This window comes from Geomicrobium sp. JSM 1781026 (assembly GCF_041949955.1).
Classification (GTDB): domain Bacteria; phylum Bacillota; class Bacilli; order Bacillales; family Marinococcaceae; genus Geomicrobium_A.
In genome coordinates this window covers 1-57671 of record NZ_JBHFQF010000006.1, presented here as the reverse complement: position 1 = coordinate 57671, position 57671 = coordinate 1, and the positions used below count along the sequence as shown (strand labels likewise).

At 43.6% G+C, this 57671-nt stretch carries 67 protein-coding genes and 1 riboswitch (1 of these 68 running past the window's edge); of the genes, 14 read left to right on the top strand and 53 right to left on the bottom strand.

Annotated features, from left to right (window positions below; translation table 11 throughout):
• Nucleotides 1–642: the 5' end (the start) of a sigma 54-interacting transcriptional regulator gene (locus ACE1TF_RS12030; RefSeq protein ID WP_375017027.1), read on the bottom strand. It extends 1401 nt beyond the left edge of the window; only the first 642 of its 2043 coding nucleotides appear in the window; its start codon is at nt 640–642; its stop codon lies off the left edge, out of view.
• Nucleotides 643–787: 145 nt separating this feature from the next.
• Between ACE1TF_RS12030 and ACE1TF_RS12025 the strand changes: the two genes are divergently transcribed.
• Nucleotides 788–1039 carry a DUF2627 domain-containing protein gene (locus ACE1TF_RS12025; RefSeq protein ID WP_042397462.1) on the top strand — a complete coding sequence of 84 codons (252 nt, stop codon included), beginning with the start codon at nt 788–790 and terminating at the stop codon, nt 1037–1039.
• Here the strand turns inward: ACE1TF_RS12025 and ACE1TF_RS12020 are convergent.
• From ACE1TF_RS12020 to ACE1TF_RS11940, 17 genes are all read right to left on the bottom strand, one after another.
• Nucleotides 1036–2064 (bottom strand): hypothetical protein, encoded by a 1029-nt coding sequence (locus ACE1TF_RS12020; RefSeq protein WP_375017025.1) that lies wholly within the window; start codon nt 2062–2064, stop codon nt 1036–1038. The genes ACE1TF_RS12025 and ACE1TF_RS12020 overlap by 4 nt on opposite strands.
• Nucleotides 2065–2609: 545 nt before the next feature.
• Nucleotides 2610–4961: a tape measure protein gene (locus ACE1TF_RS12015; RefSeq protein WP_375017023.1), complete on the bottom strand. Its 2352-nt coding sequence runs from the start codon at nt 4959–4961 to the stop codon at nt 2610–2612.
• A gap of 83 nt (nt 4962–5044) precedes the next feature.
• Nucleotides 5045–5386 (bottom strand): hypothetical protein, encoded by a 342-nt coding sequence (locus tag ACE1TF_RS12010; protein WP_375017021.1) that lies wholly within the window; start codon nt 5384–5386, stop codon nt 5045–5047.
• Between the two features lie 2 nt (nt 5387–5388).
• Nucleotides 5389–5757 carry a hypothetical protein gene (locus ACE1TF_RS12005; protein WP_375017019.1) on the bottom strand — a complete coding sequence of 123 codons (369 nt, stop codon included), beginning with the start codon at nt 5755–5757 and terminating at the stop codon, nt 5389–5391.
• 68 nt (nt 5758–5825) lie between these two features.
• Entirely contained in the window at nt 5826–6485 is a 660-nt protein-coding gene (locus ACE1TF_RS12000) for a hypothetical protein (RefSeq protein ID WP_375017016.1), read from the bottom strand.
• Nucleotide 6486: 1 nt separating this feature from the next.
• Entirely contained in the window at nt 6487–7356 is an 870-nt protein-coding gene (locus ACE1TF_RS11995; RefSeq protein ID WP_375017014.1) for a hypothetical protein, read from the bottom strand.
• Between the two features lie 26 nt (nt 7357–7382).
• Nucleotides 7383–7847, bottom strand: coding sequence for a hypothetical protein (locus ACE1TF_RS11990; protein WP_375017012.1), 465 nt, complete (start codon nt 7845–7847; stop codon nt 7383–7385).
• A 21-nt stretch (nt 7848–7868) separates the two neighbouring features.
• The gene (locus ACE1TF_RS11985) at nt 7869–8096 is read right to left on the bottom strand and encodes a hypothetical protein (RefSeq protein ID WP_375017010.1); all 228 of its coding nucleotides are present in this window, start codon (nt 8094–8096) and stop codon (nt 7869–7871) included.
• Nucleotides 8093–8317, bottom strand: coding sequence for a hypothetical protein (locus ACE1TF_RS11980; RefSeq protein WP_375017007.1), 225 nt, complete (start codon nt 8315–8317; stop codon nt 8093–8095). The genes ACE1TF_RS11985 and ACE1TF_RS11980 overlap by 4 nt, the downstream gene beginning before the upstream one ends.
• Nucleotides 8307–8582 carry a hypothetical protein gene (locus tag ACE1TF_RS11975; RefSeq protein ID WP_375017004.1) on the bottom strand — a complete coding sequence of 92 codons (276 nt, stop codon included), beginning with the start codon at nt 8580–8582 and terminating at the stop codon, nt 8307–8309. The genes ACE1TF_RS11980 and ACE1TF_RS11975 overlap by 11 nt, the downstream gene beginning before the upstream one ends.
• On the bottom strand, nt 8555–8950 hold the full coding sequence (locus ACE1TF_RS11970) for a hypothetical protein (RefSeq protein ID WP_375017002.1): 396 nt from the start codon (nt 8948–8950) through the stop codon (nt 8555–8557). The genes ACE1TF_RS11975 and ACE1TF_RS11970 overlap by 28 nt, the downstream gene beginning before the upstream one ends.
• Before the next feature lie 544 nt (nt 8951–9494).
• Nucleotides 9495–9740 carry a helix-turn-helix transcriptional regulator gene (locus tag ACE1TF_RS11965; protein WP_375016999.1) on the bottom strand — a complete coding sequence of 82 codons (246 nt, stop codon included), beginning with the start codon at nt 9738–9740 and terminating at the stop codon, nt 9495–9497.
• A 125-nt stretch (nt 9741–9865) separates the two neighbouring features.
• The gene (locus tag ACE1TF_RS11960) at nt 9866–10546 is read right to left on the bottom strand and encodes a hypothetical protein (RefSeq protein WP_375016997.1); all 681 of its coding nucleotides are present in this window, start codon (nt 10544–10546) and stop codon (nt 9866–9868) included.
• A gap of 290 nt (nt 10547–10836) precedes the next feature.
• Nucleotides 10837–11292 (bottom strand): helix-turn-helix domain-containing protein, encoded by a 456-nt coding sequence (locus ACE1TF_RS11955; protein WP_375016994.1) that lies wholly within the window; start codon nt 11290–11292, stop codon nt 10837–10839.
• 195 nt (nt 11293–11487) lie between these two features.
• On the bottom strand, nt 11488–11958 hold the full coding sequence (locus ACE1TF_RS11950; RefSeq protein ID WP_375016991.1) for a hypothetical protein: 471 nt from the start codon (nt 11956–11958) through the stop codon (nt 11488–11490).
• Nucleotides 11959–12009: 51 nt separating this feature from the next.
• Nucleotides 12010–12486 carry a hypothetical protein gene (locus ACE1TF_RS11945; protein ID WP_375016989.1) on the bottom strand — a complete coding sequence of 159 codons (477 nt, stop codon included), beginning with the start codon at nt 12484–12486 and terminating at the stop codon, nt 12010–12012.
• A 1773-nt stretch (nt 12487–14259) separates the two neighbouring features.
• A complete protein-coding gene (locus tag ACE1TF_RS11940; RefSeq protein WP_375016986.1) occupies nt 14260–14511 on the bottom strand; it encodes a hypothetical protein in 252 nt (83 codons plus the stop codon).
• Nucleotides 14512–14640: 129 nt separating this feature from the next.
• Between ACE1TF_RS11940 and ACE1TF_RS11935 the strand changes: the two genes are divergently transcribed.
• Nucleotides 14641–14862, top strand: coding sequence for a helix-turn-helix domain-containing protein (locus ACE1TF_RS11935; RefSeq protein ID WP_375016984.1), 222 nt, complete (start codon nt 14641–14643; stop codon nt 14860–14862).
• A 29-nt stretch (nt 14863–14891) separates the two neighbouring features.
• On the opposite strand, the gene ACE1TF_RS11930 is transcribed toward ACE1TF_RS11935, so the two are convergent.
• From ACE1TF_RS11930 to spoIIIAA, 25 genes are all read right to left on the bottom strand, one after another.
• Nucleotides 14892–15296 carry a hypothetical protein gene (locus ACE1TF_RS11930; protein WP_375016982.1) on the bottom strand — a complete coding sequence of 135 codons (405 nt, stop codon included), beginning with the start codon at nt 15294–15296 and terminating at the stop codon, nt 14892–14894.
• 37 nt (nt 15297–15333) lie between these two features.
• A complete protein-coding gene (locus ACE1TF_RS11925) occupies nt 15334–15882 on the bottom strand; it encodes a tyrosine-type recombinase/integrase (RefSeq protein ID WP_375016980.1) in 549 nt (182 codons plus the stop codon).
• 1133 nt (nt 15883–17015) lie between these two features.
• Nucleotides 17016–17792: a helix-turn-helix domain-containing protein gene (locus ACE1TF_RS11920; RefSeq protein WP_375016977.1), complete on the bottom strand. Its 777-nt coding sequence runs from the start codon at nt 17790–17792 to the stop codon at nt 17016–17018.
• Between the two features lie 143 nt (nt 17793–17935).
• Nucleotides 17936–18907, bottom strand: coding sequence for a tyrosine-type recombinase/integrase (locus ACE1TF_RS11915; RefSeq protein WP_375016974.1), 972 nt, complete (start codon nt 18905–18907; stop codon nt 17936–17938).
• A gap of 142 nt (nt 18908–19049) precedes the next feature.
• Nucleotides 19050–19841 (bottom strand): sporulation transcription factor Spo0A, encoded by a 792-nt coding sequence (spo0A, locus tag ACE1TF_RS11910; RefSeq protein WP_042399384.1) that lies wholly within the window; start codon nt 19839–19841, stop codon nt 19050–19052.
• Between the two features lie 210 nt (nt 19842–20051).
• Nucleotides 20052–21281 (bottom strand): SpoIVB peptidase, encoded by a 1230-nt coding sequence (gene spoIVB, locus ACE1TF_RS11905; RefSeq protein WP_375016971.1) that lies wholly within the window; start codon nt 21279–21281, stop codon nt 20052–20054.
• 149 nt (nt 21282–21430) lie between these two features.
• Nucleotides 21431–23137, bottom strand: coding sequence for a DNA repair protein RecN (recN, locus tag ACE1TF_RS11900; RefSeq protein ID WP_042399387.1), 1707 nt, complete (start codon nt 23135–23137; stop codon nt 21431–21433).
• Nucleotides 23138–23155: 18 nt separating this feature from the next.
• Entirely contained in the window at nt 23156–23605 is a 450-nt protein-coding gene (gene ahrC, locus ACE1TF_RS11895) for a transcriptional regulator AhrC/ArgR (RefSeq protein ID WP_042399390.1), read from the bottom strand.
• 106 nt (nt 23606–23711) lie between these two features.
• Nucleotides 23712–24521: a TlyA family RNA methyltransferase gene (locus tag ACE1TF_RS11890; protein ID WP_042399392.1), complete on the bottom strand. Its 810-nt coding sequence runs from the start codon at nt 24519–24521 to the stop codon at nt 23712–23714.
• 5 nt (nt 24522–24526) lie between these two features.
• Entirely contained in the window at nt 24527–26416 is a 1890-nt protein-coding gene (dxs, locus tag ACE1TF_RS11885) for a 1-deoxy-D-xylulose-5-phosphate synthase (RefSeq protein ID WP_375016967.1), read from the bottom strand.
• Nucleotides 26417–26532: 116 nt separating this feature from the next.
• Entirely contained in the window at nt 26533–27411 is an 879-nt protein-coding gene (locus ACE1TF_RS11880; protein ID WP_375017451.1) for a polyprenyl synthetase family protein, read from the bottom strand.
• A 20-nt stretch (nt 27412–27431) separates the two neighbouring features.
• A complete protein-coding gene (xseB, locus tag ACE1TF_RS11875) occupies nt 27432–27692 on the bottom strand; it encodes an exodeoxyribonuclease VII small subunit (protein WP_375016965.1) in 261 nt (86 codons plus the stop codon).
• Nucleotides 27682–29061, bottom strand: coding sequence for an exodeoxyribonuclease VII large subunit (xseA, locus tag ACE1TF_RS11870; protein WP_375016962.1), 1380 nt, complete (start codon nt 29059–29061; stop codon nt 27682–27684). Before xseA ends, xseB begins: the two co-directional genes overlap by 11 nt.
• Nucleotides 29051–29911 carry a bifunctional methylenetetrahydrofolate dehydrogenase/methenyltetrahydrofolate cyclohydrolase FolD gene (gene folD, locus ACE1TF_RS11865; protein ID WP_375016959.1) on the bottom strand — a complete coding sequence of 287 codons (861 nt, stop codon included), beginning with the start codon at nt 29909–29911 and terminating at the stop codon, nt 29051–29053. Before folD ends, xseA begins: the two co-directional genes overlap by 11 nt.
• Nucleotides 29892–30320, bottom strand: a complete 429-nt coding sequence (gene nusB, locus ACE1TF_RS11860) for a transcription antitermination factor NusB (RefSeq protein WP_375016957.1) — start codon at nt 30318–30320, stop codon at nt 29892–29894. Before nusB ends, folD begins: the two co-directional genes overlap by 20 nt.
• A gap of 39 nt (nt 30321–30359) precedes the next feature.
• Entirely contained in the window at nt 30360–30782 is a 423-nt protein-coding gene (locus tag ACE1TF_RS11855) for an Asp23/Gls24 family envelope stress response protein (protein WP_042399398.1), read from the bottom strand.
• Nucleotides 30783–30800: 18 nt separating this feature from the next.
• Nucleotides 30801–31178, bottom strand: a complete 378-nt coding sequence (locus tag ACE1TF_RS11850; RefSeq protein WP_042399401.1) for a hypothetical protein — start codon at nt 31176–31178, stop codon at nt 30801–30803.
• A gap of 1865 nt (nt 31179–33043) precedes the next feature.
• On the bottom strand, nt 33044–33694 hold the full coding sequence (locus tag ACE1TF_RS11845) for a SpoIIIAH-like family protein (protein ID WP_193744691.1): 651 nt from the start codon (nt 33692–33694) through the stop codon (nt 33044–33046).
• A 7-nt stretch (nt 33695–33701) separates the two neighbouring features.
• A complete protein-coding gene (spoIIIAG, locus tag ACE1TF_RS11840) occupies nt 33702–34355 on the bottom strand; it encodes a stage III sporulation protein AG (RefSeq protein WP_042399406.1) in 654 nt (217 codons plus the stop codon).
• A complete protein-coding gene (gene spoIIIAF / locus ACE1TF_RS11835; protein WP_375016953.1) occupies nt 34348–34959 on the bottom strand; it encodes a stage III sporulation protein AF in 612 nt (203 codons plus the stop codon). Before spoIIIAF ends, spoIIIAG begins: the two co-directional genes overlap by 8 nt.
• 5 nt (nt 34960–34964) lie before the next feature.
• Entirely contained in the window at nt 34965–36200 is a 1236-nt protein-coding gene (gene spoIIIAE, locus ACE1TF_RS11830) for a stage III sporulation protein AE (RefSeq protein WP_375016951.1), read from the bottom strand.
• Between the two features lie 13 nt (nt 36201–36213).
• Nucleotides 36214–36609, bottom strand: a complete 396-nt coding sequence (gene spoIIIAD, locus ACE1TF_RS11825) for a stage III sporulation protein AD (RefSeq protein WP_375016949.1) — start codon at nt 36607–36609, stop codon at nt 36214–36216.
• 4 nt (nt 36610–36613) lie between these two features.
• A complete protein-coding gene (gene spoIIIAC / locus ACE1TF_RS11820) occupies nt 36614–36820 on the bottom strand; it encodes a stage III sporulation protein AC (protein ID WP_152550189.1) in 207 nt (68 codons plus the stop codon).
• A 20-nt stretch (nt 36821–36840) separates the two neighbouring features.
• Nucleotides 36841–37353, bottom strand: coding sequence for a stage III sporulation protein SpoIIIAB (spoIIIAB, locus tag ACE1TF_RS11815; protein ID WP_375016946.1), 513 nt, complete (start codon nt 37351–37353; stop codon nt 36841–36843).
• Nucleotides 37298–38257: a stage III sporulation protein AA gene (spoIIIAA, locus tag ACE1TF_RS11810; protein ID WP_375016943.1), complete on the bottom strand. Its 960-nt coding sequence runs from the start codon at nt 38255–38257 to the stop codon at nt 37298–37300. Before spoIIIAA ends, spoIIIAB begins: the two co-directional genes overlap by 56 nt.
• Before the next feature lie 236 nt (nt 38258–38493).
• Between spoIIIAA and ACE1TF_RS11805 the strand changes: the two genes are divergently transcribed.
• Both ACE1TF_RS11805 and ACE1TF_RS11800 read left to right on the top strand, forming a co-directional pair.
• The gene (locus tag ACE1TF_RS11805; protein ID WP_375016941.1) at nt 38494–38949 is read left to right on the top strand and encodes a universal stress protein; all 456 of its coding nucleotides are present in this window, start codon (nt 38494–38496) and stop codon (nt 38947–38949) included.
• Nucleotides 38876–39373: a universal stress protein gene (locus ACE1TF_RS11800; RefSeq protein WP_375016939.1), complete on the top strand. Its 498-nt coding sequence runs from the start codon at nt 38876–38878 to the stop codon at nt 39371–39373. The genes ACE1TF_RS11805 and ACE1TF_RS11800 overlap by 74 nt, the downstream gene beginning before the upstream one ends.
• A gap of 64 nt (nt 39374–39437) precedes the next feature.
• Here the strand turns inward: ACE1TF_RS11800 and efp are convergent, their stop codons facing one another.
• From efp to ACE1TF_RS11785, 3 genes are all read right to left on the bottom strand, one after another.
• On the bottom strand, nt 39438–39995 hold the full coding sequence (gene efp, locus ACE1TF_RS11795; RefSeq protein WP_042399427.1) for an elongation factor P: 558 nt from the start codon (nt 39993–39995) through the stop codon (nt 39438–39440).
• A gap of 24 nt (nt 39996–40019) precedes the next feature.
• Nucleotides 40020–41084, bottom strand: coding sequence for a M24 family metallopeptidase (locus ACE1TF_RS11790; RefSeq protein WP_375016936.1), 1065 nt, complete (start codon nt 41082–41084; stop codon nt 40020–40022).
• 65 nt (nt 41085–41149) lie between these two features.
• On the bottom strand, nt 41150–41638 hold the full coding sequence (locus ACE1TF_RS11785; RefSeq protein ID WP_375016934.1) for a YqhR family membrane protein: 489 nt from the start codon (nt 41636–41638) through the stop codon (nt 41150–41152).
• Nucleotides 41639–41785: 147 nt separating this feature from the next.
• Here ACE1TF_RS11785 and ACE1TF_RS11780 point away from each other — a divergent pair, with 147 nt between their 5' ends.
• Together ACE1TF_RS11780 and ACE1TF_RS11775 are read left to right on the top strand one after the other, a co-directional pair.
• Nucleotides 41786–42754 carry a DUF1385 domain-containing protein gene (locus ACE1TF_RS11780; protein ID WP_375016932.1) on the top strand — a complete coding sequence of 323 codons (969 nt, stop codon included), beginning with the start codon at nt 41786–41788 and terminating at the stop codon, nt 42752–42754.
• Nucleotides 42755–42772: 18 nt separating this feature from the next.
• Complete coding sequence (locus ACE1TF_RS11775; RefSeq protein WP_152548981.1) at nt 42773–43102, top strand: SA1362 family protein; 330 nt, start codon at nt 42773–42775, stop codon at nt 43100–43102.
• Between the two features lie 15 nt (nt 43103–43117).
• Here ACE1TF_RS11775 and ACE1TF_RS11770 read toward each other — a convergent pair whose 3' ends face one another.
• Nucleotides 43118–44002 (bottom strand): patatin-like phospholipase family protein, encoded by an 885-nt coding sequence (locus tag ACE1TF_RS11770; RefSeq protein WP_375016930.1) that lies wholly within the window; start codon nt 44000–44002, stop codon nt 43118–43120.
• Between the two features lie 149 nt (nt 44003–44151).
• Between ACE1TF_RS11770 and ACE1TF_RS11765 the strand changes: the two genes are divergently transcribed.
• The 3 genes from ACE1TF_RS11765 to ytvI all read left to right on the top strand — a co-directional run bounded on the left by ACE1TF_RS11765 (nt 44152) and on the right by ytvI (nt 46780).
• Nucleotides 44152–44391 carry a transcriptional regulator SplA domain-containing protein gene (locus ACE1TF_RS11765; RefSeq protein ID WP_042399434.1) on the top strand — a complete coding sequence of 80 codons (240 nt, stop codon included), beginning with the start codon at nt 44152–44154 and terminating at the stop codon, nt 44389–44391.
• A 12-nt stretch (nt 44392–44403) separates the two neighbouring features.
• A complete protein-coding gene (splB, locus tag ACE1TF_RS11760; protein ID WP_375016929.1) occupies nt 44404–45429 on the top strand; it encodes a spore photoproduct lyase in 1026 nt (341 codons plus the stop codon).
• A gap of 238 nt (nt 45430–45667) precedes the next feature.
• Nucleotides 45668–46780, top strand: coding sequence for a sporulation integral membrane protein YtvI (ytvI, locus tag ACE1TF_RS11755; protein WP_375016926.1), 1113 nt, complete (start codon nt 45668–45670; stop codon nt 46778–46780).
• Between the two features lie 308 nt (nt 46781–47088).
• Here ytvI and mntR read toward each other — a convergent pair whose 3' ends face one another.
• Nucleotides 47089–47505 carry a transcriptional regulator MntR gene (gene mntR, locus ACE1TF_RS11750; RefSeq protein ID WP_375016924.1) on the bottom strand — a complete coding sequence of 139 codons (417 nt, stop codon included), beginning with the start codon at nt 47503–47505 and terminating at the stop codon, nt 47089–47091.
• Between the two features lie 274 nt (nt 47506–47779).
• On the opposite strand from mntR, the gene dat reads away from it, so the two are divergent.
• Nucleotides 47780–48637, top strand: coding sequence for a D-amino-acid transaminase (gene dat, locus ACE1TF_RS11745; RefSeq protein WP_375016922.1), 858 nt, complete (start codon nt 47780–47782; stop codon nt 48635–48637).
• Between the two features lie 37 nt (nt 48638–48674).
• Here the strand turns inward: dat and ACE1TF_RS11740 are convergent, their stop codons facing one another.
• Nucleotides 48675–49511 (bottom strand): lipoate--protein ligase family protein, encoded by an 837-nt coding sequence (locus ACE1TF_RS11740; RefSeq protein ID WP_375016920.1) that lies wholly within the window; start codon nt 49509–49511, stop codon nt 48675–48677.
• A 173-nt stretch (nt 49512–49684) separates the two neighbouring features.
• Between ACE1TF_RS11740 and ACE1TF_RS11735 the strand changes: the two genes are divergently transcribed.
• On the top strand, nt 49685–50071 hold the full coding sequence (locus tag ACE1TF_RS11735; protein WP_042399556.1) for a rhodanese-like domain-containing protein: 387 nt from the start codon (nt 49685–49687) through the stop codon (nt 50069–50071).
• A 97-nt stretch (nt 50072–50168) separates the two neighbouring features.
• Entirely contained in the window at nt 50169–50396 is a 228-nt protein-coding gene (locus ACE1TF_RS11730; protein WP_042427342.1) for a DUF896 domain-containing protein, read from the top strand.
• Between the two features lie 134 nt (nt 50397–50530).
• Here ACE1TF_RS11730 and gcvPB read toward each other — a convergent pair whose 3' ends face one another.
• From gcvPB to gcvT, 3 genes are read right to left on the bottom strand one after another with little or no spacing between them, the layout of a single operon-like run.
• Complete coding sequence (gene gcvPB, locus ACE1TF_RS11725) at nt 50531–51994, bottom strand: aminomethyl-transferring glycine dehydrogenase subunit GcvPB (RefSeq protein ID WP_375016918.1); 1464 nt, start codon at nt 51992–51994, stop codon at nt 50531–50533.
• The gene (gene gcvPA / locus ACE1TF_RS11720) at nt 51991–53343 is read right to left on the bottom strand and encodes an aminomethyl-transferring glycine dehydrogenase subunit GcvPA (protein WP_375016916.1); all 1353 of its coding nucleotides are present in this window, start codon (nt 53341–53343) and stop codon (nt 51991–51993) included. Before gcvPA ends, gcvPB begins: the two co-directional genes overlap by 4 nt.
• Before the next feature lie 17 nt (nt 53344–53360).
• Nucleotides 53361–54449 (bottom strand): glycine cleavage system aminomethyltransferase GcvT, encoded by a 1089-nt coding sequence (gcvT, locus tag ACE1TF_RS11715; RefSeq protein WP_375016914.1) that lies wholly within the window; start codon nt 54447–54449, stop codon nt 53361–53363.
• 171 nt (nt 54450–54620) lie between these two features.
• A riboswitch (glycine riboswitch) is annotated at nt 54621–54725 on the bottom strand.
• Nucleotides 54726–54862: 137 nt separating this feature from the next.
• On the opposite strand from gcvT, the gene ACE1TF_RS11710 reads away from it, so the two are divergent.
• Nucleotides 54863–56515, top strand: a complete 1653-nt coding sequence (locus tag ACE1TF_RS11710; protein ID WP_375016912.1) for a DEAD/DEAH box helicase — start codon at nt 54863–54865, stop codon at nt 56513–56515.
• On the top strand, nt 56493–57281 hold the full coding sequence (locus ACE1TF_RS11705; protein WP_375016909.1) for a YqhG family protein: 789 nt from the start codon (nt 56493–56495) through the stop codon (nt 57279–57281). Before ACE1TF_RS11710 ends, ACE1TF_RS11705 begins: the two co-directional genes overlap by 23 nt.
• A gap of 231 nt (nt 57282–57512) precedes the next feature.
• On the opposite strand, the gene ACE1TF_RS11700 is transcribed toward ACE1TF_RS11705, so the two are convergent.
• Nucleotides 57513–57671, bottom strand: a 159-nt coding sequence (locus ACE1TF_RS11700) for a transposase (RefSeq protein ID WP_375016289.1), incomplete at its 5' end; no start/stop codon positions are given.

Genomic DNA, 57671 nt, shown 5'->3' with positions numbered 1-57671 from the left:
GTGCTCGGTAATGTCTTTAAATACAGACAATGCGCCTATACAACGTTGGCCATCCCAAAGAGGGACACGTGTTGTAATAATTTGCTGACCGTTTTCAAGTTGTTGTTTTTGGTGATGCTCGCTTTGTTTCGTTTCAACAACACGAGGCAAGCGACTGCTAGGCATGTCTTGGACGAGTGGTCTTCCAAGCATGTGCCGTGCGCTTAGACCTGTCATCGCTTCTGCGCTAGGATTAAAAACTGTCGTCATACCCGCTTCATCAATGGCAATCATCCCGTCATGGGTAGACTGTAAGATCGCCCGGTGCAAACGTTGGTTTGCATCTTTTTCTGTGAGCATTTGGTAAAGTAAATTACAGACGTGAGCGGGCACAATCGCAGCAGTATGACGAACATGATTTTGCAATGACCGAAGCGCTTTTGTGTCTCCTGTCGCCTCAAAAATAACATCGGGTTTGACATCTTCATATAAAGCGATTGCATCCGTTCCCGTTTGAATGTTCTGCTGTTTAGCTAAAACAATTCCTGGAGCGTCCTTCTTTAAGTCTGCAACGGCATACACTCGCATCTGTTCATACTGCAACAGTAGATGGTACAACGCCGTCCCTCCACGTCCTGCTCCGACAATTAACGCTTTCTTCACTCCATTCACCCGCCTCGCTTAACTACGTATCCTCTCCCTCCACTATCCATGAACTTTTAAGAATACGCAAGTGAGCACCCAAAGACGAGTTGGACGATTTGTGCTATGATAAGAACGTACACTTTTGCTGTAGGAGGGTCTTCTTTTGCGCCTAATTGCCTTGATCGTCTTACTCATTCCTGTTTTTCTCGCAGGTGTGGGTATTAAGTGGATGCGGGATGTTGTTTTCGCTGTCCAAGTGAGCCCTTTTCCGAACTTCACACTACAATTTATAGCTGGGCTCTTGCTATTTGTCCTTGGAATGGGCTTTATCGGTGGGTTTATCTTTCATCGTGACCGTAAAAATGGCAAACTCGCACCTCGTTTCCAAAACAAAAAAGAAGCGACGAATGATTAATACCATCCGTCCGCTCCAGACATAAGCGCTCTATTTTTTATCCACTCTAGTGGGTCTTCTCGTAATCCCGCGCCTAATAGAGAAGCGATTGAAGTTAACGAATGAATTCGCTTCTCTTCCATTAGAAACAAAAGCCCCATTTCAGAATCATCAATAACCCTTCGATCTGTTAACGTCCACACAGCTCCACTCGTCGTTTGTAATGCGTACAATAACGCTGTACTCATTGATGACCCGACCCCTTCATGAATTCGATAACTAAGCTCCCTTTTCTCTGCTTCCATAAGCGATGCTGTGTCTTCTTTAGCAAGATGAAGTGTACGATTTTCATGAACACTTTCATATAAAGTGATCGCATCCATTAACTTTACTTCCCCAAACACTATGTCCGGCTTTATACTGCGCTTTCTTAAATCTGGAACGATATCATTTACTGCTATGATGATGGGCGCAAGTTTCCGAATGTACTTTTTGATGATTGTAAGATCACGTAAAATGTTCGCATAACGCTCAACGATGAGAATGGGCCGATCAACCGTAGGCTCATTCGCGAATTTCATGGAGCGAATCGCCTCTCCCATATGTACCAATTTTTGTTCAACCGTTCGTTGCTTCTCCGATACTTCCTTTTGTTTTGCGCTTTCTATTAGTCGCTCCACACGTTCTGGGTCATAATATTTGATTTGACCTAACATTTCCCATTTTCCCGACCTTCGAATGTGCAATGCGCCATTTTTCACGCGTACTTTACGATTTTGCTGAATTTGCTTTACATCACCACGATGCACCAAATCAAACACGGGAATATGATTGGCGATCAGTTTTTTTACACCTTGATGCCATTTCCTCCCCGTTAATGACGCTCTCGCATTAATGACGGCAACGGTTCGCTTTTCTATGAAGTCAAGTGCTCTTAGTTCGGTAATGTCCTCTTCTTCAATCACCACAATTCTTTGATAAGGAATCTCTTCACGGTTTGTCGTCAGTAGCCGACATACAACGTCTTCAATCATTCCGACACGCATGTTTCTTACCTCCTCCAGACATGTTCCTCCATACTATGCCCGAAGCCGATAAAAATCATCATAGATTAAAAAAGAACAGCCCTTCATGCGGACTGTTCTTTTCGTTCTTGTCGACATCAGTTGAAACGTTAAGCTCTTTAAAAGTCTTCTTTACGTTAGCTTACTTTATGTTCAATCCGAAGCTTATCAGCGACCATCGCGATGAATTCACTGGAAGGCGCGGCGTTTTTTCGGAAAATTCCCGTAGTATCAACGGTTATAGCACGTTATATTATTAAGATTTCGCTATGTTTATCGGTATCACGTTCGGTTGTTTATCGGCAACTGGCACCGATCATTTACCGATGATTATAGCGTAAGACAAACGAAACTACAAGCTATTTCTCGCGAGTTTCTTCCATTATACTGCGTCGAATATTGCACTCAGCCACCAATCCTCCGCGCAAACAAATGTAATTGCGCCACAGACGCGCTCATAAGCACGTCATTACACAAAAAAGGGCGGCATCCCTCGTAATGAGAGACACCGCCAATTGTTCCGTTATTTATCTACCATGCGCCAACGCGCCGCCTCGCGTCGATTCGATAACATTTTTCGCAACTGCTCGTCCGATCTTATCGATGTCCGCTTCCTCTCGTACGTGAAACACCGCGTTAGGGAAGCTAACAGTTGCGCCCGACTGTCCTCTACGATAAGCGTCAGCCTCCTGTCGGTTTAATACTTTCTCACCGCGATGTAGCAAATACGGCTTATTATTGTAAGGAACGAAATTTTCGCCGTGATACGCACGACTAGGCGTTACACCGCCCGCGCCAATTACGCCTGCGTTGTATGTGCCACCACCAATTTCTGAGATTAGTGGTATATCGAAGCCGATCGTTCCACCGCCAAGAATACGCGGCAAGTCGACGCTGAAATTGTTAAGACCGCCAATCATACGGTTAACCATACGGATAACGTGATTAACACCGTTCGTAAACGTATTACGTATAGACGTCCATACAGTCGATACCTTCGATTTAAACGTATCCATTGCGCCAATGGCTCCGTCGCGTAGTTCGTCGAATTTCTCAACTGCGCCGTCTTTAAGTTGCAACACGAAATCGATAACGTCGTCTTTTAGGTCAGCGAAATACTGCACGACAGCCGTCACTAGATCGCTTGCCCACTGCTTCGCGTCATTATAAAATTCCATGAATTTCGCTACACCGTCGAGCACCAGTTGCGTTATCCATTCGACGACTTTTTCCTTCATAAGCTCGAACGCTCTTTCGACGTATGGGCCAATTTCGTCAGCGATGTCTTGTATCGTGTCTCGCAAATTGGCCCACAATTCCGCCGCGACTTCCTTCGTGCGCTCCCATATTTCGCCGAGTATCTCGAAGGCTTCCGCAAAGTCACCGGAAAATAACGCTTTGAAGAAATCGACACCGAGCGCAAACACGTCTTTAAGATATTCCCAAAATATCTGCGCCTGCTCTAGCGCAAACTTGAGATAGTCCTGTATTGCGCCTGCAAATACCGCGAGCACGCCGTCGCCGTCACGTAACGCTGACAAGAATACCATTAGTGCCGTCCATACGTCGGATACTTTTTCCTTTACCATGTCGAAATTTCTAACGAGCCAAATGATGCCTGCGACCAGTCCGACTATAGCAGTTACGACAAGACCAATCGGATTAAGTAGTAGAAGACGAGACAACCATAAAAAGGCCTTGCCAAACGCTAAGACCGTTTTGCCGAGCATCATAAACATCTTACCAACTAAAAGACCGGCTTTAACGACGGCGTGGAATGCTAACGCAATCGGGCCGATAGCTCCTAAGAATAGCGCAAAGTAGGCGAGGGCACTTTGTACTGGCGCAGGTAAATCGAGTATCCAGTCGAGGAAATCGCTAGCTGCGTCGGCTACGTCCGCCAATACGGTCATGATCTGACTGCCGATCGGCTCAAAAATCGGCACTAATTCGTAGAGTGTATCGATCATGCCTTGCATGCTTTCCTTTAGCAATTCGAAGCCGTCAGCGCCGATCATCTCTTGACCGAGGTTTCCGAGCGCAGCCCAAGTGTTCGAAATCAGACCCGGCAGGGATTCCGCGTATTTTATCATGGATCCTTCAAAGTCGTCCATAATACCATCGGACAAGTGGCGTAAGGCTTCCTCCATAGGGATTGCGCCGCTATTTACCATTTCCGCAGCTTCGTCCGCGCCGGTACCGAGTGCTTCACCGATAATTTCCCAGGTTTCGATACCGCTTTCGGCGAGCCTGTTCGTCAAGTTGCCGTCAATCGTACCGCGTGTGAGCGCCTGTCCGAACATCTCGTTAATCCTGCCCGCAAGCTCTTTGTCGCCTTTAAATGCGCCGAGTTCCATCGCTACATTGGCGAATAGCTGAGCGTCCTGTTCGCTGGCACCGAAGCCAAGCGTTGACCCCATCATAGACGCAACTTCGCTGTACAAGTAGGAGGTGTCGTCTGCGAGGTCTTTAACGTTACCCATGACTCGCTCAAAGGCGGCACCTTCACCGACCATTTGACTAATCATATTCTCCGCTTGCTCCATTTGGATCATACGGTTTACACCGCCACCAAGTGCCGCGCCGAAGAAACCCGTAACTGGCGCAAATGACACCGTAGCATCCTTGCCAAAGTCGCCAATTTTGTCGTTAAGTTTCGGAATCTCATTAAAGGCATCGCGTAACTGGTGCGCACTATCCCGCGCTGCATCGAGCATACCGGCGATACCGCCTGCCGAACCTTTGACGTTATCACTGGCGCCCGCGAAGTCGTTGAGAGAACCGGCTGCGTCGCTGAAATCCTTACTGACGTTCGTGCTAATCATGTTACCGGTGGCGTCTTGGACAATTCCGGATGCAGATGACAATTCGTCCGCCATGCTCGTAAAGTCCTCCATTGTGCCGATTACACTATGCATATCCTTCGAAAAATTGTCTTGTAACTGTAGGGACGCATATAAATCTAACATCGCGCAACACTACCGATCATTCGCTGTATAGCCGCGTCCAGTTGGCGGGTCAAGCCGGGCAACACCGCGCGTATCGCCTCTAAGTCCGCGTCAGTTTCAGCGCGGTACAATAGACGAAACTGCTCAATAATTTCCGTCATAATGACGCCAACGTTGCGTTTTGTGGCGATAGGGGACGACTGCATCTTATTGGCCGTCTTTTGATATGCGGTCACTTTGCGCATCATTGGCCGCGTGACATACGGCGGTTTTTCCTCTTTTTTGCGCTGCACAAAGTCGTACATGACCGCCTGTGTTTCCGCTATAAACGTTGAAATAACGTTAATTTCCTTCATATTTACCAGCCTGCTTTCTTTAATTCTGCGTCTATATTGCGCTCGATTGTCGCTCTATAGCGTTCTTCTGACGCCTCGTATTCGTCCGTTAAGTATTCGTTTCCGTTGACTTCGTGCTGGTAGTAGCTATAGTTAAAACCGTTGCGGTAAGTATTTGAGCTGATCGTCCCTTTTAGCGCGTTTTCGTCAACTTCCGTTTTGATGGTGCGGCGCAATGTAGCTGTATCGACCGGCGAACGGCCGCGTGACCCGCGTTGCCACATCGCCAATGACTGATGCAGCCCGTTAACTGCGCCACGGTTTGCGGCTTCGGGCGCCTGTTTGAGCGCGTTTTGTAGCTGGTTAAGTCCGTCAATCTTAAAATTACGCATGTATGTTCGCCTCCTTATGCACAAAAAAGACGCCCCGTAAAAGGGCGCCTGCGATTGCGTATGTAGTTTTATACTCGTTTCCCGTCTTGTCTAAAAATGCCGTGCTTCAATGCGTCTTTCATTTCATGTTCAGCGACTGTGTACTTGCAGCCATCAGAAGTTTCGCGCCCGTAGTAACTCCAATGAACCCTGTGGTGGAGTGCTTTTACTTCATATGATTTTTCTGCTGCATTGGCTGATTTCATTCCCAATTCGTCGCAAGCTTCGCGCATAATGGACTGACACTCTTGTTGTAATAGTTTGTAATCCGCAAGCGATTGTAAGTAAGCTGTTTTTGCTTTAGCGATATTATCCATTTTCTTAACAATTTCGTTGTCGAATTTTTCATCCGCCTGTTTTTTGGCAGAAGCAACTGCCTCTGTATATAGAGGTGTTACACTTTTTCCGGAGCCGTTTCGGGCTAATTCTAGCCTTTCTTGCGCACCTGTGAGTGTAATTTCTAAAACTGAAATTCGCTGTCGACATTCGATTTCGGCTTGCTCGTTGGTTTCGTTAGGTTCTTTGATAGTAGCGTCCATTAGGAGGGGTAGTTCTGCCCTTGCTTCTTCAAGTTCAGCGCTGGTGTGGTCTACCTTGGCTTGTTGCGTTGCGATAGATTCTTGGATTCTGCTTCTTTCTGCCTGTAAATTGTTAATTGCGTCTGATACTTTCTTATTTAACTTAGTCATATTATTGATCTCCTCCGCGGCCAAGAATGGCGTTAATTTCAGCGTTACGTTTACGCTCGACTTCGCTTGCTTCGTCTAATTTGCGCTGAGTTTCGAGTTCAGCGTCTATATATTTTTCCGGTTCTTCGTCCGGGTTTTCAAGAAAATATTCTTCGGTGTTATCAAGAAATTTCGTGTTATCGCCAATGTATTCTCTAAATCTAAATCCTAAAGAGAAGTTAGGGTCTTGCTCCATTGCTGGATTTAATGTAAATTTACTATCGTTCAACCTTTCACCTACATCCTCATAGAGTTCTCTTGCTTCTGTTACTTCGGTAGGCTCAAGGTCATCTAATAGGGTTCGAATATCAGTGCTTATAGCGTAGGGTAGCTTGCCCTCAATGCTTTTAACACTGTCAATTAATCCACTAAAATCGTTAGAAAAAACAGTCTTATAGTAAAAATTATCATGTTTTTCAATGAATCCTTTTAAACTTCTAAAAGCTCGCTCCCCACTAGTTTCAAATTCGATATTTTGTTTTAACCTTTTGTAATCATGTTCAAATCTCGATAATTCATCGGGGTGAGGCTTCTGAGGCTTTTGATAAGTTAGCCTTTGCGCAATATGGTAGGCTTTTGACAGTTCCGCGTCATATTGTTGTTTTCTATTATGAATTACACCTAAAAGCTCATCTGAAAACTCTTTTCCATACTCTTCTTTTTGAATTTGTTTACCATGTTCTGAGAGACGTCGATCTTGCTCAATAGACAAGTGCTTTTGTTTTGCTGTATTCATCAATGCTCCTAAAACAGAAAAGTTACCGTCCTTAATATCCCGGGCGTTGTTCCAATATTGTTTTGCGTCTTCAAGAGTTTTTGTTTTTAATGACATGTAAGTCGTCCACCTTTTTATTTTAATTAGCCGATTGAACGGGCTGTTTTCTTTGCTGATTTCAGCAAGAACGGTTTTTCTTCTTTTATCTTTGTAACTGCTTCATCAATGCCCTGCACTAAGCCATCATCATCGATGTAAGCATCACTTAGATCAGCTAATTCGGCTGCATCAGTAGCGTATTTAAAGCCTGTCGCCAATGCCTTATAGACGAATGCGTTCTTAATTGTTAGTTGTTCTAGCTTTTTTCGCTCATCCAGCAATTGACCGGCCATTTCTCGCGATTCCTTAACTAACTGCAATTCTCGCTCCTTAGCCAATTCTAAATCGGATTTTTCGGGTTGCTTCCTTAATTCCTCCACCATCAAACGTAAGTGATCAGCATTATCAATACCTAATTCTTCGAATGTTTTTCGATATTCTTGGAGTTGGTCATTTGATTCCTTAAATTGCTCGTATGGAACCTTTTTAGGTACTGGTTCTTGTGACATTATTAATCATCCTTTTCTTTTTTAGTATAGTTTTCTGTTGCTAACATGTTGATAGCCTAATTGCTCAGCCTCGCGCAAAGCTTCCTCTAACGCATTTTGTCGCGCTAACCGGCGGGGCAGGTCGTCGCTTACTCGCGTAATTGATTTGCGCAATATACCAGTATCGTCGTCATAGATCGCTATATCAACGGTAGTACGTCCGACGATTTTCTCCGTTTTCTCGATAATTCGGCAACATTTTAGCGTCATTTCTGCACCGCCTTCTGCACTTCGTAGCCATGTTCTTCCGCAATTAAGGTTGCATCGTCGACAATATACTTTTTAGCAAAACTAATCGGTAAGCTGTCCCAATCTCGTATTAAGCGATGAAGTATTTCGTCGGTTTCTGCATCAACAATCGTGGCATTAGCGATACAACCACGCGGCATCACTTGGACGTAATAGTCTACACGGCAACTTTTAATTGTCATACTGCACCGCCTCTCCAAGCACGTAAAACGTTTGATCCCGCAAGCAGCACGCTACGACGACGGTTTGACCGGCGCTGTACGATTGATTGCCTATAAAAGTAAGGTCGTCACCGTTAAGCTCCAAGTCGTCCATTAAGAGCCGTAATATAGGACGCGGTGTCCCTTGAACGACCGTTGCTTGCTGTAATACCGTGCCGCCTGCGTCAAAATGTTTCGCCGTATCTGCAATTGCACCTACTAAATCGTGCGCCCATTTTTCTGCCAATCTACGTCACTCCTTTCGACTACACGCACGAAGCCCTGCGCATATAAAGCGCCCGAAACGTCAGCATGTGCGCGTCCTAACGCTTGCTCACGCGTTGTTTTGTATGTTTTCGTAAAAGTGTTATAGAGAACATCCGGCGTCACAGCGTCATATACGTGGGTCGTTACGCTAAATGCGCCCGGCTGAGATTCCGCCTTTACGCTATGTTTGACGATTGCCCAGTGTTTACGGCGTGTGGGTACGCGTTTAGGTGGCGGAGACGGATATGTATGCGAGCCGTCCGGCCAATAAGTAATGATGCGGCTGTTTACGTGTTCACTATTTGCGTAAGTATTTTCAGTGCGGTTAATACCGTATGTTTTCGTCATATAAACGCCTCCTTTAAATTTACGCATTAACCCCTTAAATACTGCGAATAGGATGTTATATAAGCAGGCGACATACAAAACGCTGTATCGGGCGTGTATTCGCTCCTGCGGATATAAAATGCGTTATAATGCGTGTGAATGCTGCTCTTTTTGGCGGTCGCGAGACTGTTTTCGTTGTGCGCGCAATTTTGCTTGCTCATTACGGACAGCTTGCCGGCAGTCTAAGCAATATTTTTGACGCCCACTTTGCCGTGTGAAGTAAGCCGCACATCTTGCGCAAGTAGGTAAGTCGGTCGCGCCAGCCGGTCGTAACGGATGCATTGGCGGTAGGGTACGTACATATTCGTCATATAGATCGGGTTTGGCCGGCAATACGTGCGTTAGAAAATACTTGCAGCGTAATTCGCCGGGGGACTCATGCGCTGCGGAATAAAGGCATATACCGTCGTCAGCGACCACGCAGCCGGTACGTCCGGTACGAAGCGCACAACCTTTGGCGCAATTGTCTAGTCGTTGCTGTAGCGTGCTAATTTGTTTCACCTCCTTAATAGGCTAGTATTTGTTGGCGTTGAACTTCCACGTAATGAAAGCAATTTTCAATAGCTATGATTTTTTGTTCCGTTAGTTTGAGGAATTCAATGATTTTTTCTGCTAGGCGACGAGTGAGATTTCGATCACCTTTTTCAACTAAAACAATTAATGTTTCTGAGACACCAACTTCTTTTGCCAATTGTTTTTGTGTTAATGAGTGAAACTCGCGAACCATCTTAACTTGAGTGGATGTCAGCATAGATTTCACCTCCTTTAAAATAAAATGTAAGTCATAATAACTTACTTGGTAGATTTTAAAAACGAAATGAGACAGCACTCATTTATACACTGAATATTTTGAATCGTTCTCACATATATGCAAAATTACTGGGGTTTTTTATATTTCATGCGCAAATATCTTCGCATTACTTCCGGTCTAATTGTGCGTTCTTTTACCGACTCAATAACGTCAGCGCGCTTAACGAACCGAACAGCGACGTGATAGTGGTTGTCTTTTTCCGTATGCACTTCGTATTTCGGCTTTTGCTTAAAGCCCAACACTCTTTTTTCGTATTGCTTGCGCGCACGACGTTCGAACGAATTGCCGCCGGGATAGCGTATTTCCCTACGCTCAAATCGTTTGTTAGCGTAATCTGACCAAACTGGCATGTACAACTTGCGCGGCAAATAAGTACCCGTTTTCTTCTTGCGTCTAACGGCGCTATTTTGATTATCTCCGCACTTTTTGCTACAATAACGCTTAATGCCTTTCTTTCGAAATATCCGAATACAATTCCACGCATGACAAACGGCTTCGTCGTCGTCCAGTTCGTCGGGTTCGGGCGGCACTGGCGTGTGTTCACGTTCTAATTCAGCCCACTGTTCGGGCGTGTACGTGGCAAACTTCGCTTTAATCGCTTCGCGGCGCATCAATTCGTCCGCAAGTAGTAGGTAAGTAGAAAGCTCATCGAGCCAATCGACGGAAGGGCGACGCTCATATTTCCGCCAATGATCGGCTAGTTCCGCGTTACAATATTCTAATGCTTCGTCAAGTTTCGTTTTCAACTTTTCGGCTGCTACTGCGATATGATCGCCTCCTTTATAATGATGTGTCCCATCCGGGACAACTGTGCGGCGCTGAGATCATCACGCACGCTTGTACTTTCGTACTTATTCTTTTGAACTTATGCGCAAGGTAAGGTACTTGTAAAACCATAAGCAGTTATGAGCGTAAGCGAATGGCTGCAAATGTTTTTAAATCTAGTTTCATAAATCTAGTTAAATAAATATAGTTAACCCATAGAAAACTAGGGGTACGGAATATAGTTTTTTAGGGGTACGGTACCTATAGTTTTTTAGGGGTACGTTGTTCTAAGCTGCCGTAGCTTCTCATGATCGCGACTCCTTTCCTCGTCCAATTGTTTAATTTTCGCGCGGTAATTTTCACCGGCTTCCGGACAGGCGAGCCATAACTCGCCTTGTGTTAACGGCTTATACGGAACATAACGGTTATAGTCCTTCGATGGTACCTTAATAATCTCGATCAATCCGGCATCATATAATTTGCGCAAATCTTGACCGACCGTTTGCGTTGAACGGTTTAAATCCGTAGCTAACTTTATATACGAAGGCCAAGCGTAACCATAATCCGGATTATAATAGTCAACGATCATCGCGTATAAGAAGGTATGACGCGCCGATATGCCCGGAACATACATATAATGCGCGATGTCTGACGGTAACTTTATGAAATATTCGTCCTCAGTGCGTTCCTTTTTGTTAAATACAGATTTACTGCCGGTAATTTTCATGCGCCGCGTTCCTCCAATTCGCTAATTTGCTCGTTATCCAGCCGGAATGCGCGCCGCACTAAATGATGCGTACGGGCGCTTACCGGTCGTGTGCCGCATTCAATCTTATTTACGAGATCGGCGGAGATACCTATTCTTGCGCTGTATTGTCGCTGTGTGAGACGTTCACGGAATCGTAGGTAACGAAAGCCGCGTTTAGTTAGTGTCATCTTCAACAAATTTCACATCCTTAATTCCGTCCATCAATTGCTCGATTTTTCTAACAGTATCTACTGATTCTATTAGAGGAAAAAGAAGTAATTCATTGGCACTTCCGTCATCCTCAGAGAGTGGGTCATTAGCAAATCGACTTAGCCAGTATGACGTTGCACTCATTGAATAAATCGCTTGGCTGTATAACACCTGTAAATCTGATGAAGGCAAATCGACTGCTGTTTCTTTTGCGCTTACCTCTGAAAACTTCTTCGAAAGCTCAACTCCTGCATCATGAATAGCTTCAAGGGTGCCAATATTTGATTCAGTAAAGTGATATATGCCTTCTATATACAAATCTAAATCTTCTACAAAACTATCAAGTGTAATCAGTTTTATATATAACTCAGTATTTGTAGACCCTTCTTTTTTTGCTGTCATACCTTCAATTGATAAGATGTTTGTGTTTGTCATAAAAAATCGCTCCTTAGATTATATTTTTTTACTACTTATTAATAATTGTTACTAAAATACTGGCAGATCAACAGTTCCGTCTGCATACACTTGACCAACTGTTCCTGTATAGTCGGATAATAACTCTGCTGCATGTTCACCATTGTCTGCCCAAGCGTAAGCTACTCTGATAGTCTCTTCATTGTCGTAAGTGTGTGTAGTATCTCTAATTTCTTCAATTGCTTCGGCAGGCAAGAAATCAACCGCAAATACTGATCCGAATAATCCAACGCCATCACTCGGCATGTTAATCGCTTTATCTGCGAAACCAGCACCGATTAATGTACGTTTTCGAGACGCCAATTCCTCATACTCCTCGATTTCAATCTTTTTAAGAATTAATTCAGCAGAATATTCTTCTATTTCTTCTGCATTCATATCCTGTATCTCACTAGTGCTTTTAAGTTCTCCCCGTCGTTTGAAGAACATTGCAGCCTCTACGCTCAACTCTTCGATAGCAATTGCTAATTTCTCACTAATTTTCATCATTATAAAATCGCTCCCTTTTCGTAATTTAATCTGATGTGTCCGAAACAACGTACAACTTGCGCAAAAAATATATGGCCGCCTACATTGGCGATCACCTCCTATGTTATTAGACCATCGCTACTTTCAAATTGGGACAATGGCGCTTACTCTAGTTACGTTTGTTAATCGGAAATTTTACGGTATCTGATGAAATAATTGCCCCTAAGTTATTCAGCACTAGGCGCGGTACTATTTGGGACAACATTGCGTTATTTTTGTCGCTTACTTACTGTACCGATTTATTTTCGTACTTTGGTACATCCTAATTTCTACCAAAACGTCATGTCGGTCGCTGTTAAGCTATAAATGGATTTTAAAATAATTATTGCCTGTAATAATAACGACGACTGCCGATTAGAAGTTCGACGATTTCATAAAATATTTACTGCTCTATTACTAACACCTCCCGTTACCCTATTAAGCACAAACGATATTTTAGTCTGCGACAACAAACCGAAACTTTTTTGCTGCCTACTTATACTTACGACACTCAAATTAAAGTTGGACACTTTTACGCTTGATATTTCTAAATACACTGGCCGATTTTAATTTCGACAGTTTATCGTGAAATTTTTTCCGCTTAATTATTACTATCGAATTCCGAACGTAAATTTTACGCTTTTCAGTCCGATTGTTAACACCTCCCGTTAGTTATATAAACCCTGACGTGTTTTTGATTGGGACAATTGCGCTTACTAATAACGACAACTGCCGATTAAAAGTTGGACAATTTTTCGCAAACTTTTTTATACGCTTAATAGATATACAACGCCCGCACGGTAATTTTACGGTTTTACGCAAATTTTTCTTGGTTCTTTATAAACTACGGACAAGCGATAAATATTTTACGGGTTTATGATTTTTCGTTTATTGCGACCAGCTCCCGTTTTGCTTGGTCAATACTAAAGACACTTCCCAATTTTGGTTTCGACATTTGAGTATCTAATCTATTATGTGGAGGTCGTGTCTTATTTTGGGACAACTCCCGTTACCCAATTCAGCACTAAGACCCACAGTTTTTGGTACACTTTTAAGCAAATTATTTTCAACCTCTTAATATATTTACAACCCCCGATCGAAGATTTTACGTTTTTCAATTGACTGATCGCTAACACCTCCCGATTATGCTCTTACTAGTACTATCAAATTTCAACTGAAAATTTTACGGTTTTGTTCGATTTTTTTCGCTTATATGTACTAACAATCGTCAATCAAAAATTTTACGTTTTTGCGCAAAAAAAAAAATAATCCGACGCCCCACGCTATACGACGGCTCGTGTCGGTCACTTTGCGCAAGTCTGCTGATCGTACTGCTCGGCACGCCGGCTAGGAACGAACGTTTGTTCTTGTTTATTCCGCGCCAATATATTAAAATTATGAAAAGTAGGGCGGCGCTGGCCTAGCGTCACCCTTCGAGATCATTTTTATTTTAAATTAATGAGCAACCAACTCTACTTTGCAAGGCGTCTGCCACCGCCTTTTGCCGACCTGCGTTTGGCGCCACAAGTCGACTGATTCACCCCGGGTTACCGCGAATGTTTGGCGCCATTTACGGTAACTTATAACCCCTTACGTTTGCAGCCGTAAGGTCATTACGCTAGTGTTGACGCACTAGCCTTAAGCTATGTTAGCGCATAGCCCGTACTCATAACCGCGTTGCCGCGCAGTCCATAGCCGTGTTGACGCACAGCCGTATTCATTAGCCACGTTCCCGCGTAGCCGTTATACGTTTGTTTAGGCGACCACCTCCTTAAATTGCTGTCCACCTACGCTAATCGTTCGCAAGATGTCCGCAGGCACGTAAGCACTTCCCATACTAACGTCAGCAGATACGTAACCGCCGCCGACTATGTAACGTAACCAGTACGGTGCTACTACATGTAGCCTTGCGCCAGTTTCAATGTGCGTTACAACGAAGAAGCCAACGCCGCGTTTCGTTTTCGGTGCTACGTATTTAAAGCCGATTGATATAAGTGTCTTTTGCATAATATGATGCCTCCAGTTTTATGATATATTGAATGTGCAGTTGTTAACATGTTGACTTCTTGAATCTCATTCTACAGAAACTTAGTCAGCATGTCAACATCCTGACATGAATTTATTGGAGGAATTTATATGATACGTTCAATGCTAGGTGAGATTATGAAAGAAAGAGGGCTTTCAAATGCGCAGTTGGTGGAAAAGACGAATGTGTCACGTAACACATTGAGAGCGTTAGAAAAGAATGCATCGACACGTATTGATTTCGACACATTAAACAAACTTTGTAGAAGTCTTAAATTAACTCCGTGTGAGATATTGGTATATGTTGAAGACGATGGCGACAACGAGGCGTAACTACATAAAAAAAAACGACCCGGCCGCAATTAAGCGCCGGGCTTCTTTTTGATTCGGAACATCGCGTTCATACGCGCATTAAACTCCGCTTGTGTTTCCTTGGGCCAGTCGAGCACAATGGTCGCCTTACACGATTCACATTTCGCATTTTTGCCGTGCTGTATTGCGTTAACTTTCATCGACTTTGCGCAATAAGGGCAATCAATCGGCTGTCCGATCTGACACGCCATGACGACCATTACGGCACCAAAGAAGATCGCAGATAGACCGGGCAGCAGCAGTATAAGCGTAATACTAAACATGATGCCGCCGACAATGGACGCTAAGCCGACCAAGATAAATAAAGCGCGCAAGATGACTTCCCATAGCGGAACCGTGCGGCGTTTGATCGTGACAATCGGTATTTGCGGATGTGTGGCGGGTTTGTTGAACATACGAAAACCTCCGTTTTTAAAATTCTGCCGAAAAAATTTAAATTTCGATGAGCTCGTAGTAGCCGTCAATTTCATCGTCAGTGATGCCGATATACTTTTCCGTGACTTCGATCGAGCTATGATTCAGCATTTTCGCAATACGTGTGATATGGACGTCTTTTTCGTGTAACAGCCATCCGTGCGTCTTACGTAACGAGTGGCAGCCGATTGGCCCTATATTCGCAGCGATGCCCGCACGTTCCGCCGCAGCATTCAGTATCTTATACGCTTGGACACGCGTAATCGCTTCGTTCTTGTCGCCACGTTTACGACGAAAGATAAAGTCATCGTCCGGTGCAGTTACGGATTTCATTTCCTTATGGACTTGCGCAGATAACTTAATACGGCGTGGCTTGCCCGTCTTACTTTCGTTAATTGTTAATTCACGCTGTCCGCGTAAGTCGCCGACACGTAGCGTTAGAAGATCGGAAATACGCAAACCTAAGTGGATGCCTAACGTAAATAGTAGCTGATCGCGACCTTGTAGCGCCTTCCGCATTTTCGCGCGGTCTGCTTTCGATTTGAACGGCTGTACAGTATTGCCCATATCAATGCGCCTCCTTACGAAACACTTCGCTTGTTTTGTTAACTAAGACTGTATACGAAGACGCAAATTTATGCAAGTGTTAATTTCGCTTTAGTGTAATAAAGCAAAGTGAAAAAATTTTGTACGCATTGTGATAGCGCCAGCCAAACGCATGGCGAGGTGGGGGCTTGGGGGTCGCCCCGTCCCCTCCGCGTCCCTCTTTACCGTAACAGCAACGATGAATATTAATACATTTAATGAATATTTAAGTTTACAGAATACGAAAAGAGTTGACTAGAAGAACGTCACCAAACCGTTGATACATAAGCATTTCCTTACGCCAACTTAACGAAGGGACGACGCCATTAAATATACACCGCGAAACACGCGTTATAGCAACGTGGTAATTAAATGGAAATCATCGCGCAATGTATAAGATCATGCATAAACGAGCGTCCAATTTGCCGTACATAAAGTGCCGCTCAAAGTGTTCGGAGGGGTCGCGCGCTAGGAAGATGTTGCAGGTGTTATGCATTAATACGGTCACACACGGACGCCGTATACGTCACCCTACGTAACACCATACGGTGCAGTATAGTGCTGCCCATACTCGCACCTAGTCGCACCCAGTACCGCCCATTACCGAACGCCCCACGCCATAATAGACGCCTTTCTTCCTATATAATTGCGCGATCACTTTAGCGATCGGTAGGCGATGCGACTCGCCGTTGCACTTAATTGCGCAGGGTCGATGTTTTGCGGGTGTCCGCCTGCTGAACGGATTCGCACGAAAATGCCCGATTTTGCACAGTCACTGAAACGGTGAAACAACGATACCGCCTACGTTTCCGTCGAATTACTTAATTGGACAATCGGACACTGACAGTACACTTTTGCGTAAGAATATCCTACTATTTACTATAATATTGTCGCGTGTACTATGATACTAAAAGGGAAACAGCAACGTTTAAAAATGTGTCATCGAAATCGAAAATATCCGCTTTTCTACATATATTATTACGAGATGGCATAATGATACATTTTCGGCGTTCACAGTTTCAGTCTCGTAAAGCCTTGGCGCAAAATATCCGCTTTTTTTCATATTTAAATGCGCGACTTTACATTTTTACATTTCCGGTGTCAGTGTGTCATGCTTACGTCCGCCCATACAACGTAGCTAGCTCGCCATTGAACGCATCTTGAAACGTACGCATGAGCGCAGCATAGCAGTAGCCAGCGAAGTCCTTACGTAGCCGTCCGCGCTTCCACGCGTAAATACAGCGCTTCACAGTCGCTACAATGTCCGCCATATACGCGTCAATGCCGTAGTCTAGCTCATGCTTTTCGTATGCCCGAAGTACGCGTCGGTATAACTTTTGCGTAAGATCGGCGTCAAAGAACGGACGGCATACGGTAGCGAAAGCAGACGGAACATGCGCAAATGTAGCATCCATCGGCGCGTGCTCTATCGATTCTTTAAACGCTTTTGTTGCATGCTTAAACGGACGTGCTTGCGTACCCTTTGACGCCTGCTTAATGCTTGTCTGACGGCGCTTTGACGGCTTGCCTTGCGGTGACACTTGCGCAGTGACACGTACAACGACATAGACGTTATGTGCATCGATATGTCCTCGTACAGTTGCGTGCTTAACGATCATGCAACGGTCTACTAGCGTCTTAATTGCGCGTATGATTGTGCGTCTACTGTAGCCAGTATTTTGCGCAATTGTAGCGTATTTGTCGCAACGCACACCGATGCCCGTAGCGCTATTCTTCGCAGACGAACGATGCAGATATTCGTATACAGCGATGGCTGACGTGGTAAGGGCGTGCTTATTTGCGTACAGCTGGCGACGGACTGCCGTGTTAAGTTGCGCGACGTCCTTATACGGTGATAGGCGTTTGTATGCGGCAAAGTCTGCGTTTTTCACTGTCCGGTTCCTCCTCAATAACCGAACACACGTTCTGATAAAAGGACGTAGCTACAGAATATTGACAATACTCCTTTTTTGCGCTAAGCTGTCAGTACCAGTGATCGGCTTGGCGCAGAACGTGCGTCGAGTCTTTTTTTTTGTTAAACGTTCATATTGCCTAATGGCGAATGGCGTTGGTACTTCTTTTGTATTTCGCTATCATCGAAATCTAAATATACTTTCGTTACCTCTACTGATGAATGGCCTAATATTCGTGACAATGTTATAAGGTCGCCGCCATTCAGAAGGTAATACTTCGCAAAGTTGTTCCGCAATTGGTGCGGCGATACTTCAACGCCGATCGTTTTCCCTACGTCGCGCAAAGTCTTCTCATACGACGAGGGCTTCATTTGAGTACCGCGAGTTGTCGGAAACAGCCAATCTGAATCACAAAACCGATCACGGTAATACACCCACCTTTGTAATTCCTTCCGTATCTTCGCTGAAAAATAGACGTACCTTTCGCGCCCATTCTTAGGATTCGTGACGTGAATAGCGAAGTTTTTAAAGTTGATATGCTCCGGGCATAACGCAAGACACTCACTAATACGCAGCCCCGTATCCAGTAACAGACGCGTCATCATATACGAGCGATAGCCGTAAAAGGTCGTTACGTCAAAGGAACGCATCACGTTCTTTAATTCGGATTCGTTAAGCATCTTCTTTTTCTTGCGCTTAGGCTTAATATTGGCGATTTTAGCTGCGGGACTTTTCTTGACGATGCGCTCATCCACCAAATAGTTAAAGAACACTTTGATATTGCGCAAATAGTTGCCTAGCGTCGAGTCGCTTAACGGCTTACCAATATCCGGTCTATTTTGCGGATGATTTAACCTACGAGTAAAATCGTCGCTCACAACCGTATATTTGCCCCTCTCACGCAAGTATTTGATATAACTACGTATCATGTCGGTGCTCACCTTGGAAGCGTCGTCAACGCCATGTACGCGGTCTACATAATGCGCAAAGAGCCGCAACGTTTGTTCATAACTGGAAAGCGTCTTTTTAGACAAATTCTTGCTATCGCAATACAACATGAAATCGTCAATTTGTACGCTAAACTCTGTTAACACACGAAAAAACCCCCTACGAACGGACGAATCCGATTCATAGGAGGCTCTTAATAATATTAGTCGCGATCACATACATGTTTATCGCTAACTGGCGTACCATTTACCGTTTTGATTATCCGAAAAAATCCCGTAGTAGCAACACTTAGCTTACTTTATGTTCAATCCGAAGCTTATCAGCGACCATCGCGATGAATTCACTGTTGGTCGGTTTAGCTTTTGACATACTGACCGTATAGCCAAAATAATGTGAAATCGAGTCAATGTTCCCTCGACTCCACGCAACTTCAATCGCATGGCGGATCGCTCGTTCGACGCGGCTCGCCGTCGTGTTAAATTTCTTGGCAATGTCTGGGTAAAGCTCTTTCGTAATGGAACCGAGTAACTCGATATCGTTATAGACCATTGTAATGGCTTCGCGCATATACATATAACCCTTAATATGAGCAGGCACGCCAATTTCATGGATGATATTCGTAATTCTTTGATCCAAATTCACTGTCGGCTGTTTAATCGTGTTATAACTACTTCTCGTGTGCGAGACGTTCATATGTTCCGTTTCAACACCGTTTAACTCGCGAATCTTATCGATGAGAACTTCCATATCAAACGGCTTAAGAATATAATAAGAAGCGCCAAGACCGACGGCTTTCTTCGTTACATCTTCCTGACCAAATGCGGTTAGCATGAGAACTTTCGGCATTTTTGATAGAGACTTTTTCTGTAAACGTTCTAACACTGCCAATCCGTCTAAGTATGGCATAATAATATCAAGTATGAGTACGTCTGGTTCTTTCTCTTCTACGAGCGTGATACAGTCTTGACCGTTATAGCTAATGCCTGAGACTTCCATATCTTCTTGATTCGAGATGTATTCCTCAAGCATCTGCACCAACTCACGATTATCATCTGCAATACAAACTTTAATTGAATCCAAAATGGGTCCTCCTCTGCCTCATGTGTTATTATAGTTTTGGGCTTGTTGTTGTAATTTCGTTTCTCATATGGAATTATCCTTTAAATAAACAGAAAATCAAGGTAATTTCGGAAAATCCGTTATTATCATCCAACAAATTACAACATTCTAAATAATTCGAGGGCAGATGTCGAATTCTGTCGAATTTTTATGTATCGGAAAGGCAGCTGTTTAGCTAGCCTTTCTTTCATCATTTTCTAGAGGAACACCGGCTTCTTGCAACATCCATTCAATATGGGAACCATACCCAGATGACGAGTCATTAACAAATACATGCGTAACTGCACCGATAATCTTTTCGTCTTGAATAATTGGACTACCACTCATTCCTTGAACTATGCCTCCGGTTTTGTCTAATAGGCGCTCATCTGTAATCCGTATGACCATTCCTTTTGTTGCTGCGTGTTTTTGCGGTGATGACCGAACAATCTCGATGTCGAATTCTTCTACGGTTTCATCTTCTACGACCGTTAATATTTTCGCTGGTCCCTCTTCAACTTCATCTGCAAAAGCAATTGGCATAGATAGTCGTCCTTCATTCACAAGATCATGACCGTGATGTAACACCCCGTAAATACCAAACGTATTGTTTTTTGTAATCGTACCTAATACGTGTTGAGAAGTCGTCAATGACGCTTGTTTTTCACCTGGTATTCCATTTTTGCCTTTAGCAATCGAACGTACGGATGACCGCACAATTTCTCCTTCGTGAATCGCAACAGGCTCTTTCGTATCAATGTCTGATATAACGTGGCCTAGTGCCCCGTATTTTCCAGATAATGGCTCATAAAACGTCATCGTTCCAACGCCAGCAGCAGAGTCTCGAATATACATCCCCAATTGCCCGATGCCTTCTGAGGCGGTAATGCTTTGGTCAATCGTTTTCGTTAACGTCTTTCCGTTCCGAATAACTTCGACTTCAATTGGCTGCGCTTCATGGGGTGTACGAAGAATTGTAGCGACTTCATGCATATCTTCAACCGGCTGTTTATTTAATTTAACGATGATATCCCCTTTTTGAATCCCAGCGGATTCGGCAGGTGATTTCTGACCATCTGACGTATCAATTAAATGAAACCCTACAACCAATACCCCTTTTGCGTTTAATCGAACGCCAATGGACTGCCCGCCAGGAATGACTTCAATGCGTTCTCGACGGTCTTTGTGAATTTTCTTCACCGGAAAATCTCCGGCAGCCACTGTAATCGCTGCTTCATCTTCGGTATGAATAGAAAATAATGACGGTAACGAATCTTTAACTTCATCCATATTTGCATCAACCGGTACACTCACTTGTTCAGGCAACATCATCCACTGTTGAATCGGCGTTGAAAAACCAATCGCAACGAGGGCAACTAAAACAATGGTACCGATAATCTTACGGTATCTCTCACTGTTCACATCATCTCACACTCCTAACTCCCGACCGTACTTTTAGTACGTACTTATAATGTTGCCTCTCTCGGACGTTTATATAACTGGCAAAACACAAAAAAACCGACCACAAATGGGCGGTTTTTTTAGGAATGGCAATATTTATAGCGGTATGATTATGCTTTTTTACTCCAGAGCATCTCTCTTGCCGTTTCTTTCGTGTTCGTTGTGATCTCAGAACCTGATAGCATTCTTGCCAATTCGTCGATTCTTTGATCGTCGTTAAGTTCCTCAACTTCAGTGGAAACTCGATTGTTGATTTCTCTCTTTTTAATGTACATATGTGTATTCGCTAACGAAGCGACTTGAGGTAAATGAGTGATGCAAAGCACTTGTGACTCATTAGAAATCGCATAAATCTTTTCACCGATTGCACCAGCAACTCTACCGCTAACCCCGGTATCCACTTCATCAAAAATCAAAGCCGTACGCTCTGATCTGTCCGTTAGGATACTTTTCAACGCAAGCATAATCCTTGATATTTCTCCACCAGAAGCCACTTTTGATAGTGATTTTTCTGGCTCCCCTGGATTGGACGACAAGTAAAATTCCATCCGTTCCAAACCATCTTCATTTAGCGTAAACACTTCTTCACCATTTTCGACAACAATGCCGCGGCGATGAGGGTGAAATTGAACCGTAAAACTTGTTTTCTCCATAAATAAATCTTTTAGTTCCATTTCAATGGCTGCTTTTAATTGCTTCGCCGCATGCTTTCGCGATTTAGAAAGGGATTGCGCAAGTGATAATGCTTGAGCTTTATGAGTGTGGAGATCCTTCTCGACAGATTCAATTTTTTCATCTAAGTTACTCAATTCTTCTGCTTCTTCTGTAATTCGCTCTGCATAAAGAAGGACTTCCTCAATTGTCGATCCGTATTTACGTTTAAGATGATTAATCTCATCCAATCGTTTCGATATAAAATCAAGCCGATTAGGGTCATAATCAAGTTGTTCGACATGATCACGAATTTGAAATGTCACTTCTTCTAGCATATAGAAGTTGTTCGTTAACGAATCATTTATCTCTTCAAGGGATTGATCAATACTCGCCGATTCTTGAAGAGCAACCATCGCTTCACGTACGAGTTCTAACCCCTTTTCATCACCATAAAGGGCTTCATATGCTAGTTGCATTTGCGAGAAGAGCTTTTCCATATTGGCCAATTTGTATTGTTCTGCCGTCAGTTCTTCATCCTCTTGCTGCTTGAGCTTCGCCTCTTTAATCTCTTCCAACTGGTATTCAATCAGATCCAATCGTTGAACATTTTCACGGTCATTGTCCTTTAGATGCGATAACTGCTCTTCAAGACCGATGACTTGGCGATACTTCTCCTCATACTGCTGCTTATTCTCAAACAATGGATCACCGAGAAACCCATCGACCATCGCACTATGTTTATCTGGCTGTAACAAATCTTGATGCTCGTGCTGACCGTGAATATCTACAAGCTGTTGTCCGATCGCTCGCTGCATCGTTAACGTTACAAGCTCACCATTAATTCGACAGACGCTTTTGCCTTTCTCATTGATTTCTCGCTTTAGAATGATCATATCATCTTCTATATCGATCCCTGCTTCTTCTAACACTTCGACTACTTCGTGTTCGGAATGAATACGAAAAAGACCCTCAATCTCCGCCTTCTTTGTGCCATGACGAACGAAGTCAACAGATGAGCGTCCTCCAGCAAGTAAACCTAGCGCATCAATAATAATTGATTTGCCTGCACCCGTTTCCCCGGTTAAAACCGTCAACCCTGAAGAAAAGGATAAGGTTAAGCGATCAATAATTGCAAAATTACGTATCGAAAGTTCTTCCAGCATCTCAACCACCTCGATCTATTACAGCATATCTAAAAATCGATTCGAAATTGCAGGTGCTTGTTCGGCATCCTTACATATCATTAAAATGGTATCATCGCCACAAACCGTCCCCATAATTTCATCCCAATCTAAATGATCGATTAATGATCCAATCGCTTGGGCATTTCCTGGCAATGTTTTCATAACGATAAAATGATTTGTCTGGTCAATACTTACAAAGCAGTCAAACAGGTTTCTTTTTAATTTTTGTTCTGGATTAAAGCGTTGGTCTGCCGGCAAACTGTATTTGTACGTACCATCTAGTGTTGGCACTTTTACGAGGTGTAATTCCTTAATGTCTCGTGACACCGTAGCTTGGGTCACATTAAAACCTGCTGCTTTTAATTCATCTACGAGATCTTCTTGTGTATCAATGACCTTCGTATGGATAATCTCTCGGATCTTTACATGTCGTTGACCTTTCGTCACGCTCTCTACCTCCTCATTCACGCAAGGGAAATATACACACGTTAGTTTCCCCGTTCTTTGATGATAATTATACTGCTGTTTGTATAAATAAACAAATATTAGGGAATTAAGCACTGTGCGCATTTTTTATGACGAGAGCAATGCGTGACGCATCAATGTGACGCGAAGGATTGGCATTTTTTCGAAGGTGTAATAGAAACTCAATATTCCCACCGGTCCCAGTAATTGGAGAAACATCAAGACCGATTGGTTGCAAACCACTTTCTTCTGCAAAATTCAACACATCTTCAATGACACGTCGGTGTACATTTTTGTCCCGGACGATTCCTCGCTTACCGACTTCTTCTCTTCCTGCCTCAAATTGGGGTTTGACGAGAACAATGGCATCCGATTCATCTTCTATGATGCGCTGCATCGGTGGAAAGATGTGCTTTAATGAAATAAAAGAAACATCACACACGGCAAATTGGGGCGAGCCATGTGTGAAGTCTTCTTGATCCGCATATCGAAAATTCATTCTTTCCATAACCACGACCCGGTCGTCGGAACGAAGCTTCCAGTGCAATTGATTGTATCCCACATCAACGGCATATACTTGATTTGCGAGATGTTGCAAAGCGCAATCAGTAAAGCCACCAGTAGATGCACCTACATCAAGGACAACTTTTCCTTCAATCGACACGTTAAATACATCGAGTGCTTTATGCAGCTTCATGCCACCTCGGCTCACATAAGGACACTCTTGTCCCTTAACAAACAATGGCGTATCTCTGTCAATCTTTGTGCCCGGTTTATCAATTCGCTCACGTTCGGTATGAACAAGCCCTGCCATTATCGCTCGTCTTGCTTTTTCTCGTGTTTCACTAAGTCCTTGCTCGACGAGCAAAATGTCAACGCGTTCTTTCTTACCATTCATATTGGTTACGCTCTTTTCTTTTTACTCGGAACGATTTCTTTAACGGTGTTAGCTACTTCGGTTGCGGTTAAACCTAACTCTTCGTAAATCAAGTCAACGCTACCGTGCTCAATGTAACGATCTGGAATTCCCATTCGCTTCACTTGCATAGACGCAATGCCACGGTCGTGCAGGAATTCAAGAACCGCACTACCGAAACCACCTTGTAAAGCAGCTTCTTCCAACGTTAAAATCGGGCGGTTTTCCTCTCCTAATTGCACGAGCAACTCTTCGTCAAGTGGTTTTACCGAGTTCGCATTCACAACCCGAGCGGATACGCCCGTTTTTTGAAGTTGTTCAGCCGCACTCTTTGCAATTGGAAGCATCGTACCAAAAGTCAAGATCGTTACATCCGAACCTTCTTGTTCAATGTTCCATTTGCCGACTGGCACTGCTTGTAAGTCTTCGTCCATCGTGACACCATAGCCATTGCCACGAGGATAACGAACAGCCATCGGTCCGTCATCATTTTTGTAGGCTGTATATATCATATGCTGAAGTTCATTTTCGTCTTTTGGCATCAAAATCTTCATGTTCGGCAAGTGCCTCATGTAATTGATGTCAAACACACCTTGATGTGTTTCCCCATCACCACCAACAAGACCTGAGCGATCAATCCCGAAAACAACGTTTAGATTTTGACGGCAAACGTCGTGTACAAGCTGATCATAACCACGTTGTAAAAACGTTGAATACACACCGAATACTGGCTTCATGCCTTCAGCTGCCAAACCTGCAGCCATCGTCGTTGCATGCTGTTCAGCAATACCAACATCATACATGCGATTCGGGAACTTTTTGGCAAACTTGTCCAATTTTGTTCCGCCTGGCATCGCGGCTGTAATCGCAACGACTCGTTCATCACGCTCGGCAATCTTAGCGACAGTATCACTGAAAACTGCACTATAAGCAGGAGGACCTGCTTTCTTTTTCATATCACCTGAGTCAATTGCATACGGTCCTGGTCCATGCCACGCACCACTTGCATCTTCCTCAGCAGGTTGATACCCTTTTCCTTTTTTCGTAATCACATGCAGCAATACCGGACCTTCAGTCCGTTTGGCATACATTAAGTTGTTATGAAGGTCATCAAAGTCATGACCATCAATAGGACCGTAGTACGTGAAGCCCATTTCTTCAAAGAACATCCCTTTACTAAGCAAGTATTTAAGGCTGTCCTTCATTCGCTCTGCCGTGGAGCTAAGCGGGCCACCGAGTGCTGGAATCTTCTTGATTACGTACTCCAAGTCTTCTTTTGCACGGCGATAACCACCTGTTGAACGCAAACGACCTAGCACGTTGTGAAGTGCACCCACATTAGGAGCAATCGACATTTCATTATCGTTTAAAATCACTGTTACATTCGTTTGCTCATGACCGATATGATTCAATGCTTCAAGCGCCATCCCACCTGTCAAAGCACCGTCGCCGATAATCGGCAACACGTGGTTGTTTTCAGATTTGAGATCTCTTGCAGCTGCCATACCCATCGCTGCTGATAACGATGTTGAGCTGTGTCCGGCTTCCCAAACATCATGCTCACTTTCGCTCATCTTCGGATAGCCACATAGACCTTGATACTGTTTGAGTGTATCAAAACGGTCTGCTCTTCCCGTCAGAATCTTGTGTACGTATGCTTGATGACCCACATCAAAGATCAACTTATCCTTTGGGCTATCGTACAACTTGTGGAGCATGAGCGTAAGCTCAACAACCCCTAAATTCGGGCCAAGATGTCCTCCTGTGACAGATAGCTTGGAAATGAGAAATGAACGTATCTCTTCTGCAAGTTGTGAGAGTTGCTTTTTTGAATAGCTTTTTAAAAATCCGGGATCTTGAATGGCTTCTAAGTCCATGCCTGATATCCCCACTTTCATTAAAAAAATGTGTTTTTCTTAGTATTTCCGATGGATGTAAATCCATGTGTGATCTTTATTGTACTTTCTATGTGAACAAAAAGCCAATAAAACAATTATCGATCTCGTTTTGCCACATACTGCAAGATGCTAAGTAGCGCAGATGAATCACAGCTTACCGTTCTTAGTGCATCGGCAGCCGTTTGAATATGCGCATCTAACTTGTTTTTCGCTTCACTTAATGTAAGCAAGCTAGGATACGTACTCTTTTGATTATCTGTGTCGCTTCCGACAGGCTTTCCGATAATCTCTGCGTCCCCTTCGACATCTAAAATATCGTCTTTAATTTGAAAAGCGAGACCTAAATTCTCCGCATAAATCTTTAAAGCGGCAATGTCCCCCTCAGGCGCTTCCCCTAAAATTCCACCAGCTTCAACGGCAAATTCTAGTAATGCTCCGGTTTTGTGACGATGAATCCATTCTAATTCTTCGAGACGAAGCGCGCGTTCTTCACCTTCAATATCAGCTACCTGACCACCGACCATCCCCCGAATCCCTGCAGATTCTGACATCCGCCGTGTAATGTGAACGATGTCTCGTGGGTGCATATCGTCTTCAGAAATGTCACTCACTAGTTGAAAGCTTTCTGTTAAAAGAGCGTCTCCAGCGAGAATGGCTAATGCTTCCCCATATACACGGTGATTGGTCGGTTTGCCACGCCGGTAATCATCGTTATCCATGCTTGGCAAATCATCATGGATAAGCGAATACGTGTGGATCATCTCCAATGCCGCCCCTAATTTATACGCGGAGCTTGTTACAGGTTTATAGCTTTGCGCTGCCATAATTAACAGCAACGGACGAATACGCTTCCCACCAGCGTTTAAGGAATAGAGCATCGCTTCTTTAATGCTTTCAGGACAAGAGGCACTTTCAATTTGAGAATGAATGACATTCATTAATGGGGGTACATGGCGCTCAATCATATCTTCTATTGTTTGATCCGTTTGCAAATTTAACCCTCCTCATGAAGGGAGAACGGTTCTGTCTCTCCATTTTCAAGCACAATTTTGTCCATTCTTTTCTCGACTTTTTGCAGCTGGTCATGGCATTGTTTTGATAGTGTCATACCTTCTTGGTACATATCAATCGCCTTCTCCAATGGCACATCACCTTCTTCAAGCTTAACAATAATCTCTTCGAGTGACTTCATCGCTTCTTCAAAGCTTTTAGCCTCTTCGGTGTCTACTTGCTCTATATTCTTTTCATTCGTCATCGATCGGTTCTCCTTTCAGCGCGAGGGACTGTTTTTCAGTTACCGTTTGTACCTCCGTCGTCACTTGGCCATCATGAAGGTGCAACGTCAGCGGTAAAGACGATTGGATATGTTTAATAGAGGATACAAGTTGCTCCCCTTGGTACGCCACGTTATACCCTCTGCGTAACGTATTGAGTGGGTTCAAGATCTCTAGCTTACTAAGCCGAGTCTCAAAAGCTGTTGATTGCTTTTGAAATACCTCTTTCATGCTGCGTTGCAATCGTTCTTGCAGCAGTTGGCGCTCTGAATGTTTTTCTTTGAGCATCACACCTGGGTGCATACGCTCCAGCCGGTGTGAAACGTCAACGTATGATTGTTTTTTGTCTCCAATGTAGCGCTTCATAAACCGGTGCAAATACTCAAGGTTGCGATCAAGTTCTTGTTCCTTTTGTGTGACGAGCTGTGCGGGATATTTGAAGGCATACGATTGCCTAAGTTGTTTTAATTTAACTTGTCGCTGGCGCAGCAGTTGTTTACTTGCTACAGTTAGCCGCTTTTGAATGGATATGAACTTGTCCGTCCACTCTTTCATTGAAGGTACGGCAAGTTCAGCTGCAGCAGTTGGTGTGGCAGCTCGAACATCCGCTACAAAATCGTGAAGTGTGACGTCCGTTTCATGGCCAACCGCTGATATGATCGGTGTTGTAAGCATCGCTGTTGTTCGGACGACCTGTTCGTCATTAAACGCCCAAAGTTCTTCAATTGAACCACCACCGCGCCCTGCAATTAAGACGTCTAACCCTGCCACATCCGCTCGTTTGAGCGCGTTTACAATCGATGGGACCGCCTCAGGTCCTTGTACAGCAACTGGATACAGATGAATTGCTGCTTGGGGATACCTTCTCGTGATAGTCGTGTAGATGTCTCGAATGACAGCCCCTGTTTGCGACGTGACCACGCCAACTCGTTTCGGAAAGCTCGGCAAAGGCTTCTTTCGCTCATTGGCAAACAAACCTTCGGTTTCAAGCTTCTTTTTTAGTTGTTCATAAGCTAAATACAACTGCCCTAAGCCATCGGGTTCCATGCTTCGTACGTACAACTGGTATTGCCCATACGGCTCATAAACTGAAATATTCCCTTGTACGAGTACTTTCATACCATTTTCTGGATGAAAACGGAGGGCGCGATTATTACCAGCAAACATAACTGCTGAAATTCGCGCCCGATCATCTTTTAATGTGAAATACATATGCCCACGGCTATGATGCTTAAAATTAGAAATTTCGCCATAAAGCATGACATGATTCATTTGTTCGTGCTGTTCGATAATTCTTTTTAGTTCTTTCGTAACTTGTGTTACAGAAAGATAGGAATGATTAGCTTCCACTCGCCATCATTCCTCTCGCAGCTTCTACTGTGTTATGCAAAAGCATCGTAATTGTCATCGGTCCAACTCCACCAGGTACTGGCGTAATCCAACCAGCAATGTCTTTCACTTCGTCAAACTGTACATCTCCAGTGAGCTTCCCGTTCGCCATACGGTTCACACCAACATCAATAACAACAGCCCCTGGTTTAATCGCTTCTGGGCCTAACATACGTTCTTTACCGACTGCTGCAATCAACAAATCGGCTTCTCTTGTAATACTCGCCATGTCTTTCGTTTTTGAATGACATACCGTTACCGTCGCATTTTCATTTAAAAGCAATTGACTAAGCGGCTTACCGACGAGATTACTCCGCCCAACGACAACCGCGTGTTTGCCTTCAATGTCTATGCCAGTCGTTTTTAACATCTCAATAATTCCCAAAGGGGTGCAAGGAGTGAAACCCAACTCACCTAACATTAAGCGTCCGACGTTATTCGGATGAAAGCCATCCACATCTTTCTCTGGTGATATTTTGTTAATTACCCGTGTTTCTGTAATGTGGTCAGGCAACGGAAGTTGCACGAGAATCCCATGAACGGACGGATCGTCATTAAGTTCTTGAATCTCATGTAAAAGTTCAGCCTCGGTTATCGTCGTCGCTCTTCGCCTTACTTCGGAATGGATCCCCGCTTCTCTACAAGCCTTTTCCTTCCCTTTTACATAGCTATGAGAAGCGGGGTCATCTCCGATTAGAATGACTGCAAGGCTAGGATTCACACCGGTTTCTTTCAACCGGCTTGCCTCGATAGCAATTTGGCGACGCTTCTCTTTGGCAATCTCTTTACCATCAATGATGCTCGCTGTCATTGTTCTCCCCCACTTCCTCGGCGTAGCCTTTTAACACATTCGAGAGGACGCCATTTACAAACTTACCCGCCTCATCCTCACCAAATGCTTTAGCTGTATTAATCGCTTCGTTTAATGTGACATGAGGTGGAATCTCATCGTAGTGCAGAAGTTCGTATACGGCAAGGCGTAGTACAGCAACATCGACATTGTTTAATCTTTCCATTGTCCAATGTTCCAGCTGTTCCTCAATCCGAGCATCAATGCTTGTTTTATGTTCAACAATCCCAGGCAATACGCGAAGTAAATATTCGTCGCTCTCCTCATGCTCATCTAAAGCAAATTGCAAGGCTTCTTGCCAATGTACACCTGTCATTTCAACCTGAAATAGAGCTTGTACTGCCCTAATTCGCGCCCATCTTCGATTCATGCTTAACTCCTTTTCCTATCACGGCGCTTGTAGCGCTCCTTATTCAGATATTCGCTCTGCGCTCGCAAGCTCCAACGTCGTCTCTTCTTCTTTTTCAAAATGAATGCCAACAACATGTACGTGAATGCCATCCAAGGAGATCGCGGTCATCGTTTCCAATGCTTGTTGAATGTTTTTTTGCACTTGCATTCCAATTTCAGGTACAGAAACTCCGTAATATGCAACCACAGACACCTCAATCGTAACCCCGTTCTCACCGAGTTCAACTTTGACACCTTTTCCGTGATTTTTCTTACCGAAACGCTCTGCAACATCGTTTGCAAAGTTCCCACGAAGTGCAGAAACACCCTCAATTTCTGCTGCAGCAAGTCCAGCAATAACTTCAATAACTTCTGGGGAGATCTCCACACGGCCAAGGTCGTTCTCTTGTTCTTCTAAGTCTAACAATTGATATTCATTCATCGTGATCCCTCCTGAATTCTATTCTTGTTCGTTCGCTTGTTCTTCATTAGCTTGCTCAGCTTTTAACTGCTCTTCCCGTAACCGCTCCATACGGTAATGTCTGAAAACCGGGTATTCAGATAGGTTGTCGGGAATCTTACGATTTTCCAAAAGAATAATTTTCACGATGGACTTGTTTCTCGCCATATGATAACTCTCATCGTATTCGTTTTCTTGTGTGTAGCGTTTCAAGCTATCATAATCTTCCTCTTGAATCGATACAGGATGCGGATTTTCTTCTGTTGCTTCTTCTTGATAACCCACTTCAAACTCTACGATTTGAATATTGTCGTTTTTAAGGTTTCTCGTTTGTTCCAATACGGCTTTAGCGCCTTCTGTTAAATGATTCCATTCCATGAAGTGACATCTCCTAACTTCATTCCATTACATTGTTTTGTCATCAGTTGATTATATCATGTAAAAAATGCGATTTCACCTCTTAGCTTGGGATCCTTTGTTTTTTTGAATTATACATCATTTGTTAACGTCGATGAAATGATGTCAACATAGAAATCATTGAAGGCTAAGGGCTTACGAGTAATGTGAACGACCGTATGTATACAGAAAGCATTTAATCTTTTGTGAAAATAATGTTGGGGAGTGAATAGACCGTCAACATTTACGATTTGCCTTACGCTCAGCGTGAGAAATTCATTGGACACCAGAATGTAGAGTTTGCTTTGGAATTTCTTACGATTTGTCGGTTATAACAAATATGTCTTCATGTCGCTTTCGCGTATTGTGTTATACCGAGTGGGCAAGGCATGGATCGCATATTGTGCGCTAGTCTACACTTTCTGCAGTCAAGTTTGCTCTTTTTAGCGTTCATTTCGTAAAACTTGCGTGTAGTTCATTCGAAACCTAACATCTTACGAGATGTCGGACCCAGTGGTGGCCGAACCGAAATCGGTCTTGGTTCGGCGCGGCTCGCGCCGACAGAATTTTGGATTTTCAAATCGAGCTTCGAGACAAGGCGTGCGGGTCAATCTTCATAAGGTTGTGAGAAAGAACATGAACGTCGATTAGGAACTATATTGTCGTTCATGTTCTATAAAATACTGAATCTAATTCCATAAACGGATGTTTGGAACGAGATGCCGATCAATTGGAAGTAGAACGAGGCAAAACGGCCACACATGAGCGAATCTGATTCCAATCGCTGATCTTTGGAACCAGTTCTTTCGTTTCACGATCACAACTCGTCAGCGCAGAAAACACAGACCACATTGTAAGTTCCCTTTCTCCGAATGAGCGGATCGGTGGAACATGACGCGTTGCAAATAATCATGAATCTCTCATAGAACTGACGATAGGTAATTTGTATTTTCAACAAGCAAAAGTACTCGTATATATCATCCAATTTTCCTTTGCAGCCCGCTCCCCATCACCCATGCTGGGCACCGAGCAAGGTGTTGGGCTGAAATCTTATCATAGAACGAACAATGATAAGATTTTTAGCTAGATAAGTTGAACGCAAGAAATTCATTGAATCGGATGACCGAGATGGGTCTTTGCGGGTGAGTGCTTGACTATTGTCTGCTGAAATTCACCTCGTTGCCGATCGTTGTTCGTCACTGCAAGGGTTGGGGACAACACGAAAAACGTTTGCCAAAGGGTGAAAAGTCGTGACCGAGGCTCACCACCTGGCACAAGCATGTGATGGCCGGTCACATATGTGACAATCCAGCCCTCAAACCGGGCACTTTCGGCACGCAACTGTCACAAATCGCAATATTTGTGACAGTTGACACCGTTTATGTGCGCATTCACATTTCAAATCATGATTTTTCTTTCTCAAGTGTCACATAAATGAATATATGGGGCATTTGGACTTCTTTCCACACACCGTAGCCAGGAGGCAAAAACGTGAACCGATGTTGCACTTATAGTCTGGACTGCATAGAAAACACAGCACCAGATGTTTCGCCACCGAAGTTACCCTTGTAGTTAGGGCAGCAAAGTAGACATCGCGAGCACAATCAGAGCGGGGTGCGAGAGCTGATGTCGTCCTTTTGCTCTGGATTGGAAAGAAAACACTCCACCGATGTTGCCCTTCTAGTGTGGATCGCATGCATCCGCATGTCATGGAATTCTAGCACTGACAAGACAAACGCAGAAGATCTATCGTCCATCCTTTATAGCATTTGCACTGCTCCTTTCGTCTTCACCTATAAGAAAAACGCAAAAAGAAAACCCGGTGAATGTTTTCACCGGGTCGCATGCTATTCATCAATATGATATGAAACGGCTACTGCTCGGTTTCCGATCTGCTCGTGAGCAATTCGGTTGATTTCCACAACTTCCGTTTTTGAAAGTTCTTCTGTTTTTACGAAAATGCGTACTTCATCGTTATCGGTCATAACGAGTACATCTTCGTATCCTTGTGATGCAATTCTTTGTTCGAGTGTCGATTCACTTTCTGTTAACGTTTTTAGTTGTTCATTTTGCTCATGCGCTTCATTTTTTTCTTCAGCAGATGCATCACTTGATGCAATCGTATTTGTGTTCTCTTCACGCGCTTCACTTCTTAGTTCCTCGCGCTCAATTCTAAGTGCGCTGAACGTTTCACTACCACTCAACCCTGCGGCCACATCAATGCTGTCGGTCTCTTCATTTTCTTCACCGTCACCTGCTTCTGGGTCCTCCTCATCTGATCCTTCAACTTCACCGTTCCATTCTTCAACGACAACCGCTTGATCTGGGTTTTCCTCTAAATATTGCTCCCAAAGTTCCCCTTCAAAATCTTCTAATGACTCATGATCGTTAATTAACGCAGCTTCTTGTGTCGTTGGGCTATCGGGTCCGAAGAAATAGACACCGAGTACCGCTACCAAACTTAACATTGTTAACAGCCATACTGTTTGCTTTTTCAAAACCAAATCACTCATCCTCTCCCATTTGTTTTGGTAATACTGACACCCGATGTGCATCCACATCTAACGTTCTAGTGACAGCTTCAATGACCCATTCTTTTCTTTGCATACTCTCGACGCCATTGGCGACGACGAGCACACCGGATACATCTGGCTTCTCCATACGGATGAGTAGCGGTTCTTCACCACTCCCCTGCTGAACGAGCACGAGTGTCTCTTCTTGCGTGCCCTCATCTAATGTCCGGTTCCCACCCTCAGTATCTGCCTCATCTGTTGTTTGTTGCCGTATGCTACGGTCTTTTTCGTACACTTTGCTTTCTGTTTCTTTGACGTTCACGACGACCTCAACATTAGACAAACCATCAATCTTCTCTAGCGTTTCTGCCAACTGATTTGAATACGCTTGTTCAATCACTTGAAAGTCAGAAGAAGTGTTACTTACAGATGATTCTTCTTCGTTTTCTTGGTCACCATTTACAAACACCGGCTCTTCTGACTGTTCGCCAACCATTGAACCGCCGTCATCGTCTGTACCGAAATTCCCGATTAACATGAGAAGCACACCTACGAAGAAAAGTCCTGCAATATAATACCACCGAAAGCGTCTAGGACCGTCGCTCTTTGGAAGAAAATTGCTAAAGGGGTTTTTATTTTCAGCCATTCGCATCTTCCTCCTCCATACGAATGTGTATGGAGCTCTCTTCCACTTGCCATACTTGTGCAAGACGGACCCTTACTGCATCCAACGAGACCGGATGATCACTTTGCTGTCTTGACTCTGTTGTATTTACAACCACTTCTCTAACCGGCTCCACTGTCGTATTTGTTTGTTCATCCCCTGCCTCCACCAACAAGACGTTAATCCCTCCCGACTCAGAATGTGAATTTTCATCGACAGAAATTCCACTAAACGAGAGCTGAAACTCTTCCTTTAGCATCTGTTCTGCTTCACTGCCTAGACGAGCAGCTACTTGTTCTGAGATATATGCATCATGAGTGGCTTGTATTTCTCTTTTTTGATCATTTATTTTATTTTCCATCTCATCTGCCCCTTCACGAACGTTAAAATTGTCAAGATCAAACCATTCCGATGGATCGGTATGAATGAAATCAAACACTGGTTGTAAGATCAACACCGTCATCATCAGCCCAAGCACGAGATCTGCGTAACGCTTCATTGTCGATGTTGGTAATAGGAGCTCCAAAATAATGGCTAGGAGCAAAAAAACAACCAACGTCGTAATCCAATCATTAAAATACTCCACCGAGTTCACCTCACCATGAGTGCTAGATTTCCTGCTGATATGATGATTGTAATCGCTAAGAAAAACATTAAGCAGACGACAGAAACCGCAGCAAACATAAACATGACTGTTCGTGCAAAGAGGCTCATGACTTCTCCGAGCGCCCCCCCACCTAGCGGTTGCATAATGGCAGAAACAATTTGGAACGTAAGCGCAAGTACTAGAATTTTTAACGCCGGGAATACAGTAATCACAAACAAGATGAACAAGCCTGCGATGCCGACAGTATTCTTCAAAAGAAGTGAAGCACCGATAACGGTATCAGTAGCATCGGTAAACATCCGACCGACAACAGGCACAAAGTTACCGGCAATGTATTTAGCTGTCCGTAACGTCACCCCATCACTAATCGCTGACGTTGCACCTTGGACGGATATAACCGCCAAAAAGATCGTTAAAAATGCGCCGAGCGTTCCCATTGCAACATTTCGTATTAAGGTTGCTAGCCTCGTCAATTGGAATTTCTCGCTCATAGAGCTTGCTACGCTTACGATGGCAGAGATGAATAGTAATGGGAGAACAAATCGTTCAATTAAGAGCCCGCTCGTGTTGACGAGGACAATAATTAACGGGTGAAACAGTGCAGCCGTTGTTGTTGCGCCTGTAATGGCTAAAAGTGCGAGTACCATAGGCAAAAGCGCAATCATGAAATGAACCATATTCGCCACTGCTTCTTGGGCATAGCTCATCGCAATGTAAAAACTATTCATACTAATGACAATCAACACCGTAAATGTGACACTGTATGCTACCTTACTTACCGCCGCATGCTCAAATGCGTTTTGTAATGCCTTTAGCACCATACTAAATACAGCAAGAAGAATGAGTGTACCGAGCAAATTAACATTCGCTGTTAGTTCATGAAACAAGAAATTTAACAGTGCCCGTCCCCACTCCGTTGGACTAAACTGCTGATCTCCATCCAAAAAGTCTGTAAATGATCCTTTTTGACTTTCGGGGAGAAAAGATTCATAATCTCGACGGATATCTTCCCAAAACTGTTCAATTTCTGTAAAACCAAGCCGATCTAACTGCTCGTCCATCTGTTCTTCGATCAAGTCCGAAACATCTTCTTCACCGATGCTCTCGTCTTCAATCGGCAGTCTGGGATCAAGGTTTGGGTCATCATCAAGAGCAACGGCTTCTATGGAGAATGCGAGTAGAACGACGATACCGACCACGCATGAAATGAATGCTTTCATTACGATCCCTCTTTCAGCCTGGAATCAAGGAAATGACGGTTTCAATGAGTACATTGAAAATGGGTATGGCCATCACGACAATTAATACCTTCCCAGCTAGTTCAATTTTTTGCGCGATGGAGCCTTGGTCAGCGTCTCGCGCAATTTGCGCCCCAAACTCTGCAATGTATGCAATGCCAATGATTTTGAGCATCGTCTGCAAATACACCATGTTAATGTGTGCATGGTTTGCCAAAGTTTCGACGAGTTGAAACGCCATGACAATATAATCTAACAAAAATAAGAAAATCATGGCTCCGACAAATAGTGTGAGCAAAAAAGCGAACGCTGGCTTTTGTTCTTTTAGAATCATCGCTAAAAAGGCTGAGATTAGACCAAAGCCGACAATCTGAATCATGTCGATCGACATGTGATTATCCTATATACAAAAATACGCTGCGTATTTTTGTGAACAAGTCATCGACGATGGTTGCTACCATATACAACACGACGATAAACCCGATGAGTGTCACCCAATGTGCCCAATCTTCTTTCCCCATCTGTTTTAGTACGGTGTGAATCATAGCGACGACAATGCCAATACCAGCGATTTGAAAAATGGTATCTACGTCATACCCCACCGTCATCCCTCCTTTTTGTGTTAGATCATCACGATGATTGCAAGCAGTCCTCCCAAAAATCCGAGCGACTTTGCCATGCGTTCATATTTTTGCTGTTCTTCTCTAGCGTCAATTTCTTCTGCTTTTAGATGAGCGAGTGTTAATTGAATATATTTTTGCTGTTCAAACCGGCCGTGTTGTCCTAACGTTTGCCCAAATTGAAGCAGCGCTTCCTTCTCTTTTTCTTTCATTGATGTTTCCGCCCAATGTTTGTTTAAGCTCTCTTCCCAAGCGGTTTTTGCTTCAATATCCCCCGCTGTTAGACGAGCGGAAAATTCGGAAAAAATGCGAGCTACTGGTTTTGACAACGTGGCTGAAAGTTTCGTTGTCACATCTTTTAATGGTGTGTGGCCAAACATCACTTCCGCTTCAAACATTTGCAAAGCGGTCGTTAATTCCCGAATTTGCTTTGACCGAAGCGTCAGTCTACGTGACCATTCAAACCCGCCGACGGTCATCGATATGAGCACGACGAGCGCTCCAATCCAACGCACGATGGATCTCCTTTCCTGAGTAGTACGTCCCGCGCTTATCGTGATCAAGCATAATCACTCCATCAAACAATCCTCGAACGAAAATGTCACGGTCGTACAAATTCTCAAACGTCTTGGCATGAGCCGTGCACAAAATGGAGACCCCTGCACGTATGGCTTCCTTTATGGCCACTTTATCGGTGTTACTCCCGATTTCATCGACAATGATAAGGTCTGGACTCATCGACCGTACGAGCATCATCATCCCTTCAGCTTTCGGGCAGCGATCGAGCACGTCGGTCCGCTCGCCAATATCAAATTGCGGCACCCCTTCAAACGATGCTGCGATTTCAGAGCGCTCATCAACAATTGCGACTTTACTCGGTGGGATTTGTTTCGCTTTCCAACCGTCACTCGCTACTTTCGCTACGTCTCTGAGCAGCGTCGTTTTTCCTGACTGAGGGGGGCCGGCAATGAGAATGTTGTTCCACCCATGATGAAATAAGTGATCTACATAGGGCTCGCATACACCGTGGATTGACCGGCTGATGCGAATGTTGAAGGAACGAATATGTTTGAGCGTTTTCACTTTTCCCGCTTCAACGACTGCTTCGCCTCCTAATCCAACGCGATGACCACCCTTTAACGTAATGTATCCATGCTTTAGCTCCTCTTCAAATGCATACACTGAATGTTGGCTAAGCTGATTGATCACATACACCGCATCGTCAGAACTAAATAAGAAATCGTCCAACAGCTTCCGGCCTCGTCTCGTAACGAGTTCAATTTTTCGTCCTGGTCTAAAACGAATTTCTTCAACCTGTTCTTTTGTTAATTCGTATTCAACGGATGAGCGTGCTTCGTGCGGGACGAGTGATAAAATCGAATCTCGATTGAATGGCACGTGTTCCGAGAAGCTATTCATCAGACATCAACTCCATTCAAACTTGCAAACTTTTGCTAACACCCTTTGCTTGTACACTCTATTCTCAAATCAAAGATTTAGAACAATTCACCACGGGAACCTCTTCAATTGTCGAAACAGGTCGTGAAATTAATGTAAATTCAATCATGCGAACAATTGAATTGACACACTTTTCCATCAGATGTTAATTTTTAATCAACCTTTATGTTCATTATCTTTTAAAGGAGTGATTTGCAATGAGTTATGAGCGTGTCCTTTTATGTATAGACGGTGAGGAAACTCCTTCAAACGACGCTTACAAGCATGCGATTCGATTTGCCCGCCAAAATAATGCCATACTGTATTTATGCACGGTAATTAACCCTAAACCTTATGGTACGTTGGCTCGTTTTGACCGTTTTGTCGTCGATAAAGTAAAAAAGGCAGCACAAATAAAACTCGAGCAGTTCTTGCTCCATACTCAAGCGGAAGGTGTTTCTTCTCAAACGATACTCGAAACTGGTGTGCCTTCTATAAAGATTAGTAAGCAAATTGTGCCTGCATATAATATTGATTTAATTGTTGCTGGTGCAACTGGCGGGACGAAGCTTGAAAAAGCTCTTCAAGGGAGTGTGACCAGTGCCATTATTAAAAAAGCGAAATGCGATGTTTTTGTCGTCCGAACAGAGGAACGAGAAAGAGCAAGCGTATAAGACAGATACGGATCCCGTGCTTATCTTCTTGGATTTTCATGAGGAGGCTCTATCTTGCGTAACAAAGGGGGCAAACATTGCCGAGGCTGAGGGAAGAGACATTGTTCTACTTCATGGTATTGATATGAGAAAATACACGGTTGTGGAACGAAACGATCCAACACTTCGCTCACAGATCATTTCTGAACGTACAGAATGGTTAAGAAAATTCGAGCACCAACTTCGGCAGAACGGCCACCATGTGCGGGCGACTGATTTGACGTTTAAAGATCCACGTAAAATCATTTCTGCACGGTATGCGCCTTTCATCGTTGTTGCGTTAAAACGGATGCATCGTTCTGCGAAAATTCAAAAGTCACTGAGCGACATTCTCATTGAGCATCCGCCAAGTGATATGCTTATCGTCCATGCTCAACGCTCCTAACAGAGGAGCCTTGTCTTTCAAAAAAAGTGCGCCAGGATTATCACTCATCCTGACGCACTTTTTGCTATGCTCTTGATACGTATTCACCTTTTCTTGTATCAATAACGAGCTGGTCGCCCTCATTAATAAAGAACGGTACGTTCACTTTAAAGCCTGTTTCAAGAGTAGCTGGCTTGTGACCTCCAGAAGCCGTGTCTCCTTTAATACCTGGATCTGTTTCAGACACTTCAAGTTCTACTGTGTTCGGAAGCTCCACGCCAAGTGTTTCTGTGCCATACGTAATCATATGCACTTCCATGTTTTCTTTAAGGAAATTCAACTCGTATTTGATTTGGTCAGTCGGGAGCTCCATCTGGTCAAATGACTCCATATTCATAAATGCATGCTCGTTACCATTGGAATATAAATACTGCATTTTGTTTCGTTCGATATGCGCTTTGTTTACTTTTTCTCCACCGCGAAACGTCTTTTCTTGGATGCTTCCCGTCCGAAGGCTTCTCAGCTTTGAACGTACAAATGCCGCACCTTTTCCAGGTTTTACATGTTGGAACTCAAGAACTGTCCAAATATCGTTATCTACTTCAATTGTTAGCCCTGTGCGAAAATCATTTACTGAAATCACGAATAAGAACCACCTTTATTATAATTATTTACCGATATGACGAAGCGATTTATCCGAGGTTGTCAGTCGCTCATTGCCATCTGCTGTAATGACAATATCATCTTCAATTCTTACGCCACCTACACCTGGCAAATATACGCCAGGCTCGACAGTCACAACCATACCCGGTTTAAGTACGACGTTGCCTTTCGGGGATACACCTGGACCTTCGTGCACTTCCATACCCAGCCCATGGCCTAATCCGTGGCCAAATTTCCCTTCGTAACCCTTACTGTAAATATAATCACGACAAATCTGGTCTGCTTCTTTACCTGTCATTCCTGGTTTAATTTGCTCTACCGCAAGAAGCTGGGCTTCCAAAACGGTTTCGTACACTTTTTTCATTTCGTCCGTCGGTTGCCCAACAGCAACCGTTCTCGTTATATCTGAGCAATACCCTTTGTAGTAGGCGCCAAAGTCCATCGTCACAAGTTCGCCCTCTTCGATGACTTTGTCACTTGCCACACCGTGAGGTAAAGCGCCCCGTGAACCAGAAGCGACAATGATATCAAATGAGGAACTATCTGCTCCTAGACGTCTCATTGTAAATTCTAATCGATCTCTTACTTCTGTTTCTTTCATTCCCGGTTTTATGTAGTCAACAATATCAAAAAATGCTTGGTCAGCAATTTCTGCTGCTTCTTTCATAATTGAAAGCTCTTTCTCATCTTTGAACATGCGAAGCGATTCCACAAGCCCAGCGACAGGGGTGAGCGGTATGCCCGCATCCTTATACACTTCATATTTTTCAAAAGTCGTATACGATTTTTCAAAACCAACAGAAGTTATGCCGTGCTCTTCAACTAATGCTTTGAGCTCATTACTGATTGACCCTTTATGCTCAACAATTGTATAGCCTTCGCACTGATTCTTTGCTTGTTCTACGTAGCGAAAATCGGTAATAAAGTACGCTTGATCCGATGTAATAAATATCACACCCGCACTCCCTGTGAACCCTGATAAATACCGACGATTTGCATCACTCTCTACAATGAGTGCATCAATCTTTTCAACTGTAAATTGATTTCGAATTCCTTCTAAACGCTTCATGCCAATTCCTCCTCACCTAAACAATCATCGCCTCTATCTTAGCATAAGTCGTTAAGTGCTTGCCATTAAGTTCCTGTATACTTCTCCATCTCATACTCATAAGAAATGGAATAACCAATGAATAACCCATAACAGACAAACAACGATAATGTGCTCACAATCGTAATCCCACTCAAATCAGGCACCGAATCTAGCCCGATAAACAAAGGATTACTAATGTAAAAAATAATGACCCAAAGTAGAGCCCCAAACCCTACTCCTGCCCACATGCTCGTAATCTTTGCGAACACATATCTGTAAAAAAACGCCACCCCAATGGACAGAATTGCTAATAGAGAAATTGCGATCCATTGTCCGGTCGCTTCTTCACTCCAACTTCCAAGCGTCCACGCCTTCCATAACAAATTCGGTCCAACGTCCGTAAAATTAAAAAAGTAAGCCACGTACCAAATGATCCCCCAAAAAAGGCCGCCGACGAAACCTGTAATCAGTACCTTTAAACCTAAAGGCAAATCTTGATTCGCCTTTTTGGATTCGTTTTTCTCATCACTCATGAATATCACCTCCTTCCTATTATGGTTTTTGCGCAGTAAATCATTCTTACGGAACGAAAAAAACGTCTGCTTATGGAGGTTCATGGACACATGATGTAGAATAGTCATGAAGTGCAATCGAACTTTTTGAGAAAGTAAGGTGTCAGCATGAGTGAGGAAACAAAGGAAACCGAACAGGCTCAAAAGCCTGCCTATGGCGGACAAGCGCTAATTGAAGGCGTCATGTTTGCAGGAAAAGAAACGACGGTCAGTGCGATCCGCAGAAAAAACGGGGAAATTGAATACTTCGAGAACCTAAAAAAACCTAAACCCGTATTACAAAAACTAAAAAAGATTCCATTTGTACGAGGCAGTATTGCCTTAATTGAAGCTGCAGCGCTCGGCAGTAAACATATGAATTTTGCTTCAGACCGTTACGATGTTCATCCTGATGATGATAAAGATATCGTTCCAGAAGAAGAGCGTTCAAAGATTGCGGCAACGATTGGTGTGGCAGCGGTGAGCGTCGTGGCCTTTATCATCGGGACCATTATCTTTACGCTCGTTCCTGTATTTCTAGCAGAAACTCTTTCAGGACCGTTTCCTGGACATGTGGCACAAAACTTGCTCGAAGGAATCTTTAAAACCATCATTCTTGTCGGCTATGTGTATTTAATCTCACTCACGCCGCTCATTAAACGTGTGTTCCAATATCACGGGGCGGAACATAAAGTAATTAACGCTTATGAAGCCAACCGCTCATTAACGGTTCAAAACGTGCAAGAATATTCTCGCCTTCACTATCGTTGTGGAAGTAGCTTTATGCTCTTTACAGTCATTATCGGGGTCATGATCTATTTGCTCATTCCTTTTGATAACCTGTTTGAACGAATTGTTCACCGACTATTGCTCATTCCTGTCGTTCTCGGTGTTTCTTACGAAGTGTTGCAAGCTACAAATAAATTACGGAATATCCCTGTGTTAAAATGGTTAGGCTTACCTGGTCTTTGGTTACAATTATTAACGACAAAACAACCAAAAGACGATCAAGTCGAAGTGTCGATCCGTTCGTTTGAAAAGATGCTAGAACGCGAGGATGAAATTCACAAAGAGAAGATAGACGAACGTCTTGTGTAATGAATGGGAGGCAATGCGTTGAGAACAATTTTTCGAAATCCATTTGTTTTAGGGATCGTACTTCTAGCGATTGTAGGTCTAGTGAGCCAATTGTTCACAAACCCTAGCGGTCTCATGCTCACATTTCTTCTGATGGCTCTGTTTGCCTTTTTGTTTTATTTTATTTTTACTCGCTTTGTTTCCAAAAGAACTCGAGTTGATCCTCAGTATAAACGGGCGCTCAAACAAGATCGAGAGCGGCGTAAATCAACAGCAGTAAAAAATAAAGATCAGGTGAGTGTAAAGAAAAAACGGAACGCTAACAATTTAAAAGTCATCCAAGGAAACAAAAAAAATGCGCGACGATAGACGTCACGCAACCGGTTACCTGCTCCATGTTTTCAAAAAATCCATTGTCGTATGAAACCCAAGTTCAATCAGTTCTGCACGATCAGCATCGGATAACGAGAAACTTGTCGTTTTCACCTTTTCTACAGGAATAAAAACGACATTATCGCCATGACCAGCGTCAACAAAACGTGAGTCATGGCTTTTTTGCATCGTCTCAAAGATGGAACCATACAATTCCAATGCGTTATTAATGTGTTTGTACTCTCCTTCGTGTGGCTCTGGATTCAATTGAAAGCCGAGCAATGGCCGTTTTGATCGATGCCTCCGGAATAGCCACATCGGGAAGTTACTCAAGATCCCCCCATCAACAATTAACGACGACGATCCATTTTTATCAAATAACTTCACAGGTTGAAAGAAAAATGGCAAGCTACAGCTCATACGCACGGCTCTTGCTACAGGGAAAGAGTCCGGGATTAACCCGTAGTTTGAGAGGTCATCTGGGAGCACGAGCATTCGCTTTCTCGTAATATCTGCTGCCACCAACCGAAGTGAGTGATCAGGAAGATCCGCAAACGTCCGTACCCCTTTTGCCTCTAGCTTTTCGCTTAACCACTCCTCAAGTTTGTTTCCTTTATATAAACCTAATCCCCAATAGACGCCTACCCACTTTAGGAGATGAGGAAATGTTCTTGCCCAAGCTGTTGGATCTAAAAACATGTCTAATTCAATGTCTTCGAACATTTTTTTTATCTCTTTGCTTGTATATCCTGAAGCAATAAGACTACCCATAATTGCACCCGCACTTGTTCCAGCAATGCGAGAGAATTGGAAGTTTTTCTTTTCCATTGCTTCCAGTGTACCAATAAATGCGAAGGCTTTTGCTCCGCCGCCGGCAAAAACTCCGTCGATCAGCATCGGTCACACCTTCCTCTCCACATCTCTACACTATGCAAAAAATGCTCGGATTGCGTGTTGTCCTTTGGAAAAGGCAGGAGAAAAATCCATCACGATACTAGGCAGAGGAGATCATTTACGGGCACGCTAATTTGAAGGAGGAATGATTGATGGAATTGTATAAAGCGGGAGAGACATTATATGTGATTCACCGTAATCCCCACACACAAGATGTCGCGAACATTCGAGAAGCAACGGTCGTAAACGACCCAGACGCAAAAAGCGCCCAATCCATCTTTCTGATGGATGAGTTTTATCCACTCACAGAAGAGCTGGCGGTGTTCAATAGCTACGAGGAAGCCGAAGAGGCTTACGCCTATTACTTTGAAACAGATCCTGAACCCTACTAGAGGTGACAAACAATGAAAGCATTTATGCCTGAGCGCATTTATATAGAGCCACGCGCCTACGAATATCCACTAGGTAAGAAATTGTATGATTATTTTTCTGAACGTGGTGTAGAAATTAACGAAACAACTTCACACAACCAAGTTCGCAACTTACCCGGAGACAATGACTTCCAAAAATATCGGAATGCAAAATCGACACTCGTCGTCGGCGTGCGGAAAACATTAAAGTTTGACACGTCAAAGCCATCGGCAGAATATGCATTGCCACTCGCAACGGGATGTATGGGTCATTGCCATTATTGTTACTTGCAGACGACGATGGGTTCCAAACCGTATATTCGCACGTATGTAAATACCGATGAAATCTTGGCTAGAGCTGATGAGTATATGAACGAGCATGCTCCGAAGATCACTCGCTTCGAAGCGTCGTGTACGTCTGATATCGTCGGTATCGACCATCTCACTCATTCACTAAAAAGCACCATCGAACATATGGCTAAAACTGACCATGGTGTATTGCGCTTCGTTACGAAATTTGAACATGTTGATCACCTCTTAGATGCTGACCATCGTGGAAAAACCCGCTTTCGCTTTAGTGTGAATGCAAATTTCGTCATTAAATATTTCGAACCTGGCACGTCTTCATTAGATAAACGGATTGAAGCTGCCGCTAAAGTTCAAGAAGCGGGCTATCCCCTTGGATTTATCGTCGCTCCAATCTATATTCATGATGGGTGGCAAGAAGGCTATGAACAACTCTTTAAAACACTTTATGAAAAGTTGCCGGAAGGTGGGCGCGACGACATTTCTTTTGAATTTATTCAACACCGATTTACGCAACCTGCGAAACGAGTTATCGAAAAAAACTATCCGATGACAAAGCTCGAGCTTGATGAATCGAAAAGACGACGAAAATGGGGTCGCTACGGCATACACAAATACGTTTATGAAAAATCACAAGAAGAGGAAATGAAAACGTTCCTCTATCGTCTCACCGACCGTTACTTTCCTGAAGCAAAAATCGAATATTTCACGTAAAGAATGCAGTGACACCTTCTGCATACAGATGTGCGAAAGGCAATATTCATGCCTTTCGCATTATTTTCGTGAAGTCGTTCGCCAATTATTGCCCACAAACAATAAATTCTTTCTTAATCTATGGAGTTTTTCTCCATTTCCTTGAAGATTCGTTTTACAACAGCACATTTGCCGTATAATATAGAAGTAGATCATTACCTGCAACGACCGCTCACTTCATGAGCGAAGGAGGACCCCTTTGTTTAATAAGACCATTGTCAGACGGATTTTAATCGGGATTGCCCTTATTGTTGGTGGACTGTTCGTCTACTTTAACTTTTCAGCGCTAATGCCGCTATTATTGGCATTACTCACAGCGATGATATTCGAACCGTTTGTTCGGTTCTTTAAAAAGCAATTAAAAACAGAGAAAAGACTTTTGCCTGTGACGATTGTTTTTTTACTTTTTGTCGCAATTAGTTCCATCGTTCTTTACCTTTCGATTACAAGACTCATGAAAAGTATTGTCGAATGGTCACAAGAACTTCCGCAGTACGCCATTCAGCTGCAACGTCTGGCGAACGATTTAATTATTCAATTTAACCAATTGCTAAGAGATTTGCCACAAGGATATCAAATTGCTCGGGAACTCGAGCGCTTATCAGAGGATGCGATTGACTTTGCCCTAAGCATAACAACGAACCTTGTTGGCTTACTCGGCTCATTTTTATCATCGGTACCGAATATGCTTTTTGTTGGTCTCATATACTTAATTACGTTGTTCTTATTTAGTCTTGATCTACCAAGACTTTTAGGTAACTTCTTTAACTTCTTCAAAAAAGAGACCTCTAACAAATTGCGCTACGTATTCCACCGCATGGGTAAAGTTTTCCTCGGTTGGTGGAAAGCCCAGTTCATTCTAAGTCTAGGTGTGTTCATCCTCACTTACATCAGCTTGCTTTACATTTCACCGGGGCCAGCTTTTATCATGAGTGTGGTCATCTGGGTTGTAGACATCATTCCTCTGTACGTAGGCCCAGCCCTCGTCCTCGCGCCTTGGGGGATCCTAGCGATGATTCTCGGAGACGTGACGATGGGTATTCAGTTAAACATTCTGGCGCTTGTTCTACTAATCATTCGACGAATTCTCGAACCAAAAGTACTCGGTGACTCGATCGGAATGAACGCACTGCCAACCGTTTTGTCGATGTATTTTGGTTTTGTATTCTTCGGTGTCATGGGTCTCATTCTTGGACCTTTCGTTTATATGGCCATTCTCTCAGCGAAAGAAGCCGGGCTGTTTGAATTAAACTTAAAAGATGATGAGGAAAAGCCTGAGAAAAAAGATGACCCACCGATGAAAGAAACGTAACGAAACACCATTGATGTGATTTGGACATCTGTTCTCACTTTCACACAACCATAATTACCGGCAAATTTTAAGCATACATTTAAACCGTGTTCTCAATAAAAATGAGAACACGGTTTTTTAGTAGTGATTGGGTACTTACTTAACACATCGGTGGCCAAAACAGAGCCACCGTTTTCTAGTCTCAGCAAATAACAAAAACCCAAAAGTACGATTCGTATCGTGACCTTTTGGGTGGGGTACTTATTTAAAGATTTAAAAACTGTGACGATGAACACCTCATCTTAGGCACGATTGGGTCTTCACGTCTTTTAAGATTCTGTTTTGTTTTGATTTTTAAGTTCTGCTATTCGTTTTGGATCTTCCCTAAAGTATTGCACCAAATCGCCAATGCGATCAATTGCATCCCAGCTCAAGTGATGTTCAATGCCTTCTACGTCCGCGTAGATATATGACTCGTCAACACCGATAAGGTGTAAGAAATCTTCAAGTAATTCATGCCGATATACGAGGCGTTTTCCGATTTTGTTTCCTTTTGCTGTAAGGATGAGGCCCCGATATTTCTCATAAATAACATAACCACTTTTGTCTAGCTTTTGGACCATTTTTGTCACTGAGGACGGGTGCACTTCTAGTGTATCTGCAATATCGGATACACGAGCATACCCTTTTTCTTCAATGAGTTGATAGATACGCTCTAAATAATCTTCCATACTGGCTGTAGCCATGTAAGCTCCCCCATTCAAATCACGTTGCGGGCATTATGTACAGTCTTGTTTCGCTATTGTCATTGCCGTGTGTATTACCTTTATATTGTACATAATTGCTCCGCTACAAACAACGGTTTGTTCATAATCCCCCGCCTTCTCCATCTTGTAGTACGAAACAAGTTAGATTTGTCATGTTGCTAACAATTGAGTGACAAGTCCTTTTTAAATCGCTGACAAAGCGTGTTATGATTACTGTATAATCGTTCATTTTAATCTAAGGATGTGGCAACCAATGGCAGAGAAGGTTTTAATGGGTAAAGAAATCATAGCACGCAATGAAGCCATGTTTTCATTTGATGACAGAAGTATGTATTTTGGCGATGGGATTTATGAAGTCGTCCGCATTTACGGTGGACACCCGTACCAAATGGAAATGCACATGCAACGACTACAAAGAAGTGCTGAAGAAATGGATATTCCGTTTAGTACTGAAGATAAGCAAACGTTAAGCGCTTCTTTAAATGAGCTGAAAAATGAGAATCATCTACAAGAAGGTATTTTATATGTACAAGTTTCTAGAGGTGCTGCAGAACGAAACCACCTTTATGAGCGTCACGAAGAGCCTGTCGTTTTTGCGTTTACTAAAGAAATGCCAAGACCGTTAGACCAGCTCCAATCAGGGATTGCTGTGTATCTTACTGAAGATGAGCGTTGGCTCCGCTGTGACATTAAATCTGTTAATTTGCTTGGCAACGTACTCGCAAAAAGAAAAGCAGCTGACCACGACTGCCAAGAGGCTGTGTTACACCGTGGAAATGAAGTGACCGAAGGATCTTCTTCAAACCTTTTTATTGTAAAAGATAACGAACTACAAACTCATCCTGCAACGAACTTGATCTTAAATGGCATTACTCGGCAAGTCGTCTTGGAGTATGCAGAACAGCTCGGTAAATCCGTGCGCTATGACCCAATTGATATTGAAGATCTTGCCGGCGCGGATGAAGCGTTCATTACGAGTACAACGAATGAAGTGACACCCATTACTGAATTTCGAGGAACGAAACATGTACAACTCAAAGTCGGGGAAATTACGAAACAATTGCAAGAGCGATTTGAAGATGATGTAAAAAAGACCGAGAGCGGGACGTAAAATGTGTGGGCAGCGTCTAAGCTGCCCACACATTCCATTACCTTCGATAAAGCCATTCCGTTGAACGATACCGTTGATTGGCTAATTTCTGTACTTCTTCTTCTTCTTTGTGGGTGAGTGTGCGAGGCTCTAGCTCAATATCTAACCCTGTTTCAAACCCTTTGGAGAATGCCGAGCGAATGTGGTCTATCGTAAATTGTTGGTCTGTTAAATCGTTAATTCCGACCGCCTTCGCTCGAAATGCTTGTTGCATCTTCTCACGTACACGGGCATTTTTGAAAATAAATAGATCAAATAATTGCTCTTCATTAAATGTGAGGGCAATGGCGCCGTGTTGGAGAATAACTCCTTTTTGTCTCGTTTGAGCACTTCCTGCAATTTTACGCCCTTCTACGACAAGTTCATACCATGATGAAGCGTCGAAACAAACCGAAGAACGAGGGTTTTTTAACGCTTCTGTTTGTTCTTTTGATTCTGGTATTGAAAAACCTGCATTCAAACCGAGATCACGGAATCCATGAAGCAAGCCTTCTGAAATGACACGATATGCTTCGGTTACTGTCGCTGGCATCCGTGGATGCTCTTCAGAAACAATTACGCTATATGTAAGCTCTTGATCATGCAAGACGCCACGGCCGCCTGTAGGGCGCCTAACAAGCCCTAACTCGTGACGTTGAACGGCGTCGACATCGATCTCTTGATTGATCTTTTGAAAATAGCCAATGGATAGCGTCGCTGGGTTCCATTCGTAAAATCGAATCACAGGCGGTATGCGACCTTCACTATGCCATAATAGAAGGCATTCATCTAATGCCATATTGTAATACGGATCTCTAGCACCTGAATCAATGAGCCACCAAGTTTCTTTTTTCATTTTTTCATCTACTCTCCTCATTGTCACTAGTGTAGCAACGAAGAGATATTTTGTACATCCACTGTTTTTATTCTTTGCGTAACCGTGCATTCACACTTATAATAGATGAGGATGCATAGAAGCTTTCTTACCAGCTTTTAGTAGTAAAGGGGAATTGTAAACGTATGGAAATTATGAGTATCATTAGCTACATTCTATGGGGTCTAATCATTGGTACCATTGCGGTATGGCTATTCCGTAGACTCTCAACACCTAAATATCTCGATTCACTTTCACAACGTCAATTTATTGAAGGTTACCGTAAATCTCAACTGATTGATGTACGAGAGCAGCGTGAATACGACGGCGGTCACATTTTAGGCGCACGGAATATTCCACTCTCCCAACTCAAACAACGCCTCTCTGAGTTTCGAAAAGATCAAGACATTTACTTGTATGATCACTCAGGAGCGAGAAGTAGACAAGCCGCACGATTAATTAAGAAAAAAGTCGGTACCGACCGTTTATTCTACTTAAAAGGCGGATTTCGTAAATGGACGGGGAAAGTGAAGAAGAAATAAGCAAATGCCCTTTCTCAGCATAAGAAAGGGCATTTGCAGGAATGATATGTGCGTGTTATCATTTCCTTCACGCAAACTAAAGGAAAGGATGAAGCCGATGATTCCAATCATTGACAGAATTAATGAACTAGCTAAGAAATCAAAAGAAGTAGGCCTGACTGAAGATGAGAGAACGGAACAATCAAAACTTCGTCAAGAATATTTAAGCTATATCCGTGGGCAAGTGAAAGACACGATGTCAAATGTAACCGTTGTCGATGAAAACGGGGACGACGTTACACCAAAACGACTCAAAGACGATCAAGAACAAAGAAGATCCCATTAACCAATACGGATGAGAGGAAACAGCGGATGTCCCTAAAGGAATTTTAGGCATATCCGCTGTTTTCTTATGAATATACGAAAAAGCGGTCAAGGATTTGATTCAATCCTTGACCGCTTTTTTTAAGTGTTCTTTCCTTATTGCTCTTTTTCAAAACGAAGTACAGGTTTTCTAGCTGCTTGCGTTTCATCTAGTCTTGAGATGACTGTATCATGAGGCGCTTCTAATACTTGATCTGGATTTTCTTCTGCTTCTTTACTAATCGCAATAAGTGCATCAGCAAAGGCATCTAGCGTCTCTTTCGTTTCTGTTTCTGTTGGCTCGATCATCATGCATTCTTCTACATTTAATGGGAAATACATCGTTGGTGGATGATATCCATAGTCAAGCAATCGTTTCGCGATATCGAGAGCACGGACGCCCATTTTCTTTTGGCGCTTCCCAGAGACGACAAATTCATGCTTGCAGTATTGCGGGTATGGCACATCGTAATGAGGTTCTAATCGCTTCATCAAGTAATTGGCATTGAGAACGGCATCTTCAGATACTTGACGTAACCCTTCAGGTCCCATCGTTCGGATATACGAGTACGCACGCACATTGATACCGAAATTACCATAGAACGGCTTTACGCGACCAATGGCCTTCGGACGGTCATAATCCCACGTGTACTGATCTTCTTTTTTAATGAGCAATGGTTTAGGCATGAACGGCAATAGTTCCTTTTTCACACCTACTGGGCCACTACCAGGCCCCCCACCCCCGTGCGGACCGGTGAATGTTTTGTGTAAGTTAAGATGGACAACATCAAAGCCCATATCTCCTGGCCGTGCTTTATCAAGGATGGCATTAGAATTTGCGCCGTCGTAATACAATTTCCCACCTGCACGATGGATAACGTCGGCCATCTCAACGATATCTTCTTCAAATAACCCTAATGTGTTTGGATTCGTTAACATGAGAGCGGCTGTATCTTCACCCGTCACTTCACGCAAATGCTCAAGGTCAACGAGACCGCGTTCGTCGGTCTTCACTGTCACCGAGTCAAATCCTGCTACACTTGCCGATGCAGGATTCGTTCCGTGCGCAGAATCAGGAACAATGACTTTCGTTCGCTTAAAATCTCCGTTCGCTTCGTGGAAAGCACGAATCATCATAAGCCCTGTCCATTCCCCTTGCGCACCTGCCGCTGATTGCAACGTCACTTCATCCATACCTGTCATTTCAGCGAGAGACTCTTGCAAATCGAACATGAGCTCCAATGCCCCTTGCACTTGATTCTCTGGCTGATACGGGTGAATATGCGCAAATCCTTCTAGCCTAGCAATCACTTCGTTAATCTTCGGGTTGTACTTCATCGTACAAGATCCTAACGGGTAAAACCCAGAGTCCACACCGAAATTACGATTAGACAATGCAGTATAGTGCCTCACAAGTTGCAGCTCCGAAACCTCTGGTAAGTCGGCGTCATCTTGCCGAACAAACTTTGAGTCGAGAAGATCTTCAACAGCCACCTCTGGCACATCATTTTCTGGTAAAGAATCCCCTTTACGTCCAGGTCGGCTCAGCTCAAAAATTAACGCTTGTTCTTTACGCTTCATTTGATCTCCTCCAATGCACTTACGAATTGATCAATTTCCTTTTTCGTACGTAACTCCGTCACACAGACGAGCATGTGTGTTTCGGTCTCCCCAGCAAACCTTCCGAGATCAAGGCCACCGATTACTCCGTGTTCCAAAAGTTGCTCGTTCACTTGACGGACATCCTTCCCTACATCAATGACAAATTCATTGTAATGAGGGCCGTCGTTTACAATCGTTATCCCTGCATTTTGAAGTGCGGTTTTTGCGTAGTTTGCTTTTTGTAGGTTTTGCAAAGCAACTTTCTTCAACCCAACTTTTCCTAAAGCTGTCATCGCTACCGATGAAGCTAGCGCATTTAAGGCTTGGTTGGAACAAATATTTGACGTCGCTTTGTCTCTACGGATGTGCTGCTCGCGTGCTTGTAACGTTAGCACAAACCCTCTTTGGCCATCTTCATCAACAGTCTGCCCGACGAGTCGACCAGGCACTTTTCTCATTAACGCTTTTTTCGTAGCAAAATAGCCACAGTGAGGCCCACCGTATTGACTTGGAATGCCAAATGATTGCGTATCGCCGACAACAATGTCTGCACCGAAATGACCTGGAGGTGTTAAGACGCCTAACGCAAGCGGGTTGCTTTTAACGATCATCATCGCTCCTGCCTCTTCGCTCACTTTACGAATCTCTTCAAGATCTTCAATACCCCCATAAAAGTTCGGATACTGGACGATAACCGCCGCTACATCTTCATCAATGGACTGTGTTAATGCACCGATATCAGTACAGCCATTTTTACTTCCAATTCGCTCAAGTTCAAGCCCTGGCCCATTTACGTATGTTTGCACGACATCGATGGCTTCAGGATGAACCGTACTCGAAACGAGAAGCTTTTTTCGTTTCATTTTTTTGTGACTAGCCGCCATTACCCCTGCTTCTGCAAGAGCAGTATGGCCGTCATACATTGAAGAATTCGCAAGATCCATACCCGTAACCTCTGCGATCATCGTTTGAAATTCAAAGATAGCCTGCAGTTCACCTTGGGAAATCTCTGGTTGGTAAGGCGTGTACGCAGTATAAAACTCTGAACGAGAAATGACCGCATCTACAGTTGCTGGGATGTGATGATCATATACTCCTGCTCCTAAAAACGAAGGCAATGATTTGATCGAAGTGTTCTGATTGCTTAAGGATTGAAAATAATTAACAAGCTCTGCCTCAGGAAGTGCTGGCTGAATACGCATCGGATTTTTTGGTCGAACCGACTCTGGAATATCGGCAAATAATTCTTGGACAGACTTCGCCCCTACAAGTTCTAACATTTCTTTACGATCTTGCTCTGTCATTGGCAAAAAGCGGTGTTGTGACATGAATTTCCCCTCCATCTTTATCGCTTATAAAAAGGTGTTGCAACGACGTTTCCTTCAACCATACGTTTTCGAACCCCAACGACGACAGCTGTTCCAACTTCGCTATACGCTCGATCAATGAGCATTAAGCCGATGTTTTTGCCAAGTGTCGGCGACTGAGTCCCTGACGTGACGACACCAATTTCAACGCCATCCGTGTTGTATACTGGATAATCGGTTCTTGGAATTCCTTTTCCCGTTAATTCGACACCAACGAGTAATCGTTTTGGTCCTGTTTCTTTTTCTTTTTGTAAAAGTGATTGTCCGATAAATGGCGCTTCTTTGTTTACTTTTACTGCAAATCCTAGCTTCGCTTCTAACGGGCTAATTGAATCTGTTAACTCTTGACCGTAAAGTGGCAATCGTGCTTCTAGACGCAATGTATCACGAGCACCTAAACCACATGGGCGTAATCCTTCAATGTCAGTGTCTAAAATCTCGTTCCAAAGACTTTCGACCACCGAGTTTTTTACATAGAGCTCAAAGCCATCCTCTCCGGTATACCCACTTCGCGAAACGATGACCGGCTCTTCTTGAAAATCTCGTTCTGTCGCTTCAAAAAAGCGCAATGTTTTCACAGCTTCGCCGAATATTCGTTCTGCAATTTGCTCTGCATCTGGTCCTTGCAATGCAAGTAAGGAATAGTCGTCCGACACATCTGTGATGACCGTTTTATCGTTGGCATGTTTTTGAATCCATTGAATATCTTTGTCCCGATTTGCTGCATTCGGCACAACAAAATACCGCTCCACACCAAGGCGATAAACGAGTAAATCATCAATTGTACCACCGTTTTCGTTGCACATCACTGAATATTGCGCTTTGCCAACGGCTAGTTTGGAAACATCGTTGGTCATTACCGTTTGCAACGTCTCTAATGCCCCTTTTCCTTCAACAAACGCTTCTCCCATATGAGATACATCAAAAAGGCCTGCATGCTCTCGAACAGCACGGTGCTCTTCCTTAATCGAAGAGTATTGGACAGGCATCTCCCATCCTCCAAAAGGCACCATCTTTGCTCCAGCATTTACGTGTGTTTCATACAATGCGGTTCGTTTGTCAGCCATACGTTTACTCCCCCTATACTCATTTCCTGGATACTCACATAGAAAAAGACAGAACTCTCCAACATCCGTTGAAAAGCTCTGTCCATATACCAGAAAGTTTCCTCTTGCCCCCAAAAAAGGTGCAAGGCTGTCTTCGTGGGTGGCTCAAATGTTGAGCGCTCTCCAGAGTTGCGTCAAACAGAAGTACTTTTGCCTGAGAGATTCACACTAGGCTTGCTCCTTCGGCGCCGCTTCATCGGAATAGACTCCGACTACGGACTCTCCCTCTGTTCTCATCCGCGTATTTGGTTTTGAATAGATTGGTGATCGTTTGACACATACTAAAGAAACATGTGGCACGGTCTAACTTACTTCAAGTTTAGCACTAAGCTTTTCAACTGCCAATGATTTTTGTCGGAAATAGAGGAGAGAACATGTACATCGACATCGATTTTTCTATTGAGTGGGAAGAACAATTCCAACAACGTCTCGACCAAGATGGTCCTTTTGCATCGTGGGAAATGTTCAACCTTGCGTATGAAGCAGAAGAGTATCAAGCCGTTCCTTCATTTGATGGGCTTGTTGCTCCGACATACTTACCCCAATTACAACCGTATGATCATCAATTGGAAACCGCACGAAAAGTGGTGGAAGAATTGAACGGCAAAGCCATTCTCGCAGATGAAGTTGGACTTGGTAAAACGATCGAAGCAGGATTGGTTCTTAAAGAATATATGATTCGTGGCCTTGTTAAGAAAGTGTTAATTCTAGCACCTGCATCCTTAGTAAATCAGTGGGCAAGTGAACTGAATGAAAAATTCTATATTCCTGCAGTTCCACAGAAAAAGACATACGTATGGGAGCAAGCAGACGTCGTCGTCGCATCAATGGATACAGCCAAACGAGAGCCACACCGAGATATTGTATTGAATCAACCGTATGACCTCATTATTATTGATGAGGCTCATAAACTCAAAAACTCAAAAACGAAAAGCTATGCGTTTATCAAACAATTAAAGAAGCGTTTTTGCTTACTCTTGACAGCGACTCCTGTTCAAAATCGCATTGAAGAGCTCTTTCATCTCGTTTCGATATTAAAACCAGGTCATCTCGGTGACGAAAAAACATTTAAAGCAAAATATAAACGAAATCGTGGTGAAGATGCACACGAAGACATTCAGTCTCTCGTTCGTAGTGTAATGGTTCGAAATCGAAGAGCAGACACGAACATTGCCTGGAAGAAGCGAAATGTCGAAAACTATAAAGTGCTGTTTTCAGATGAAGAACGGGCGCTGTACGAGGAAGTAGACAATCTGCGTTCGAGTTTTAAAGAACTTCACGGATTCTCACTCACTACATTGCTAAGGGAAACGTGCTCTAGTAAACAAGCCTTAGGTGTGACGCTTTCAAATATGATGAAAAAAGGGTTATTAAACGAAGAAGTTGTCGCCCCGATCGTGGAGCGAATGCAGCAGGTAACGAGCAATGCCAAAGCTGAACACGTATTGCGGCAACTAAAACAGAGTGGTGAGAAAACAATTATATTTACGGAATACCGAGCCACACAAGCCTACCTCCAACACTTTCTTCAACAACATGGCATTAAATCCGTTCCATTTCGCGGTGGATTCAAACGGAGCAAGAAAGATTGGATGCGGCAACTATTCCTAGACTATGCGCAAGTATTGATCGCAACCGAAGCTGGAGGCGAAGGCTTAAACCTGCAGTTTTGTCATCACATGATTAACTTTGATTTGCCATGGAATCCGATGCGTGTAGAACAACGTATCGGTAGAATACATCGACTTGGCCAGGAGCAAGACGTGCATGTGACCAACTATGCTGTAGAGCAAACGGTTGAAGATCGAATTCTTTCCCTTCTCTATGAGAAAATATCGATGTTTGAAGGGGTTATCGGGCAACTCGATGACATCCTTGAACGTGTGAATGAAACGAAGCTCGAGTCATACGTGCACGAAGCACTTCAGTTTGACGATACCGAGCAAGCCCGAGAACGACTTTCCCACCTCACTTCCATAATGCAACGAGAGGAGCGAAACGAAGATGGACCAGCACAAAGTTCATAATTACATGTACCGATACCTTGAAGCGTGTGGCGGCACATTTCTTCATACCGATTATACGAACATCGAAATACAATTAAATCGTGATTTAGATGAAGAACTTATGAATCGCCCGTTTTACTGGCACTATTTAGAGAAAACGGGAAGAACGCCTGAACCAATGAAAATGCGCCTTACGACAGATATGAATAGTACATCCGGCTATGAGAAGGTTCATTTTGGATCGCCACGACTCCATCAAATCTTTCAATCCGCGGGAAAAAAAGGAGCGCACACGCGGCTGTATGAACAAACAAATCAAGGCACAAATACGCCCCTCTATCCGTGGTTAGGGTTAAACGTCCGTATTTCCTATACGTGCCACCGTCGGCGAGATGATCTTCGCTCTTTTGGAGTGCAACTAATTAGCGGAGAGACCGTCGACGGGTTTATGGATACACTCCGAGAAAAAAAACTTGTAAATTCAATACCTGAGCTATCGTTTAAAATGGCTGGACTCGTCCAGCCAACAAGTGCAGTAAGAAGGATCAAACAGTATTTACTCGGTGACATTTCAAACCGAAAGCATGAGTGGGCAGATGAAGCAACAAAACGGATGAATGAGGACTTAATTCTTTTAGACCGTTTTTATGAGGAAGAAGAAGTTCGTGAAGACTATGACCTGGAAAAAAAGGCGATTAAAGAACAGTATCAACCTGCCATCGAATTAAGCTTTATTAACGGAGGCATTTTCTACTTGCAAAATGATACCCAAAAAAAATGGTTCTAAGTCAAATGTTGGGGTAGAGACAATACGCCTCTGAGGCTGTTGAAAAACCTAAATGTTGTTTTTATAGAAGTGTAGGGGGTGTCATGGCTACGCTTGCCACGGGCGTCGCCTCAGCTATCGCGCTTCGCGCGAGGATCTTCGGCTGACGCTACTCCCGTAGGCGTCTCCGCCATGACACCCCTTCTCATTTTGCACAAATTGAGAGACTGCCACACACCTCTGCTCCTTTGTTTATCCTACTCGACTTGTATGCTCTTTTAATTGGTGATGCAATAGCACCTTCAAACGCAGCCGGTCATAGCGGCGAAAGCCAAACGCATTGCGCTTAATGACCTTCGTCTGGTTGTTCAGCCCTTCAATCGGACCATTCGTGTGACCAAAAATAAAGCT

Coding starts and splice junctions, on each gene's coding strand:
- folD (WP_375016959.1), bottom strand. CDS start 29,911: ATGACAGCGAGCATCATTGATGGTAAAGAGATTGCCAAAGAGAAGCGT.
- ACE1TF_RS11765 (WP_042399434.1), top strand. CDS start 44,152: ATGGAATTGTATAAAGCGGGAGAGACATTATATGTGATTCACCGTAAT.
- spoIIIAA (WP_375016943.1), bottom strand. CDS start 38,257: ATGAATAGCTTCTCGGAACACGTGCCATTCAATCGAGATTCGATTTTA.
- ACE1TF_RS11930 (WP_375016982.1), bottom strand. CDS start 15,296: ATGTTCAACAAACCCGCCACACATCCGCAAATACCGATTGTCACGATC.
- ACE1TF_RS11805 (WP_375016941.1), top strand. CDS start 38,494: ATGAGTTATGAGCGTGTCCTTTTATGTATAGACGGTGAGGAAACTCCT.
- nusB (WP_375016957.1), bottom strand. CDS start 30,320: ATGAATCGAAGATGGGCGCGAATTAGGGCAGTACAAGCTCTATTTCAG.
- recN (WP_042399387.1), bottom strand. CDS start 23,137: ATGCTGGAAGAACTTTCGATACGTAATTTTGCAATTATTGATCGCTTA.
- ACE1TF_RS11995 (WP_375017014.1), bottom strand. CDS start 7,356: ATGTCATTAAAAACAAAAACTCTTGAAGACGCAAAACAATATTGGAAC.
- ACE1TF_RS11740 (WP_375016920.1), bottom strand. CDS start 49,511: ATGAAAAAAGAAACTTGGTGGCTCATTGATTCAGGTGCTAGAGATCCG.
- gcvPB (WP_375016918.1), bottom strand. CDS start 51,994: ATGAAGCGTAAAGAACAAGCGTTAATTTTTGAGCTGAGCCGACCTGGA.
- ACE1TF_RS11780 (WP_375016932.1), top strand. CDS start 41,786: ATGAGTGAGGAAACAAAGGAAACCGAACAGGCTCAAAAGCCTGCCTAT.
- ACE1TF_RS12020 (WP_375017025.1), bottom strand. CDS start 2,064: ATGCGTGTCGGAATGATTGAAGACGTTGTATGTCGGCTACTGACGACA.
- ACE1TF_RS11705 (WP_375016909.1), top strand. CDS start 56,493: ATGGACCAGCACAAAGTTCATAATTACATGTACCGATACCTTGAAGCG.
- ACE1TF_RS11935 (WP_375016984.1), top strand. CDS start 14,641: ATGATACGTTCAATGCTAGGTGAGATTATGAAAGAAAGAGGGCTTTCA.
- splB (WP_375016929.1), top strand. CDS start 44,404: ATGAAAGCATTTATGCCTGAGCGCATTTATATAGAGCCACGCGCCTAC.
- ACE1TF_RS11850 (WP_042399401.1), bottom strand. CDS start 31,178: ATGGAATGGAATCATTTAACAGAAGGCGCTAAAGCCGTATTGGAACAA.
- ACE1TF_RS11950 (WP_375016991.1), bottom strand. CDS start 11,958: ATGACAAACACAAACATCTTATCAATTGAAGGTATGACAGCAAAAAAA.
- ACE1TF_RS11770 (WP_375016930.1), bottom strand. CDS start 44,002: ATGCTGATCGACGGAGTTTTTGCCGGCGGCGGAGCAAAAGCCTTCGCA.
- ACE1TF_RS12015 (WP_375017023.1), bottom strand. CDS start 4,961: ATGGCGGACGAATTGTCATCTGCATCCGGAATTGTCCAAGACGCCACC.
- ACE1TF_RS11710 (WP_375016912.1), top strand. CDS start 54,863: ATGTACATCGACATCGATTTTTCTATTGAGTGGGAAGAACAATTCCAA.
- ACE1TF_RS11980 (WP_375017007.1), bottom strand. CDS start 8,317: ATGACAATTAAAAGTTGCCGTGTAGACTATTACGTCCAAGTGATGCCG.
- ACE1TF_RS11940 (WP_375016986.1), bottom strand. CDS start 14,511: ATGCAAAAGACACTTATATCAATCGGCTTTAAATACGTAGCACCGAAA.
- xseB (WP_375016965.1), bottom strand. CDS start 27,692: ATGACGAATGAAAAGAATATAGAGCAAGTAGACACCGAAGAGGCTAAA.
- spoIIIAG (WP_042399406.1), bottom strand. CDS start 34,355: ATGGCTGAAAATAAAAACCCCTTTAGCAATTTTCTTCCAAAGAGCGAC.
- ACE1TF_RS11965 (WP_375016999.1), bottom strand. CDS start 9,740: ATGCTGACATCCACTCAAGTTAAGATGGTTCGCGAGTTTCACTCATTA.
- dxs (WP_375016967.1), bottom strand. CDS start 26,416: ATGGACTTAGAAGCCATTCAAGATCCCGGATTTTTAAAAAGCTATTCA.
- spoIIIAE (WP_375016951.1), bottom strand. CDS start 36,200: ATGAAAGCATTCATTTCATGCGTGGTCGGTATCGTCGTTCTACTCGCA.
- ACE1TF_RS11790 (WP_375016936.1), bottom strand. CDS start 41,084: ATGAAGCGTTTAGAAGGAATTCGAAATCAATTTACAGTTGAAAAGATT.
- gcvT (WP_375016914.1), bottom strand. CDS start 54,449: ATGGCTGACAAACGAACCGCATTGTATGAAACACACGTAAATGCTGGA.
- ACE1TF_RS11730 (WP_042427342.1), top strand. CDS start 50,169: ATGATTCCAATCATTGACAGAATTAATGAACTAGCTAAGAAATCAAAA.
- ACE1TF_RS11925 (WP_375016980.1), bottom strand. CDS start 15,882: ATGGGCAATACTGTACAGCCGTTCAAATCGAAAGCAGACCGCGCGAAA.
- mntR (WP_375016924.1), bottom strand. CDS start 47,505: ATGGCTACAGCCAGTATGGAAGATTATTTAGAGCGTATCTATCAACTC.
- ACE1TF_RS11990 (WP_375017012.1), bottom strand. CDS start 7,847: ATGTCACAAGAACCAGTACCTAAAAAGGTTCCATACGAGCAATTTAAG.
- ACE1TF_RS12000 (WP_375017016.1), bottom strand. CDS start 6,485: ATGACTAAGTTAAATAAGAAAGTATCAGACGCAATTAACAATTTACAG.
- ACE1TF_RS12005 (WP_375017019.1), bottom strand. CDS start 5,757: ATGCGTAATTTTAAGATTGACGGACTTAACCAGCTACAAAACGCGCTC.
- ACE1TF_RS12010 (WP_375017021.1), bottom strand. CDS start 5,386: ATGAAGGAAATTAACGTTATTTCAACGTTTATAGCGGAAACACAGGCG.
- spoIIIAD (WP_375016949.1), bottom strand. CDS start 36,609: ATGTCGATCGACATGATTCAGATTGTCGGCTTTGGTCTAATCTCAGCC.
- ACE1TF_RS11945 (WP_375016989.1), bottom strand. CDS start 12,486: ATGATGAAAATTAGTGAGAAATTAGCAATTGCTATCGAAGAGTTGAGC.
- gcvPA (WP_375016916.1), bottom strand. CDS start 53,343: ATGTCACAACACCGCTTTTTGCCAATGACAGAGCAAGATCGTAAAGAA.
- ACE1TF_RS11890 (WP_042399392.1), bottom strand. CDS start 24,521: ATGAATGGTAAGAAAGAACGCGTTGACATTTTGCTCGTCGAGCAAGGA.
- ACE1TF_RS11985 (WP_375017010.1), bottom strand. CDS start 8,096: ATGACGCTAAAATGTTGCCGAATTATCGAGAAAACGGAGAAAATCGTC.
- ACE1TF_RS11955 (WP_375016994.1), bottom strand. CDS start 11,292: ATGAAAATTACCGGCAGTAAATCTGTATTTAACAAAAAGGAACGCACT.
- ACE1TF_RS11970 (WP_375017002.1), bottom strand. CDS start 8,950: ATGACGAAAACATACGGTATTAACCGCACTGAAAATACTTACGCAAAT.
- ACE1TF_RS11785 (WP_375016934.1), bottom strand. CDS start 41,638: ATGAGTGATGAGAAAAACGAATCCAAAAAGGCGAATCAAGATTTGCCT.
- ACE1TF_RS11855 (WP_042399398.1), bottom strand. CDS start 30,782: ATGAATGAATATCAATTGTTAGACTTAGAAGAACAAGAGAACGACCTT.
- dat (WP_375016922.1), top strand. CDS start 47,780: ATGGCAGAGAAGGTTTTAATGGGTAAAGAAATCATAGCACGCAATGAA.
- ACE1TF_RS11735 (WP_042399556.1), top strand. CDS start 49,685: ATGAGTATCATTAGCTACATTCTATGGGGTCTAATCATTGGTACCATT.